Here is a 53,513-nt window from a genome sequence, read left to right as displayed (position 1 = left end):
GCTTCACAGCACCGGGGAAGCCGTTCTCCAGCACCCGCGCGAACAGCACCAGGGCCGCCATCTTGGGCGCTGCGGTCATAAAGGCGACCACCGGCGTCGGCGCGCCCTCGTAGACGTCGGGCGTCCACATGTGGAAGGGCGCGGCGGAGGCCTTGAAGGCGATGCCGCACATCAGGAACACCACGCCGAAGATCACCCCCGTGCCCGCGCCCGCATGGACGGCGGCGGAGATATCGACGAAGCGCGTGGAGCCCGCGAACCCGTAGATCAGCGAGGCGCCGTACAGCAGGATGCCCGAGGAGAGCGCGCCCAGGATGAAGTACTTCAGCCCGGCTTCGGAGGCCTTGGAATCGTCGCGCTGGAAGGCGGCCATGACGTAGAGGGCCAGCGATTGCAGCTCTACCCCGATATAGGACGAGATCAGGTCGCCGGCCGAGGCCATCATGCCCATGCCCAGCGCCGCCAGCAGGATCAACACCGGATACTCGAAGCGGCTGTTCTTGACCCGCTTGAGCCAGGGTTCGCCCAGCAGGATGCCCACCGCGCTGATCAGATAGATCACCACCTTGGAATAGACCGCGGCCGCGTCCTGCACGAAACCGCCATGGAAGGCGGCGCCGCGCGGGCCGAGCACGGCCGCCGCCGCTGCGACGACCAGCACCAGGCCTGCGCCGGAGGCGATCAGGCGGGTGGACTTGTTCCCGAGGAACGCGCCCAGCGCCAGCAGCGCCAGGGCGCCGATGGACAGGATCAGTTCGGGGAGCGCGATGGAGAGCGCGCCTTCAAAGGTCATGGGTAACGTCCCCTCACCCGCCGGCGCCGGCGCGCCAGAGGTCGATCAGGTGATTGACCGACGCCTGCGTCACGCCGGTGATGAAATGCGGATACACGCCCAGCGCCAAGGCGCCGAAGATCAGCGGAGCGAAGATCACCACCTCGCGCCAATCCAGGTCGGTGATGGCGGCGAGCTTGGGATTGACCAGTTCGCCGAACACCACGCGCCGATACAGGCTCAGCGCATAGACCGCCGACAGGATCACGCCGGTGGCGGCGAACAGGGCGGTGGTGGTCGAGGCGCCGTAGGCCCCGGTCATGGTCAGGAACTCGCCGACGAAGCCGGACGTGCCCGGCAGGCCGACATTGCCCATGGTGAACAGCATGAACACCGCCGCATACCAGGGCATCCGGTTCACCAGCCCGCCGTAGAAGGCGATCTCGCGGGTGTGCATGCGGTCGTAGATCACACCCACGCACAGGAACAGCGCGCCCGAGATCACCCCGTGCGACAGCATCTGGAAGATCGCGCCCTGGACGCCCTGCAGGTTGCCCGAGAAGATGCCCATGGTGACGAAGCCCATGTGCGCCACCGACGAATAGGCGATCAGCTTCTTCATGTCGGTCTGCCGGAAGGCGACCAGCGAGGTGTAGACGATGGCGATCGCCGACATGGCGAAGATCAGCGGGGTGAAATAGGTCGAGGCGTAGGGGAACATCGGCAGGCTGAAACGCAGGAAGCCGTAGCCGCCCATCTTCAGCAGCACGCCGGCCAGGATCACCGAACCCGCCGTCGGCGCTTCCACGTGGGCGTCGGGCAGCCAGGTGTGGACCGGCCACATCGGCATCTTGACCGCGAACGAGGCGAAGAAGGCCAGCCACAGCCAGATCTGCAGGCCCGGCGCGAAGTGGTAGGCCGTCAGGGCCGGGATCGAGGTGGTGTGGGCGATACCGGCCATGGTCAGGATCGCCGCCAGCATCAGCACCGAGCCGGCCAGGGTGTAGAGGAAGAACTTGTAGGCCGCATACACCCGGTTCTTGCCGCCCCAGATGCCGATGATCAGGAACATCGGGATCAGGCCGCCTTCGAAGAAGACGTAGAACAGCACCAGGTCCATGGCGCAGAACACCCCGATCATCAGGGTCTCCAGCACCAGGAAGCAGATCATGTATTCCGCCACCCGATTGCCGATGGACTTCCAGCTGGCCAGGATCGCCAGCGGCATCAGGAACGTGGTCAGCAGCACGAACAGCACCGAGATGCCGTCCACGCCCATCTGGTAGTGGACGCCGGCGAACCAGGTGAGGTCCTCGACGAACTGCATGCCGGTCTGGGCGGGCTTGAACGCCAGGATCGGCAGGATCGACAGGGCGAAGGTGGCGAGCGTCACCGCCATGGCGATCCAGCGCGAGCTGTTGGCCACCGCGGCTTCGTCGGCCTTGGGCGCGAACAGGCGCATCGCCAGGATGGCGACCACGCCGACCATCGGCGCGAAGGTGACGAGGCTGAGAATACCGGTCATCGCAGCCCCCTAACGCACCCAGGCCCACATGGCGTAGGTCAAAAGACCCGCCACGCCGAGCAGCATCACGAAGGCGTAGTGATAGACGTAGCCGCTCTGCAGCACGCTGAGCCCGCGCCCCGCCTTGGCCGAGACCTGGGCCACGCCGTTCGGCCCCAGGCCGTCGATGATCTTCTGGTCGCCGCCCTTCCAGAACAGGTCGCCCAGCGCCTTGGCTCCGCGCACGAAGATGAAATCGTAGACCTCGTCCACGTACCACTTGTTGTAGAGGAAGCGGTACAGCAGGCCGTTGTTGGCCGCGAGCCGCGCCGCCAGCCCCTCATGCAGCAGGTAGAAGTAGGCCGCGACCAGCAGGCCGATCACCGAGGCGACGAGCGGTAGCAGCGCGACCCATTTCGGCGCTTCCTCGAGGTTGGCCAGGATGTGGTTGTTGGCGCCGGTGTAGATGGCGCCGCGCCAGAAGGCGTCGCGGCCTTCGCCGATGAACAGGTGGGCGAACACGCCGCCGGCGAAGATCGCGCCGATCGACAGCGCCACCAGCGGCAGCAGCATCACCCAGGGGCTCTCGTGCGGCTTGAAATCGTGGCCGTGGCCATGGGCGTCGTGCCCATGGTCGGCGGTGACGTCGGGTTCGGAGTGGGTCTCGATCTGGGCCGATGAGGCATGGCCGTGGCCGGCGTGGGCGACCGCCGCCCCACCGTGGGCGTCGCCATGGTCCGCCGCATGGCTCCACTTGGCCGTGCCGTTGAAGGTCATGAAGGCCAGACGCCAGGAATAGTAGGCGGTCAGGCCGGCGACCAGGGTGCCGACGATGTAGGCGAAGTAGCCGAACGCCTGGCTGTGGCCCGACTGGAAGGCGGCGGTCAGGATGGCGTCCTTGGAGTAGAAGCCCGCGAAACCGATATCCAGGCCGGGGATGCCCAGGCCGGTGATAGCGATGGTGCCGATCAGCATGACCGCGCAGGTGATCGGCAGCTTGTTATAGAGCCCGCCCATCTTCCGCATGTCCTGCTCGTGGTGCATGCCGTTGATCACCGAGCCGGCGCCCAGGAATAGCAGCGCCTTGAAGAAGGCGTGGGTGAACAGGTGGAACATGGCCGCCTGATAGACGCCCAGGCCGGCGGCGAAGAACATGTAGCCGAGCTGCGAACAGGTCGAGTACGCGATCACCCGCTTGATGTCGTTCTGGGCCAGGCCGACGGTAGCGGCGAACAGGCAGGTGATGGCGCCGATCACGGTGATGATCTCGCGCGCGACCGGCGCGTACTCGTATAGCGGCGACAGCAGGCACAGCATGTAGACCCCGGCCGTGACCATGGTCGCGGCGTGGATCAGGGCCGAGACGGGCGTCGGACCCTCCATGGCGTCGGGCAGCCAGACGTGCAGGAAGAACTGGGCCGACTTGCCGGCCGCGCCGATGAACAGAAGGAAGCCGGCGATATCCAACGCCGACCAGCTGACGCCCGCGAAGGTCCAGCTCGTGCCCGCCTTGGCCGCGATCAGCGGGAACAGCTCGGCGAAGCGGATGGTGTGGAACATCCAGAAGATGGTCATGATCCCGAGCGCGAACCCGAAATCCCCCACCCGGTTGGTGACGAAGGCCTTGATCGAGGCGGCGTTGGCGGTGGGCTTCTTGAACCAGAAGCCGATCAGCAGGTAGCTGGCCAGGCCCACGCCTTCCCAGCCGAAGAACAGCTGCATGAAGTCCGCCGCGGTCACCAGCATCAGCATGGCGAAGGTGAACAGCGACAGGTAGGCGAAGAAGCGCGGCTTGGAGTCGTCCTCGGCCATGTACCCCCAGGAGTACAGGTGCACGAGCGCCGACACGGTGTTGATCACCACCAGCATCACCGCCGACAGGGTGTCGAGGCGGATCGACCAGGTCGACTGGAAGGCGCCTACGTCGATGAAGGGCAGCAGCTGGAACACGTAGTGCTGGGTCCAGCTGCCCCAGGCCACGTTGGCGAAGGTGAACCAGGACAGGCCGCACGACAGGAACAGCAGGGCCGTGGTCACGGCCATGGACAGCTTGTCCCCGATCCGCCGCCCGAACAGGCCGGCGACGATCGCGCCCAGAAGGGGGGCGAAGACGAGGGTGGTGAGCAGGGCCTTCACGTGCGGATCAGCCCTTCATCATGTTGGCGTTGTCCACGGCGATGTCGCCGCGGTTGCGGAAGAAGGTGACCAGGATGGCCAGGCCCACCGCCGCCTCGGCCGCCGCCACCGTCAGCACGAACATGGCGAACACCTGACCCGTCACCTCGTGCAGGTAGGACGAGAAGGCCACCAGGTTGATGTTCACGGCCAGCAGGATCAGCTCGATGGCCATCATGATGACGATGACGTTGCGGCGGTTCACGAAGATGCCGAACACCCCGATGGTGAACAGGATCGCGGCGACCGTGAGATAGGCGGGCAGTCCGACGCTCATTCCGCGATTCCTTCGCCGATCTTGACGCCCTTGATGATCGCCATGCCGGTGGCCGGCGTGCGGGCGGTCTGGGCGGCGATGTTCTGGCGCTTGATGCCGGGCTTGTGGCGCAGGGTCAGCACGATGGCCCCGATCATGGCCACCAGCAGCACCATGCCCGCCGCTTCGAAATAGTAGGCGTAGTTGGTGTAGAGCACCCAACCGATGGTCTCGGTGTTGCTCAGCCCGGTGGCGACGACGGCGTGCACATGGCTGGCGGCCCCGCGCTCGGCGACGGCGGTGGAGACCAGGATCATCTCGACCGCCAGGACCAGAGCCGCGATCCCGCCTATGGGCAGGTAGCGGACGAAGCCCTCACGCAGCGAGGCGAAGTCCACGTCCAGCATCATGACCACGAATAGGAACAGCACCGCGACGGCGCCGACGTAGACCACCACCACCAGCATGGCCAGGAACTCCGCCCCGAGCAGCACGAACAGCCCGGCGGCGGTGAAGAAGGTCAGGATCAGGAACAGGACCGAGTGGACCGGATTCCTGGACACGACCACCATCAGGGCCGCGACCACCGAGACCACGGCCAGGACGTAGAATGCTATGGCCTCCATGCCTAAGGCGGTCCCCTTCGTACCTACACGTTCGGCCCGGCGAATGCGGGCGATGTCAGCGGCCGGCGCGGGACCGCAGATCAGAAGTCGCGCCTTCCTAAAGCACTGTCTTGCCGAGTTGAAGCGCAGACCCGTGGCCCACGCCTATTCCCGGCGCATTTCCGTATTGATACGTCGTCGGACCGTCAGCGGTACGGCGCGTCCAGTTCCAGATTCTTGGCGATCTCGCGTTCCCAGCGGTCGCCGTTGTCGAGCAGTTTCTGCTTGTCGTAGAGCAGTTCCTCGCGGGTCTCGGCGGTGAACTCGAAGTTCGGGCCTTCGACGATGGCGTCCACCGGGCAGGCCTCCTGGCACAGGCCGCAATAGATGCACTTCACCATGTCGATGTCGTAGCGCGTGGTGCGGCGCGAGCCGTCGGCGCGGGGCTCGGCCTCGATGGTGATGGCCCAGGCCGGGCAGATCGCCTCGCACAGCTTGCAGGCGATGCAGCGCTCTTCCCCGTTGGGATAGCGGCGCAGCGCGTGCTCGCCCCGGAAGCGCGGGCTCAGCGGCCCCTTCTCGAAGGGGTAGTAGATGGTCGCCTTGGGCCGCACCATGTACTTCATGGCCAGCCCGAAGGCGCCGACGAAATCCATCAGGGCGGCGCCCTGGGCGGCTTGCTTGACGCGTTGTCCGAACGACATGGGCTTGCTCCTTACGCCGCCGGACCGAACACGCGCCAGGCGCTGACCAGCACTACGGCCAGGAGCGCGGTGGGCAGGAACACCTTCCAGCCCAGGCGCATCAGCTGGTCGTAGCGGTAGCGCGGGACGATGGCCTTCACCATGGCGAACATGAAGAACCAGAACAGCATCTTCACGGCCATCCAGAAGAACGACCCGACCTCGGCCAGCCAGAACAGCGAGGCCGGCAGGTGGATGAACGACATCGGGATGGGCGAGGTCCAGCCGCCGAGGAACAGGATCGACAGCATGGCGCACATCAGCACGATGTTGGCGTACTCGCCGATCATGAACAGCAGGTAGGGGGTGGAGGAATATTCGACCTGGAAGCCGGCCACCAGTTCCGACTCCGCTTCCGACAGGTCGAAGGGCGGGCGGTTGGTCTCGGCCAGGGCGGAGACGAAGAACACCACGGTCATCGGGACCATGACCACGATCAGCGGCAGGTTCTTCAGCCCGCCGCCGAACACGTTCCAGTTCCAGAAGCCGCCGGCCTGATGCTCGACGATGACCGACAGGTTCATCGAGCCGGCCAGCAGGATCACCGTCAGGATCACCAGGCCGATGGAGACCTCGTAGGACACCATCTGCGCCGCCGAGCGCAGGGCGCCGAGGAACGGGTACTTCGAGTTCGACGCCCAGCCGCCCATGATCACGCCGTAGACGCCCAGCGACGACACGCCGAGCAGGTACAGGATGCCGACATTGATGTTGGACACCACCCAGCCCGGCGCGAACGGGATCACCGCCCAGCTGCCGAAGGCCAGGATGAAGGTGATCAGCGGGGCCAGGATGAAGACGATCTTGTCCGAGCCGGCCGGGATGATCGGCTCCTTCAGCACGAACTTCAGGAAGTCGGCGAAGGACTGCATCAGCCCGAAGGGACCGACCACGTTGGGTCCCTTGCGCATCTGCACGCCGGCCCAGATCTTGCGGTCGGCCAGCAGCAGGAAGGCCAGCGAGATCAGCACGCCGACGGTGACGGCCAGCACGCCGCCCACCGTCATCAGCGTCCAGCCGAAGGGCGTGCCCCAGAAGGTTTGCATGGGCATGGCCTACTCCGCCGCCTGCAACCGGCCCAGCGCCTGCGCCTGGGAGGCGGAGCACTCGGCCATGGTCACGCTGGCGCGCGCGATGGGGTTGGTCAGGTAGAAGTCGTCGATGGGGCTGGCGAAGACGGCGTCGGACAGGCTCCCCGCCTCGCCGAATGCACCGAGGTCGAGCCCGGCGGCGCTGGCAGCGCCCGGCGCATAGTCCACCTGGCCGAAGGTGGGGTGGTTGGCCATCAGCTTGGCGCGCAGCTGCTCGAGGCTGTCATAGGCCAGCTTGGCGCCCAGGTGCTCGGACAGGGCGCGCAGGATGGCCCAGTCCTCGCGGGCCTCGCCCTTGGGGAACACGGCGCGGGCGGCGATCTGCACCCGGCCCTCGGTATTGACGTAGATGCCGGGCTTTTCGGTGTAGGCGGCGCCGGGCAGGATCACGTCCGCCCGGTTGGCGCCCGCATCGCCGTGGCTGCCGATATAGACCACGAAAGCGTTTCCGAGCGCGGTGGTGTCGATCTCATCGGCGCCCATCAGCACCAGCACCTCGATCTCGCCCTTGCCGGCGCCGGCGATCATGCCGGCCACGTGCCGCCCACCGTCCTTGGGGACGAAGCCCATGTCCAGCCCGGCCACGCGGGAGGCGGCGGTGTGCAGCACGTTGAAGCCGTTCTTGCCCTCGGCGGTCATGCCGAACGTTCCGGCGGCCTTGGCGGCTAGGTTCAGGATCGCGGAGCTGTCTTCGCGGATCAGCGCGCCCTGGCCGAGCACGATGGCGGCCCCCTTGGCGTCCTTGAAGAAGTCGCCCTCCCCGTCCACCAGCTTCTGCAGCGAGGACGGACCGGCGCCGAAATACTCGTAGCTGTAGCGCAGGTCGGCATGCTCGCCGATCACGCCCACCCGCAGCTTGCCGGTCAGCCAGGCCTTACGGATGCGCGCATTGACCAGCGGCGCCTCCTTGCGAAGGTTCGTGCCCACCAGCAGCAGGCGGTCGAGCTTCTCGATCCCGGCGATGGTGGTGTTGAACAGCCAGCTCTCGCGCGGGCCGTAACCGAGCTTGGCGCCGTCCTGGCGGCAGTCGAGGTTCTTGACCCCCAGCGCCGAGAACAGGTCCATCGCCGCCTTCATCGACTCCGCGTCCTGCAGATCGCCGGCGATCACGCCCACCTTGTCGGGCGACACCGCGCGGATACGGCCGGCCACGGCCGCGAAGGCCTCGGCCCAGGTGGCGGGCTTCAGCTTGCCGTCGACGCGCACATAGGGCCGGTCCAGCCGCTGGCGCATCAGGCCGTCCGGCACGTAGCGGGTCTTGTCGGAGATCCACTCCTCGTTGATGTCCTCGTTCACGCGCGGCAGGATGCGCATGACCTCGCCGCCGCGCGCATCGACTCGGATGGCCGAGCCGACCGCATCCATCACGTCCACGCTCTCGGTCTTGGTCAGCTCCCAGGGGCGGTAGTTGAAGGCCCAGGGTTTGTGGGTCAGCGCGCCCACCGGGCAGATGTCGGCTAGGTTGCCGGAGAGTTCGCTGGTCAGCGCCTCTTCCAGATAGGAGGTGATCTCGGCGTCCTCGCCCCGGCTGATCATGCCCATCTCGGACACGCCGGCGATCTCGGTGGAGAAGCGGACGCAGCGCGTGCACTGGATGCAGCGGGTCATGGTGGTCTTGATCAGCGGGCCGAGGAACTTCTCCTCCACCGCCCGCTTGTTTTCCGCATAGCGGCTGCCGTCGCGGCCATAGCCGATGGCCTCGTCCTGCAGGTCGCACTCGCCGCCCTGGTCGCAGATCGGGCAGTCCAGCGGGTGGTTGATGAGCAGGAACTCCATCACCCCTTCGCGGGCCTTCTTCACCATCGGCGTATTGGTGAAGATCTCCTGCTTGTCGGCGGCCGGCAGGGCGCACGAGGCCTGGGGCTTGGGCGGGCCGGGCTTCACCTCGACCAGGCACATGCGGCAGTTGCCGGCGATCGACAGCCGCTCGTGATAGCAGAAGCGCGGGATCTCCTCCCCCGCCAGCTCGGCCACCTGAAGCACCGTCAGGCCGGCTTCGAACTCGATTTCCTTGCCATTGACCTTGGCCGTGGGCATTCGACTTCCTTCGGACTGACTATTCGGCCGCGATCAGGGTCGCGCCCTGAACGTGCGGCCTGCCGGAGCGGTATTGGCTGATGCGGGCTTCCACCTCGGGGCGGAAGTGGCGGAACAGGCCCTGGATCGGCCAGGCCGCCGCGTCGCCGAGCGCGCAGATGGTGTGGCCCTCGACCTGGGTGGTGACCTCGAGCAGCATGTCGATCTCGCGCATCTCGGCGGTCCCGGCCGCCATGCGCTCCATCACCCGCCACATCCAGCCGGTGCCCTCGCGGCAGGGCGTGCACTGGCCGCAGCTCTCGTGCTTGTAGAAGTAGGCGATGCGGGCGATGGCCTTGATCAGGTCGGTGGACTTGTCCATCACGATCACCGCCGCCGTGCCCAGGCCCGACTTCAGGTCGCGCAGGCTGTCGAAGTCCATCAGCGCGGTCTCGCACTGCTCGGCCGGGATCATCGGCACCGAGGAGCCGCCGGGGATGATGGCCTTCAGGTTGCCCCAGCCGCCGCGCACGCCGCCGCAGTGGTCCTCCAGCAGCTGCTTCAGCGGAATGGACATCGCCTCTTCCACATTGCACGGCTGGTTCACGTGGCCCGACACGCACATCAGCTTGGTGCCGGTGTTGTTCGGCCGGCCGAAGCCCGCGAACCAGTCCGCCCCGCGCCGCAGGATGGTGCCCACGACCGCGATGCTCTCGACGTTGTTGACCGTGGTCGGGCAGCCGTACAGGCCGGCCCCGGCCGGGAACGGCGGCTTCAGGCGCGGCTGGCCCTTCTTGCCCTCCAGGCTTTCCAGCAGGGCGGTCTCTTCGCCGCAGATATAGGCCCCGCCGCCGTGGTGGATGTAGACGTCGAAATCCCAGCCGTGGACGTTGGCCTTGCCGATCAGCCGGGCCTCGTAGGCCTGCTTGACGGCGTCTTCCATGATCTCGCGCTCACGCACGTATTCGCCACGAATGTAGATGTAGCAGGCGTGGGCCTGCATGGCGAAGGAGGCGATCAGGCAGCCTTCGATGAACAGGTGGGGATCATGGCGCATGATCTCCCGGTCCTTGCAGGTGCCGGGCTCGGACTCGTCGGCGTTGACCACGAGGTAGTGCGGCCGGTCCTTCACCTCCTTGGGCATGAAGGACCACTTCAGGCCGGTGTTGAACCCCGCCCCGCCCCGGCCACGCAGGCCGGAGTTCTTCATGTTGGTGATGATCCAGTCGCGCCCGCAGGACAGGATGTCCTTGGTCGCGTTCCAGCAACCGCGCTGCTTCGCCCCCTCCAGGCCCCAGTCGTGGAAGCCGTAGAGGTTGGTGAAGATGCGGTCCTTGTCTTCGAGGATGCCGACCATCAGGCGCTCTTCACGTGGTTGAGCCTGCGCATTTGCAGGAATTGAAAGGCGGCCGCCGCAAGCGCGATCAGGCCGAAGGCGAAGATCACCGCCGACATGCCGTTGACGTGCGGCCCGGGCGCGCTCAGCCCGACCCACAGGCCCAGCCCGCCATTGGCGAGGAAGGCCGCGCCGAACAACAGGGCCAGCAGGGCCCGGCTGGCCTGGGGCTGTTTCCAGAAGCCGCCTGTCACGCCACCGGCTCCGGCTTGGGTTCGGGCTCGGGCGCGTTGGGGATCTTGGCCAGAGGCTGGGCGCGCGAACCATCGTACAGGCTGGCGTCGCTCAGCGTCTGGGCGCCGCCGGCGGGCTCGGAGCTGCGGCGGCCGGCGTAGCTGCCGGGCGCGGGTTTCTTACCGGCGCGGAAGTCGGCGATGATCTGGCGGAAGCTCTCCGGCGTCAGGTCCTCGTAGTAGTAGTCGTTGATCGCGGCCATCGGGGCGTTGCAGCAGGCGCCCAGGCACTCGACCTCTTCCCAAGTGAACAGGCCGTCGGCGCTCAGATGGCTCTTCGGACCGATCTCGGTCTTGCAGATCTCGATCAGGTCGTTGGCCCCGCGAAGCGCGCAGGGCGTGGTGCCGCAGACCTGGATCAAGGCGGCGCTGCCGACCGGCTCCAGCATGAACATGGTATAGAAGGTGGCGACCTCGTAGATGCGGATCACCGGCACCGAAAGCATCTCGGCGACCAGGCGGATGGCGGGTTCGCTGACCCAGCCCTCCTGCTTCTGCACCAGCCACAGCAGCGGGATCGAGGCCGACTGCTTGCGGTGCTCGGGATACTTGCCCAGCCAGAAGTTCACCTTCTCCATCGAATCCGGGGAGAAGGCGAAGCTCGGCGGCTGTTCCTTGGCGAGACGGCGGACGCTCATATCTGTCCTTGGCGGTTCCAGAGGGGACGCCGAACACGGTCGCCCGCAAAGTTCACGGCGGCGGGTCCCAGGATCGCCAGGACGCCGGGGATCGCCCACCCGATATTATAGGGCATGGCGAAAGCGACCACGCTGGCGACCAGCAGCAGGGTGAACACCGGCAACATGGCGTGCAACGCGAGCGCCACGCGCTTCCCGCGGGACGCACCCTGCCGGTCCAGCCCGAAATAGAGCGTCGCCGTACCGACCATCAGCGCCAGGAAGGCGGCGACGTCGAAACCGGCGCCAAATGCGAACCATTCCCCGTGGGTCACCGATCCACCTCCCCGAACACGATGTCCAGCGAGCCCAGGATGGCGGAGACGTCGGCCAGCAGGTGGCCGCGGTTCATCCAGTCCATGGCCTGGAGGTGGGCGAAGCCCGGCGCGCGGATGTGGCAGCGATAGGGCTTGTTGGTGCCATCGGCGACTAGGTAGACGCCGAACTCGCCCTTGGGCGCCTCGACCGCGACGTAGACCTCGCCCGCCGGGACGTGGAAGCCCTCGGTGTAGAGCTTGAAGTGATGGATCAGGCTTTCCATCGATCGCTTCATCTCGGCGCGGCGCGGCGGGGCGACCTTGCCGTCGGTGGTCAGCACCGGGCCGGGCGTCTTGCGCAGCCGCTCGATGCACTGCTCCATGATCCGGATCGACTGGCGCATCTCTTCCATGCGCACCAGGTAGCGGTCGTAGCAGTCGCCGTTATTGCCGATCGGGACGTCGAAATCGAAATCCTCGTAGCCGTCGTAGGGCTGGCTCTTGCGCAGGTCCCAGGCCACGCCCGAACCGCGCACCATCACGCCGGAAAAGCCGTGCTCGAACGCCTCTTCCTTGGTCACCACGCCGATGTCGACATTGCGCTGCTTGAAGATGCGGTTGGGCGTGACCAGCCCGTCGATGTCCTTGAGCACCTGCGGGAAGGTGGTGCACCAGCGGGCGATGTCGTCGATCAGGGCCGGTGTCAGGTCCTGGTGCACGCCGCCCGGACGGAAGTAGTTGGCGTGCAGGCGCGCGCCGGACGCCCGCTCGTAGAAGATCATCAGCTTCTCGCGCTCTTCGAAACCCCACAGCGGGGGTGTCAGCGCGCCGACATCCATCGCCTGGGTGGTGACGTTGAGGATGTGGCTGAGGATGCGGCCGATCTCGCTGAACAGCACACGGATCAGCTGGCCCCGCTCCGGGACCTCGACGCCGAGCAGCTTCTCGATGGCGAGCACATAGGCGTGCTCCTGGTTCATCGGAGCGACGTAATCGAGACGGTCGAAATACGGGATGGTCTGGAGGTAGGTGCGCGCCTCCATCAACTTCTCGGTGCCGCGGTGCAGCAGGCCGATGTGCGGGTCCACCCGCTCGACCACCTCCCCGTCCAGTTCCAGCACCAGGCGCAGCACGCCGTGGGCGGCCGGGTGCTGGGGGCCGAAGTTGATGTTGAACTTGCGCACCGGCGTCTCGTCGGGCGCCGGGGCCGGGACGGTGGTGGAAGCGATCTCGACCGGGAGCTGCCCAGCGACGGGCGTGGAGATATCGTCGGCCATGACTACTCCTTGCCTGCGCTGGTGATCGCCTTGGCGGCGGCGTTCATGGCCTTCTCGTCGCCGGGGATCACGTACTGATAGCCCGTCCCCGCCAGGGCGGTGCGCGAGCCTTCCCAGGGCGAGAGGAAGTCGAACGCGCGAAATTCCTGCGGCAGCTTCACCGGCTCGTAGACCACCCGCTTCAGCGCCTCGTCCCAACGCACCTCGACATAGCCCGTCATCGGGAAGTCCTTGCGCAGGGGATGCCCGTGGAAGCCGTAGTCGGTCAGGATGCGGCGCAGGTCGGGATGGTTGTCGAAGAAGATCCCGTACATGTCGAACGCCTCGCGCTCGTACCAATCCGCCGCCGGGTGCACCGAGACCACGGACGGCACCGGGGTGTCCTCGTCGGTCTGCACCGTCACCCGCAGGCGGCGGTTCTTCACGAACGACAGCAGTTGGTAGACCACGTCGAACCGGCGCGCCCGCTCGGGATAGTCGGCGCCGCTGATCATGGTCAGCTGGACGAAGCGGTAGTTGGCGTTGTCGCGCAGCGTAGTCAGCAGATCGACGATGCGGTTCGGCTGGGCCGAGACGCTCAGCTCGCCATACTCGATCTTGAAGCCGGTCGCCGCGCCCGGCGCATCGGCCAGGATCGCCTCGCCCAGCGCCTTCAGCTCTTCGTCGGGGACGGTGAAGCTCATCGCTCGATGGTCCCCGTGCGGCGAATCTTCTTCTGCAGCTGCAGCAGGCCGTAGAGCAAGGCCTCGGCGGTGGGCGGACAGCCCGGCACATAGGCGTCCACCGGCACGATCCGGTCGCAGCCGCGCACGACGCTGTAGCTGTAGTGGTAATAGCCGCCGCCGTTGGCGCAGGAGCCCATCGACAGCACGTAGCGCGGCTCGGGCATCTGGTCGTAGACCTTGCGCAGGGCCGGGGCCATCTTGTTGGTCAGGGTGCCGGCCACGATCATCAGGTCGGACTGGCGCGGGCTGCCGCGTGGGGCCATGCCGAAACGCTCGATGTCATAGCGCGGCATCGAGGCCTGCATCATCTCGACCGCGCAGCAGGCTAGGCCGAAGGTCATCCACATCAGCGAGCCGGTGCGCGCCCAGGTGATCACGTCGTCCAGCGCGGCGGTGACGAAGCCCTTGTCGGCCAGTTGGCCGGACAGCAGTTCGAAGCCCTCGTCGTGCAGCCGGGGATCGTAGCCCTGCACGCCCGAACGGGCGGCGGCGCCCGCGGGGACCAGCAGGCCGGAGGGCGACAGGGTCAGACCGCTCGAACGCGACGTCGTCGGCTCGGCGCCAGGGCTGGCGGGGGTGGCTACTCCCATTCCAGGGCTCCCTTCTTCCACTCGTAGACGAAGCCGATGGTCAGGATCGCCAGGAAGCACATCATCGACCAGAAGGAGAACACCTGCAGGTCGTGCGGCAGCTTCATCAGCGTCACCGCCCAGGGGAACAGGAAGGCCACTTCCAGGTCGAAGATGATGAACAGGATCGACACCAGGTAGAAGCGCACGTCGAACTTCATGCGCGCGTCTTCGAAGGCGTTGAAGCCGCACTCATAGGCGGAGATCTTCTCCGGGTCCGGATTGCTCGGAGCCAGGGTGAAGGCCGCGATCAGGAACGCGGACCCGATCACCACGGCTATGCCCATGAAGATCAGGATCGGTAGGTACTGCAGCAGGAAGGCGGTCATCAGGCCCTCGGATGGGAATCGAAGCCTTCTAGACCAAGCGAAGCAGGGCTTCAAACGGCGCCGCAGCAAAACGTGGCAGATGCGAGACGTTCGCAGAATTATGGGCTTGAGCGTCCATTAATGAGGCTTTGCCAGGCTCCCCCCTGCACGCTCGCGGACCCATCTCCGACATATCTACACACCAGACCGCTCGTCCCCGCGAAGATGGTGCTGACGGCGGCCGTTAGAACGAACGTTCGGCCGCATATCAAAGTGGATCGAGGGAAATGGAACCAAGCCATCGGGATAATGGCGCGAGTGACGGGACTCGAACCCGCGACCTCCGGCGTGACAGGCCGGCGCTCTAACCAACTGAGCTACACCCGCAATCGACCGTGGCCGGCGCGAGGTGGGGTGAATAGGGCCTAGCGAACCCGGGGTCAAGCCGCGTTTGACGCCTTTCCCCACGCCGTTTCGCCGCGCTTCTCACCGTCGGAGCCGCCGGGAAAACGAAAAAGGCGGCCCGGAGAACCGGACCGCCTTTGGAAACGCAAAACTGATGAAAACCCTAGTCTTCGGCGTCGTAGGCCTGGACCGGGCCGCTGTCCTTGCCCTTGGCCGAGACGTCGCGATCGACGAACTCGATCACCGCAACCGGAGCGTCGTCGCCGTAACGGAAGCCGGCCTTCATGATGCGGATATAGCCGCCGTTGCGGTCGGCGTAGCGGGGGCCGATGGCGGCGAACAGCTTGCCGACCTGCTCCACGTCGCGCACACGGCTGATGGCGATACGACGCGCATGCAGGTCGCCCCGCTTGGCCAGCGTCACCAGCTTCTCGACGAAGGGACGCAGTTCCTTGGCCTTGGGCAGGGTGGTGGTGATCTGTTCGTGCTTGATCAGGCTCGCGGCCATGTTGGCGAACATGGCCTGGCGGTGGGCCGAGGTCCGGTTAAGTTTACGGTGAGCGTTACCGTGACGCATTCTGGTCTCTCCTCAGGCCTCAAGCCTCGCCCTCGTCTTCGAGGGGGCGTAGCGGGCGCCTCGCGGCGCGCGCGGATAAGAGCCTCCAGCCGTCTCCGGCTGAAGGCTCAGGTTGGAATCAGATCTGGTCTTCGAACTTCTTGGCCAGGTCTTCGATGTTTTCGGGCGGCCAGTTCGGCACGTCCATGCCGAGATGCAAGCCCATGCCGGTCAGCACTTCCTTGATCTCGTTCAGCGACTTGCGGCCGAAGTTCGGGGTGCGAAGCATTTCGCCCTCGGTCTTCTGGATCAGGTCGCCGATGTAGACGATGTTGTCGTTCTTCAGGCAGTTGGCCGAACGGACCGAAAGCTCCAGCTCGTCGACCTTCTTCAGCAGCGCCGGGTTGAACGGCAGTTCCGGCTTGGCTTCCTCGGACACCTTCTTCTTCGGTTCGTCGAAGGTGATGAACAGCTGCAGCTGGTCCTGCAGGATGCGGGCGGCGTAGGCCACCGCATCCACAGGCGTCACCGCGCCATTGGTTTCGACTTCCAGGATCAGGCGATCATAGTCGAGCGACTGGCCCTGGCGGGTGGGCTCGACGCGATAGGCGACGCGCTTGACCGGGCTGTAGAGCGCATCCACGGCGATCAGGCCGATGGGCGCGTCCTCGGGACGGTTATGCTCGGCGGCGACGTAGCCCTTGCCGGTGTTGATGGTGAACTCCATCCGCACCGAGGCGCCGTCGTCGAGCGTGCAGATCACGTGATCCTTGTTCAGGATCTCGATATCGGCGGGGGCGTCGATCTGGCCGGCGGTCACCGGACCGGGACCCGTGGCGCGCAGGGTGATGCGCTTGGGGCCTTCCGAGTGCATCCGCAGCGCCAGCTGCTTGATGTTCAGGATGATGTCGACGACATCCTCGCGAACGCCCTCCATCGAGGAGAACTCGTGCACCACGCCGTCGATCTGGACGGAGGTGACAGCGGCGCCCTGCAGCGAGGACAACAGCACGCGGCGAAGCGAGTTGCCGAGGGTAACGCCGAAGCCGCGTTCCAGCGGCTCGGCCACCAGGCGCGCCTTGCGCTGGCTGTCGGAACCCGTCTCGATCTGCGGCTTTTCGGGACGGATAAGGTCTTGCCAGTTTCTTTCGATCACGATCGTCTCTCGAACGGGGCTTAGGCGCCGGCCCTGGATCCAGCTCGAAAACTGGGGGCTCGGCGCCCGCATATTGAATGGCGGACTGGGATCAGACCCGGCGGCGTTTGGGAGGACGGCAGCCGTTGTGTGGGATCGGGGTCACGTCGCGGATGGTGGTGATGGAGAAGCCCACCGCCTGCAGCGCACGAAGCGCCGACTCCCGACCCGAACCCGGGCCGGCGACGTTGACTTCCAGCGTCTTCACGCCGTGTTCCATGGCCTTGCGGCCAGCATCCTCGGCGGCCACCTGGGCGGCATAGGGGGTCGACTTCCGCGAACCCTTGAAGCCCATCGTGCCCGACGACGACCAGGAAATGGTGTTTCCCTGCGCGTCGGTGATGGTCACCATGGTGTTGTTGAAGGTGGCGTTCACGTGCGCCACGCCGGAGGTGATGTTCTTACGCTCGCGCTTTTTAACGCGCGTCGGTTCCTTGGCCATCGGGACCGTTCCTTACTTCTTCTTACCGGCGATCGGCTTAGCCGGGCCCTTGCGGGTACGGGCGTTGGTATGGGTGCGCTGGCCACGAACCGGCAGGCCCCGGCGATGACGCAGGCCGCGATAGCTGGCCAGGTCTTGCAGACGCTTGATGTTCATGGAGACCTCGCGACGGAGGTCCCCTTCCACGATGTACTCGCGGTCGATCGTCTCGCGAATCTGCAGCACCTCGGCGTCGGTGAGCTGGTTCACCCGACGGCTGTCCTCGATACCCACGGTCTGGAGGATTTCCTTGGCCCGTTGCTGGCCAATGCCGTGGATGTACTGCAGCGCGATCTCGACGCGCTTGTTGGTGGGAATGTTGACGCCTGCGATGCGGGCCACGTCCGAATCTCCTGTACGCGCACAAAAAACACGAATAGGTCCGCCCCGTGCTTGCACGCAGCCGACAACCTTCGCGCCCTTTCGCGGAATGCGGTGTTATAGAGAGCTTGTCGCGCGCGTCAACTGTCTGTTCACACGCGTTAGAGCCCCAGACCTCAGTAGGTGTGGACTCCCACTCTTTCCAAGGCCTTGTCGATCCCTCGGGCCACCTCGTCGACGGACGTCATACCGTCCAATTCAACGAGTTTGCCCTGAAGCTGGTAGTACGGAAGCAGGGGCGCGGTCTGGGCGGCGTAAGCCGACAGGCGCGTCTCGAACACTTCCGGGTTGTCGTCCGGCCGCCCCTGCTCGGCGAATCGCTTGGCGATCCGCGACAGCAGGGCTGAGTGGTCCACCACCAGCCGAATCACGATGTCGATCTGAGCGTGACGGTGCGCCAGCATATTGTCCAGCGCTTCGGCCTGGGCGACCGTGCGCGGAAAGCCGTCGAAGATCGCGCCGCCGGCCGCCTCGGCCTCGGGCAGGCGTTCTTCGATCAGGTCCACCACGATCTCGTCGGAAACCAGTTCCCCCCGGTTCATGATCTCGGCCACGCGATGACCCAGCTCCGACCCGGAGGTCTTGGCGGCCCGCAGCATGTCGCCTGTCGAGAGCTGCACCATCCCGTGCTGCTGCACCAGCCGCAGGGCCTGGGTGCCCTTCCCCGCCGCCGGCGGCCCGAACAGGATCAGGTTCATCGTGCGGCCACCCGGGGCCGCATGCCACCTGCGCCGCCCTTGCCGCGGGACTTCTTGATCAGCCCCTCATACTGGTGGGACAGCAGGTGCGACTGGATTTGGGTCACGGTGTCCATGGTCACGGTCACGGTGATCAGGATCGATGTGCCGCCGAGCGCAGGCATGTTGTAGAAGCTCGTCAGCGCCTCAGGCACCAGGCAGACCACTGTGATGTAGGCCGCACCGATCACCGTCAACCGGGTCAGCACGAAGTCCATGTAGTCCGCCGTGCGCTTGCCCGGACGTATCCCGGGCAGGAAGCCGCCGTACTTGCGCAGGTTCTCCGCCGTCTCCTCCGGATTGAACACGATGGAGGTGTAGAAGAAGGTGAAGAAGATGATCATGGCGCCGTAGAGCAGCATGAACAGCGGCTTGCCGTGCTGGAGCTGGCCGACCGCACTCGGCAGCCACTGGGCCCAGGGCGGCAGATGGGCGGTCGCCAGGAAGCCCATCACCGTCGCCGGCAGCAACAGCAGCGACGAGGCGAAGATCGGCGGGATCACGCCGGCGGTGTTGATCTTCAGCGGCAGGAACGAGCTGTCGCCCCCGTACATGCGGTTGCCGACCTGGCGCTTGGGATACTGCACCAACAGCCGGCGCTGCGAGCGCTCCATGAACACGATGAACAGCACCACGCCCACGGCCATGGCGAAGATAGCGAACATGGCGAAGCCGTTCATCTCGCCGGTGCGGGTCAGCGTGAACATCTGCCAGATGGCCATGGGCAGCTGGGCCACGATGCCGGCGAAGATGATCAGGCTGGTGCCGTTGCCGACGCCGCGCGTGGTCATCTGCTCGCCCAGCCACATCAGGAACAGGGTGCCGCCGGTCAGGGTGGCCATGGTGGTGATGGTGAAGAACACCGGCTCCTGGGCCACCAGGTGGCCCCCGGTGTGCAGCAGGGCCTGGGAGATGCCGAACGACTGCACCAGAGCCAGCACCACGGTCAGATAACGGGTGTACTGGTTGAGCGTCTTGCGCCCGGCCTCGCCGCCCTCCTTGCGGAGCTTTTCCCACGGCGAGTACATGGTGCCCATCAGCTGGACGATGATCGACGCCGAGATGTAGGGCATCACGTTCAGCGAGAAGACCGCCATGCGCGACACCGCGCCACCCGAGAACATGTTGAACATGCCCAGGATTCCCTTGGCCTGGCCGTTGAAGGCCTGGGCGAAGGCGGCAGGATCGATGCCGGGGATGGGGATATAGGTGCCCATCCGATAGACCAGCAGAGCGCCCAGGGTGAACCACAGGCGCTTGTGCAGGTCGGTCGCCTTCTGGAAGGCGCCGTAGTTCATGTTAGCGGCTAGCTGCTCGGCGGCCGAGGCCATTTCGGCTCCCCCAGGGAACTTGGACATGAAACCAGCCGCATCAGCAGACGCCGAGCGGCCGGTCCTTGGACGTCAGAGATAGGCGAAACCTTCGCCGGATGCGAGCGGCTAAGCCGAAATCAAGCTTCGACGGGTTCCGCCTTGACCGGACGCGTCTCGGTGAGCGAGCCGCCGGCCTTCTCGATCGCTTCGCGCGCCGAGGCGGTGGCGGAATAGACCGTCAGGTTCAGCTTGGCGGAAAGCTCGCCCTGACCCAGCAGACGCACGCCGTCCTTGGGGCGACGGATCACGCCGGCGGCGACCAGGGTCGCAGCGTCGATCGCCTTGGAGACGTCCAGCTTGCCGGCTTCCACCGCCTTGGCCAGGCGCCACAGGTTCACCTCGGCGAATTCCTTGGCGAAGGGATTGTTGAAGCCGCGCTTGGGCATGCGCATGTGCAGCGGCATCTGGCCGCCTTCGAACCCCGCCATGCCGTGGCCGGTACGGGCCTTCTGACCCTTCACGCCGCGACCGCCGGTCTTGCCCTTGCCGGAGCCTTCGCCACGGCCAACCCGCATACGCTTCTTGCGCGAACCTTCGTTGTTCGCCAGTTCGTTTAGCTTAACCATCGCCTACTCCTTGGAGTTCGCGCCGGCGCCAGGGCCGACTCGGCTGTTGATATTCTCGCCCCTCAACACCCATCCCCCGGCGAACCAGGAGGAAGGGCGACTGAGGCGAACCGAGAGCTTAGCCCTCGTTTTCCACACGCACCATGTGCGCGACCTTGGCGATCATGCCGCGGACCGCAGGGGTGTCGGTCAGTTCGGACACGCGGCCGACGCGGTTCAGGCCGAGGCCCTTGAGCGTGTCGCGTTGATCCTTGGGACGGCGGATCGGGCTACCAGTTTGACGGACGATGATGGTCGACATGATCAGCCCTCCACGACTTCGGTCGAAGACGCACCGTCGCTGCGACGGCCCAGGATGTCGCCGACCTTCTTGCTGCGCTTGTTGGCGACCTGACGGGGCGAGCTTTGGCCCTTCAGGGCGTCGAACGTGGCGCGCACCATGTTGTAGGGGTTGGACGAGCCGACCGACTTGGCCACCACATCGGCGATGCCGAGGGTTTCCAGCACCGCGCGCATCGGACCACCGGCGATCACGCCGGTGCCCGGAGGCGCCGCGCGCAGCATCACCTTACCCGCGCCGTGACGGCCGTGGCCGTCGTGGTGCAGGGTGCGGCTCTCGCGCAGCGGGACGCGGATCATGGTCTTCTTGGCTTCCTCGGTCGCCTTGCGGATGGCTTCCGGCACTTCACGCGCCTTGCCATGACCGAAGCCGACCCGGCCCTTGCCGTCGCCCACCACCATCAGGGCGGCGAACGAGAAACGACGGCCACCCTTCACGGTCGCGGCGACGCGGTTGATGTGGACCAGCTTTTCGACGATTTCGTTGTCGCGGTCCTCGCCGTCCCGGGGGCGGCGATTGTTGCGGTCTTCGTTGGGACGAGCCATGGGTTGATCCTCAGAAGCTCAGGCCGGCTTCGCGCGCGGCGTCGGCCAGCGCCTTGACGCGGCCGTGAAAGACGAACCCGCCGCGGTCGAACACCACGGCTTGAACCCCGGCGGCCTTGGCGCGCTCGGCGACGAGCTTGCCGACGGCGGCCGCGGCGGCCTTGTCGGAGCCCTTTTCCGGAACGCCCTCGCCGCTCTCAAGCGAAGAGGCCGAGGCGAGCGTGACGCCCTTCGAATCGTCGATGATCTGGGCGTAGATGTGCTTGGACGAGCGGTGCACCGACAGGCGCGGACGGCCGTTGCCGACGGCCTTCAGGCGAAGACGATTGCGCTCGGCGCGGCGGTTGTAGGTTTCGCGGGCGGACAGGGCCATGGCTTACTTCTTCTTGCCTTCCTTGCGCCGCACCTTCTCGCCGGCGTAGCGAACGCCCTTGCCCTTGTAGGGCTCCGGCGGGCGGATGCGGCGGATGCGGGCGGCGGTCTCGCCCACCATCTGCTTGTCGATGCCGCTGATCTTGATCTCGGTCGGCTTGGCCGAAGCGAAGGCGATGCCTTCGGGCGGCGGCATATCGATATCGTGGCTGAAGCCGAGCTGGAGGCTCAGCGTCTTGCCCTTGATCGCGGCGCGGTAACCAACGCCGACCAGTTCCAGGGTCTCTTCGTAACCCTTGGTCACGCCGTCGACCATGTTGTTCACCAGCGTGCGGGACAAACCCCACATGGAGCGGGCGCGCTGGCTCTGACTGGTGGGCGTGAGCGTGATCTGACCGTCTTGCTGCGTCACGACGATCTCGTCGGGCGCGGTGTAGGCCAGTTGGCCCTTGGGGCCTTTAACGGACACCGCCTGGCCGCTCAGCGTCACGGTGACGCCGGCGGGGATGGCGATGGCCTTCTTTCCGATACGGGACATGGATCAGGCCCTTAGTAGACGCGGCACAAGACTTCGCCGCCGACGTTTTCGGCGCGCGCTGCTTGGTCCGACATCACGCCCTTGGACGTGGACAGGATGGAGATACCGAGCCCGTTCTTCACCGGCTTGAGCTCGGAGATGGCGGAATAGACCCGACGGCCCGGCTTGGACACGCGGGAGATTTCCGCGATGACCGGCGCGCCGTCGAAGTACTTCAGCTCGATTTCGAATTCCGGGTGCTTGCCGGCCTCTTCGACCAGGGCGTAGCCGCGGATATAGCCTTCTTCCTGGAGCACATCCAGGACACGGCCGCGCAGCTTGGAAGCCGGGGTGGACACCTTGGAACGCTTGCGCTCGGCCGCGTTCTTGATGCGAGCGATCATATCGCTCAGGGGATCGTTGAAGGACATTGCTCTTCTTCTCCCCTTACCAGCTCGACTTCACGAGACCAGGAATCTGGCCGGCGGAGCCAAGCTCGCGAAGTGCGATCCGGCTCATCTTGAGCTTACGATAAAAGGCGCGCGGACGTCCGGTGACGGCGCAGCGGTTGCGGATGCGGGTCGGCGAGGAACTGCGGGGCAGTTCGGCCAGCCGGAGGCGCGCGTCGAAGCGCTCCTCCAGCGGACGGCTCTCGTCGTTGGCGATGGCCTTCAGCTCGGCGCGCCTGGCGGCGAACTGCTTCGCCATCTTGCGGACCGCGTTGTTGCGGTTGACGGCGCTTTTCTTAGCCATCGGTCCTCAGCCTCCCGCCTGGGTGGTGAACGGGAATTTAAATTCCTTGAGAAGCGCACGCGCTTCGTCATCGCTCTTGGCCGTGGTGCAGACGATGATGTCCATGCCCCACATCTGGTCGATCTCGTCGTAGTTGATCTCGGGGAACACAATGTGTTCCTTGAGACCCATGGCGTAGTTGCCGCGACCGTCGAAGCTGGTGGGCCGCAGACCCCGGAAGTCCTTCACCCGCGGCAGGGCCACGGTGATCAGGCGGTCCAGGAACTCGTACATGCGGTCCTTGCGGAGCGTCACCTTGGCGCCGATGACCATGTTCTCGCGCAGCTTGAAGCCGGCGATGGACTTGCGGGCGCGGGTGGGCGCGGGCTTCTGGCCGGCGATCGCCGCCAGGTCCTTCATGGCCGTCTGGGTCTTCTTGGAGTCCGTCACGGCCTCCCCGATACCCATGTTCAGCACCACCTTGTCGAGACGCGGAATCTGCATCTCGTTGGTGTAGCCGAATTGCTCGCGCAGAGCGTCGCGGACCCGAGCCTTGTACTCGGTCTTCAGCCGCGGCTCGTAGCGATCGGTTTGCACATCAACCATTGATCACTTCCCCCGTCGTCTTGGCGAAACGGACCTTCTTGTCGCCTTCGATACGGAAACCGACGCGGGTCGGCTTACCGTTGGAGTCGACGCAGGCCACGTTCGACACATGGAGGGGAGCCTCCTTGTGCTTGATCCCGCCCTGGGGATCGGATTGCGAAGCCTTGGTGTGGCGCTTGACCATGTTCAGGCCTTCCACGATCAGGCGGTTTTCCTTCGGCATCACCTGCTGGACCTGGCCTTGCTTGCCCTTGTCCTTGCCGGTGAGCAGGACGACGCGGTCGCCCTTCTTGATCTTGGCCGCCATCACAGCACCTCAGGGGCGAGCGAGATGATCTTCATGTGGTTCTTGGCGCGGAGTTCGCGCGGAACCGGCCCGAAGATGCGGGTGCCGATCGGCTCGGAGGACTTGTTCACGATCACCGCCGCGTTCTTGTCGAAGCGGATCACCGAACCGTCCTTGCGCGCGATGTCCTTGGCGGTGCGAACCACCACGGCGCGCAGCACGTCGCCCTTCTTCACGCGGCCGCGCGGGATCGCTTCCTTCACGGAAACCACGATCACGTCGCCCACGCTGGCGTAACGCCGCTTAGCGCCGCCGAGCACCTTGATGCACATGACCCGACGGGCGCCCGAATTATCGGCGACTTCCAGGTTAGTTTGCATCTGAATCATTGTTCAGACCTTCCGTTAGTGCGCGGAAGCCTGGGCGGCCTTCGGAAGGACCTCCCAAGTCTTCAGCTTCGACTTCGGCGCGCACTCGATGATGCGAGCCAGATCGCCGGCCTTGTAGGAATTGCCCTCGTCATGGGCATGATACTTCTTCGACCGGCGCACGGTCTTCTTCAGCACGGGGTGCAGGAAGGTCCGCTCGACCTTCACGACCACGGTCTTGTCGCCCTTGTCGGAAACGACCACGCCTTCGAGAATACGCTTAGGCATCTATCGTCTCCCTCAGTTGGCCACAGGCGCGCTGGTGCGCAGCTGGGTCTTGATCCGCGCGATGTCCCGACGGACCTCTTCCACACGGTGCGACTTTTCCAGTTGGCCGGTCGCCGCCTGGAAACGCAGGTTGAACTGCTCGCGCTTCAGCTCGATGAGCTGGTCGCTGAGCTGATCGGGGTTCAGGCCCCGGATCTCTTGCATCTTCATCACGCGGCCTCGACGTTCTCGTGGATCGCGCCCGCGTCGTGGCGGGTGACGACCTTGGTGCGCACCGAGAGCTTGGCGGAGCCGAGACGCAGCGCCTCGCGGGCCACGTCGTCCGGCACGCCGTCGATCTCGAACAGGATCCGACCCGGGTGAACCCGCGCGGCCCAGTGATCGATGGCGCCCTTGCCCTTGCCCATCCGCACTTCGGCCGGCTTGCCGGTCACCGGCACGTCGGGGAATACGCGGATCCAGACCCGGCCTTGGCGCTTCATCTGACGAGTGATGGCGCGACGGGCGGCTTCGATCTGGCGAGCAGTGACCCGCTCGGGTTCAAGCGACTTCAGGCCGTAGGAGCCGAAGGTCAGGCTGAAGCCAGCCTTGGCCACGCCGTGGATACGGCCCTTGAACTGCTTACGGAACTTGGTTTTCTTGGGTTGCAGCATGATTCAATCCTCAGGCCGGCGTTTCGGCCTGGCGATCGCGGCGTTGTCCCCGCCGATCGCCACGGTCGCCACGGTCACGACGGTCGCCTTCACCGCCCGGGCCAGTCGCTTCCAGAGCCCAGCGCTTGTCCTGAGCCATGGGATCGTGCTCGAGCACTTCGCCCTTAAAGACCCAGACCTTCACGCCGATGATGCCGTAGGTGGTGGTGGCTTCGGTGAAGCCGTAATCGATGTCGGCGCGTAGGGTGTGAAGCGGCACGCGACCTTCGCGATACCATTCCATCCGCGCGATTTCCGCACCGCCGAGACGGCCCGAGACGTTGATCCGAACGCCCTTCGCCCCGAGGCGCATGGCGGATTGCATCGAACGCTTCATGGCGCGACGGAAGGCGATCCGGCGCTCGAGCTGCTGGGCGATGGACTCGGCGATCAGCTGGGCGTCGGTCTCGGGCTTGCGCACCTCGACGATGTTCAGGAACACCTCGCCCTCGGTCATGCCCGACAGGTCCTTGCGGAGCTTGTCGATGTCCGCGCCCTTCTTGCCGATGATGACACCGGGACGGGCGGCGTAGATGGTGACGCGGCACTTCTTGTGCGGGCGCTCGATGATGATGCGCGACACGCCGGCCTGCTTGAGGCGTTCCTTCAGCCACTTGCGGACCTTGATGTCCTGGTGGAGCAGGCGACCGTAGTCCTCGCCGTCGGCGAACCAGCGGCTGTCCCAGGTGCGGTTGACGCCGAGGCGCAGACCGATCGGATTGACCTTCTGACCCATATTACGCAGCCTCGGCTTGTTCGCGGACCACGATGGTGAGTTCCGAGAAGGGCTTTTCGATACGCGCAGCCCGACCGCGGGCGCGGGCGGAGAAGCGCTTCATGATCAGGTTCTTGCCGACGAAGGCTTCGGCCACGACCAGGGCGTCGATGTCCAGGTTGTGGTTGTTCTCGGCGTTGGAGATCGCCGAATAGAGCGCCTTGCGCACATCCTTGGCGATACGCTTGTGGCTGAACTCGAGCTCGTTCAGGGCGCGCTGGACGGGCAGGCCACGGATGGACTGCGCGACCAGGTTCAGCTTGCGCGCGCTGGTGCGCAACGCAGTGACCTTGGCCATGGCGGAGGTTTCGGACAGGCGGCGAGGCTTGGCTTGCTTGCTCATCGCTACTTCCTCTTGGCCTTCTTGTCGGCCGCGTGGCCGTAGAAGGTGCGGGTGGGCGCGAACTCGCCGAGCTTGTGGCCAACCATGTCCTCGGAGACCATCACCGGCACGTGCTTCATGCCGTTGTAGACACCGAAGGTCAGGCCGACGAATTGCGGCATGATGGTGGAGCGGCGCGACCAGGTCTTGATCACGTCCTTGCGGCCCGAGTCCTGGGCCTTGTCCGCCTTCGCCAGCAGGTAGCCGTCGACGAAGGGCCCTTTCCAGATGGAGCGGGTCATGGGTTAACGAGCCTTCCTGACGTGGCGCGAACGGATAATGAACTTGTCCGTGGTCTTGTTGCTGCGGGTCTTGTGACCCTTGGTGGGCTTGCCCCACGGCGTCACGGGGTGACGACCGCCCGAGGTCTTGCCTTCACCACCACCGTGGGGGTGATCGACCGGGTTCATGGCCACGCCGCGAACGTGCGGACGACGACCCATGTGACGAACCCGACCGGCCTTGCCGAGGGTCTGGTTCATGTGGTCGGGGTTGGACACCGCGCCCACCGTGGCCATGCAGCTGTCGAGCACCATGCGCAGCTCGCCCGAACCGAGGCGGATCTGGGCGTAGCCGGCGTCTCGGCCGACCAGCTGGGCGTAGGCCCCGGCCGAGCGCGCCATCTGCGCGCCCTTCTCGGGCTTCAGCTCGACATTGTGGATGATGGTGCCGATCGGCATGCCACGGAGCGGCATGGCGTTGCCCGGCTTCACATCGACCCGCTCGCCGGCGATGATCTCGTCGCCCGCCTTCAGGCGCTGCGGCGCGATGATGTAGGCCAGCTCGCCATCGGCGTACTTCACCAGGGCGATGAAGGCCGAACGGTTGGGGTCGTATTCCAGCCGCTCGACGGAGGCCGGCACGTTCCACTTGCGCCGCTTGAAGTCGACGACACGGTACAGCCGCTTGGCTCCGCCGCCGCGGAAACGCACCGCGATGCGTCCGCCGCCGCCACGACCGCCCGACTTCGTCAGGCCTTCGATCAGCGACTTCTCGGGCTTGCCCTTGTGCAGCTCGCGCCGGTCGACCAGCACGAGGCCGCGTTGACCCGGCGAGGTCGGATTATAATGTTTGAGCGCCATAGTCTATTCGCCCCTACAGACCGGTCGTGACGTCGATGGACTGGCCTTCGGCCAGCGTCACGATCGCCTTCTTCACGTCGGAACGCTTGCCGAGGATACCCCGGAAGCGCTTGCTCTTGCCCTTGGTCACAATGGTGTTGACCTTGAGCACATTGACCTTGAACAGCTCTTCGACCGCAGCGGCGATCTCGTCCTTGGTGGCGTCATGGGCCACCTTGAACACGACCTTGTTCTGCTCCGAGAGCACAGTCGCCTTTTCGGTGATGTGCGGCGCGACGATGACGTCGTAATGGCGTGCGGTCGCGGCCATCAGGCGGCTTCCTTCTGTTCGGTCTCGACGCTGTAGCGGGCCTCGATGGCCTCCACCGCCGAGCGGGTCAGCACCAGGGTGTGGCGGCGCAGCACGTCATAGACGTTGAGGCCGGCGTTCGGCAGCACGTCGATGTGCATGATGTTGCGGGCGGCCAGCTTGAAGTTGTTGTCCACTTCGGGACCCGCGATGACCAAGGCGTTGGTCAGGCCGATCTTCTCGAACTGGGCCTTCAGCGCGGCGGTCTTGGGCGCGTCCAGCGTCAGCTGGTCGACCACGATCAGCGAGCCGCTCTTGACCTTGGACGACAGGGCGTGGCGCAGGGCCAGGGCCCGGACCTTCTTGGGCAGGTCGAGCGCATGGCTGCGGACCACCGGGCCGAACACCTTGGCGCCGCCAACGAACTGAGCCGCCTTGCGCGAGCCGTGACGGGCGCCGCCGGTGCCCTTCTGCTTGTACATCTTCTTGCCCGTACGCGCGACTTCGTTGCGGGTCTTGATCTTGTGGTTGCCGGAGCGACGCTTGGCCAGTTGCCAGACGACGACCCGCTGCAGGATGTCGGCGCGGATGTCGTCGATGCCGAACACGGCGTCCGACAACTCGATCTCGCCGGCCTTGCCGCTATCGAGGGTGATGACGTTGAGCTTCATGATTATTCCGCACCCTCGTTGGAGGGCGCCTCAGGAGCGGCTTCGGCGACCGCCGGAGCGGGTTCGCCGCCGGCCAGACGGAAGGCGCCGGGCTTGGGGGCGTCGGCGTGCAGCGGCTTCTTGATCGCGTCGCTGACCTTGACGAACGAGCCCTCGGAACCGGGGATCGCGCCCTTGATCAGGATCAGACCGCGCTCGGCGTCGATGCGCCAGACGGTGAGGTTCTGGGTGGTGACGGTCTCGACACCGAGTTGGCCGCCCATCTTCTTGCCCTTGAAGGTCTTGCCCGGGTCCTGGCGTTGGCCGGTCGAACCCAGCGAACGGTGCGACACGGACACGCCGTGGGTCGCCCGCAGACCGGAGAAGTTCCAGCGCTTCATGCCGCCGGCGAAACCCTTGCCGATGGTCACGCCCTGCACGTCCACCTTTTGGCCGGGGACGAAGTGGTCGGCGGTCAGTTCCGCGCCCACGTCGATCAGGTTGTCCTCGGTCACGCGAAACTCGGTGACGTGATGCTTGGGCTCGACCAGCGCCTTGGCGAAGTGGCCGCGCATGGCCTGGCTGGTGTTCTTGGCCTTCTTGGGGCCCGCGCCGAGCTGGAGGGCCACGTAGCCGTCCCGATCGAGGGTGCGCTGAGCGGTGACCTGGCAGCCCTCGAGGGAGAGCACCGTCACCGGCACGTGCTGACCGGCTTCATCGAAGAAGCGGGTCATGCCGAGTTTCTTGGCGAGTACGCCGGTACGCATTGCTCCGGCTCCTTACAGCTTGATTTCGACGTCGACGCCGGCGGACAGGTCGAGCTTCATCAGCGCGTCCACGGTCTGCGGGGTCGGGTCAACGATGTCGAGCACGCGCTTGTGGGTGCGGATCTCGAACTGTTCGCGGGATTTCTTGTCGATGTGCGGCGAGCGCAGCACCGTGAACTTTTCAATCTTGGTCGGGAGCGGGATGGGCCCGCGCACGGTCGCGCCTGTACGCTTGGCGGTCTGCACGATCTCACGGGTGGAGTGATCCAACACCCGGTGATCAAACGCCTTAAGGCGAATACGAATATTCTGACGATCCATATCGATGCCGTCCTCGCGCCCGTTCCGCTCGTACAGTTCAAAGACCATGGCCCGATCCCGAAGGAGTAGGCCGTACTTACGTCTCGAACGCCACCAAACCAATCCACCTGATCGGACGTTGACGTTGAGCCGCAAAACGAAAGGGCCCGACACAGCATGCTGCGAAGGCCCTGATCAAGTCGCACCGCGGGAGACCCGACAGGCGCGCTATGTCTTATTCGTTCCGCGAACTGCGTCTAGGCGATTGCCTACGGCCAATTCAGCAGAGGGCGGTTTATGCCTATCTCGCCCCGAAACGTCAAGCGAAGTTTGGGCCCGGCGTTGCACAGCGGACTCACTGGGCCTGGGCCTTGAGATAGCGCTGGAAAACCGCCCTCGCCCCCAGCCGGTCGAGGATGGGCGGGACGATCTTTGCGCCGTTCTCGCTGTTGGTGAGAATCACCGCCCCGTCGCCCGAGGCCAGATCCAGGTAGGCGAAGGTGGAGATCCCGGCGTCGCTGCCGGTGTGCATCAGCAGTTTCGCCTCATCGAAATCGAGCACCAGCCAACCGAGGCCGAACCCCTCGTCGCGGGGACAGCTCGCCATCCTGGCGCCTTCGCAGGCCGAGGCCTTGGTGCTGACCTGGATGCGCCCGCGTTCCTTGGCGATGACGGCGCTCAAACCCTGGTTCTTCAGCACCCCCGTCATGAAGGCTGCGTAGTCGCCGGCCGTGGCGTAGACGAGGTCCGCCGCTATGTAACGGCTCGCGATCAGCGGCTTCAGCGGCCGGCCCGCGGCGTCGGTGGGGGGCGCGATTCGGCCGGCGAACCAGGGCTTGTCCGTGTAGGCGGTGGACCTCATGCCGGTCGGATCGAACAGATAGGTGTTCGCCAGATCCTCGAAGGCCACGCCCGTCTTCTTCTCGATGAAGCGGGCGGCGTAGACATAACCCTCCCCGGAATAGCCCCACCCCTCCCCCGGCGTGCGCAGGAACGCCAAGCCCGTCTTGCGGTCCCGCCAATTGGGAAAGCCGCTCTGGTGGCTGAGCACGCGCCTTAACGTCAGAAGCTTGCGCCGCTCGTCGCCCGCGATGTCGGGGTCCGTCCAGACCGGATGCATCGGCTCATCCAGCGACAGGCCGCCTTTGGACGCCAGGCGCAGGATCACCTCGGCGGTGAGCGGCTTGGTCAGCGAGGCTATATTGTAGAGCGTATCGGGGGTGGCGAGCGTCCCCGCGCCCTGCATGCCGTAGGCGGCGGTCAGCACGACCCGCCCGCCCTTGATCTGGGCGATCGAGACGCTGGGGACGGCGGCCCGGACGAGCAGGCCGGGCATGTCACGATCCAAGATCACCTTCGCCGCCCCGGACGGGCTTTGGGCGAGGGCCGGCAAGGCGCCCAAGGCCAGGGCCGCAAGCCCCATCGCCGCGATCCACTTCAGCATCCCTCGCCCCTGACCTCGCCGAGACGACGGAGCGCTCAGCGGCCCGTGCGCACGTCGCCCGAGCCCATGACGCTCTTGCTCACCGGGCCGGACACGTGGGCGACATAGATATCGCCTGAACCGACGACCGCGGCCGAAAGCGAACCGGCCTCGCCGTCGAAGCTGAAGTCGCCGGAGCCGGCGACCCTGGCCTTCACATTCGGGGCGTGGCCGCCGTGGATACGGATGCCGCCCGATGCGGCGATGCCAGCGTCCACCGGCCCGGCGATGCTAGCCACCGCCACGTCGCCCGAACCCGCCACCTTGGCGCGCAGCGCTCCGTTGACGGCGCCGGTGGTCACATCGCCCGAGCCGGCGATCGACACGTCGGCGTCGCCGCCGACCGCCCCCGTCTGTAGGTCGCCGGAGCCCGCGAGCTTCCCACGCAGCGATCCCGCCGCCTCGGCGTGGATATCGCCCGACCCCACATTGTTCACCGAGAGCTGGCCGCGGACGTCCGCGACCGTCCAGTTCCCGCAGCCGACGGCGGACAGGTCGAGACTGTCGGTGCGGCCGACCTCGCCGAACACCGCCGAGCTGGCGGCGACGCGCGCGCTGAGCGGGACGTGGGCGGTGATCACGGGCAGGTCGTCATAATCCACCCGACCGACCCCACGCACGAACACCGCACGGTTGTCCCGGATGTGGGTCATCGGCCCGATGTGGGTGACGACATAGGCGCCGACACAGCGGGTCCGGTCGTTCGACACCCCGAACATGCCGGCGTCCAGGCCGCCGTCCACGACCACGCGACCGCCTTCCTGGCGCACGTTGAGTTCGGGCAGGCGGTTATCGCCGTGATGAACAGTGACAGAGACATTGTTACGGGGCTCCGCGATCACCACGAGCCGGGCGGCGGCGTGCTCTATACGCACCTGCGGCGGCTCATCGGCATGACAGGCGGCAGTCGCGCTCGCAGAAGCAGCCATCACCGCCACGCCGCAAAACAAATTCCGGATGCTCATCGCCCGCTCTCCAGCTATTTCGCCAAAAGGGGTAGGTTCTAAGCGCGGTCGATACAGCTTAATTTCCCGTCATGACCTCGATTTAATGATTGGCGGACAGGGTTTTCCTCTCCTGAAAGAGGCCGGTCGGATCAATGCTGGGCTTACCGCCCTCGCCTGCTCGGCGCGCCTGCGGGTGGTTGCGGATCGCCGCAAAGACCAGGCTCGGCCGAAAATATGTTTCACGTGCATTCTCATCACGAAGTTGACAGAGGCTACCTGTCGCCACCACCTTCCGCGCCGCATCAGGAAGTCAGCCGCTATATGAACGTCGTCGTCGTCGAGAGCCCGGCCAAGGCCAAGACCATCAACAAGTACCTGGGCTCCGACTACGTGGTCCTGGCCTCCTACGGACACGTCCGCGACCTGCCGTCCAAGGACGGATCGGTGCGGCCGGACGAGGACTTCGCCATGAGCTGGGATGTCGACCCCAAGGCGGCGAAGCGGCTCAACGACATCGCCGACGCCATGAAGGGCGCCGACCGCCTGATCCTGGCCACCGACCCCGACCGCGAGGGCGAGGCCATCTCGTGGCACGTGCTCGAGGTGCTGCAGAAGAAGAAGGCCATCAAGACGGCCGAGGTGCAGCGGGTGGTGTTCAACGCCATCACCAAGTCCGCCGTCACCGAGGCGATGAAGAACCCGCGCCAGATCGACATGGAGCTGGTCAACGCCTACCTGGGCCGCCGCGCCCTGGACTACCTGGTGGGCTTCACCCTGTCGCCGGTGCTGTGGCGCAAGCTGCCCGGCGCCCGCTCGGCCGGACGGGTGCAGTCGGTGGCCCTGCGCCTGGTGGTGGACCGCGAGCAAGAGATAGAAGCCTTCAAGACCCAGGAATACTGGAGCGTGGAGGCCGACGTCTCCGCCGGCTCCGATCCCTTCCTGGCCCGCCTGGTCAAGCTCGATGGCAAGTCGCTGAAGAAGTTCGACCTGCCCAATACCGATGTGGCCAACGCCGCCCGCGCGGCGGTGGCCGCCGGCGCCTTCACCGTCACAGCGGTGGAGAAGAAGCCCGCCCGCCGCTCGCCCGCCCCGCCCTTCACCACCTCCACCCTGCAGCAGGAGGCGGCGCGCAAGCTCGGCTTCTCGGCCCAGCGCACCATGCAGACGGCGCAGAAGCTGTACGAGGGCGTGGACGAGAACGGCGGTCTCATTACCTATATGCGGACCGACGGCGTTCAGGCCGCGCCCGAGGCGATCGCGGAGGCCCGCCAGGTCATCGCCGGCCGCTTCGGCGACGCCTACGTCCCCGAGCAGCCGCGCCTCTACAAGACCAAGGCCAAGAACGCCCAGGAGGCGCACGAGGCGATCCGCCCGACCTCGCTGGCCCGCCTGCCCTCCCAGCTCCGGCTCGAGGGCGACCAGGCCCGGCTGTACGAGCTGATCTGGAAGCGGATGATCGCCAGCCAGATGGAGTCCGCCCGCATCGAGCGCACCACCGTCGATCTCGATACGGCCGACGGCAAGACCGGCTTGCGCGCCGTGGGCCAGGTGATCCAGTTCGACGGCTATCTGGCCGTCTACGAGGAGGGCCGTGACGACGCCGACGACGAGGACAGCCGCCGCCTGCCCGCCATCGCGCAAGGCGCTGCCGCCAAGGTGATCGAGGCCCGCGCCGACCAGCACTTCACCGAACCGCCGCCGCGCTATTCGGAAGCCTCGCTGGTCAAGAAGCTGGAAGAGCTGGGGATCGGGCGTCCGTCGACCTACGCCTCGATCCTGGGCGTGCTGCGCGACCGCGAATACGTGCGGATGGACAAGAACCGCTTCCATCCCGAGGACAAGGGCCGCCTGCTCAGCGCCTTCCTCAAGCAGTTCTTCCTGCGCTACGTGGAATTCGACTTCACCGCCGACCTGGAGGAGAAGCTCGACAAGGTCTCCGCCGGCGAACTGGAATACAAGGTCCTGCTGCGCGAGTTCTGGGAGGACTTCCGCGCCGCCATCGCCTCGGTCGGGGACCTGCGGGTGTCCCAGGTGCTGGACGCGCTCAACGAGGCGCTCGGCCCGGCCATCTTCCCCGAGCGCGACGACGGCGGCGACCCGCGCGTCTGCCCGACCTGCCACACCGGCAAGCTGAGCCTGAAGGCCAGCAAGTTCGGCGCCTTCATCGGCTGCTCCAACTACCCGGAGTGCCGCTACACCCGCCAGCTCGGCGCGACGGAGGGCGACGACGCCCAGGGCGGCGACCGCGAGCTGGGAACCGATCCGGTCAGCGGCCAGCCGGTCTGGCTGAAGATCGGCCGCTTCGGCCCCTATGTTGAGCTGACCGTCGATCCCGAGGACAAGAAGGCCAAGCCCAAGCGCTCCAGCCTGCCCAAGGGCTGGTCGCCGGAATCGATCGACCTGGAAAAGGCCCTGCGCCTGCTCAGCCTGCCGCGCGAGGTGGCGATGCATCCCGAGGACGGCGAGCCGATCCTGGCCGGGCTCGGGCGCTACGGACCCTATGTCCAGCACAAGGGGACCTACGCCAGCCTGGACGGTATCGACGAAGTGTTCGAGGTCGGCGAGAATCGCGCCGTCGCTCTGCTGGCCGAGAAGCGCGCTGGCGGCGGCCGGGGCGGACGCGCGGCGCCCGCCGCGCTGAAGGAGCTCGGCGCCCACCCGACCTCGGGCGAACAGATCCGCGTGCTGAGCGGGCGCTACGGCCCCTATGTCAACATGGGCAAGCTCAACGCCAACGTGCCAAAGGGCGCCGATCCGGCGGCGGTCACCCTGGAAGAGGCGGTCAAGCTGCTGGCCGACCGCGCCGGCAAGGCACCGGCCAAGGGCAAGACCGCCCGCGCCAAGGCGCCGGCGGCTGCGAAAGCAAAGCCCGCAAGTGCGAAGGCCAAGCCCGCCGCAAAGCCGAAAGCTGCGCCAAAGGCCAAGGCCGCCGCAAAAGTGGCCAAGGGCTAGGCCCCACCCCACCTGTCATCCCGGAAAGTGCGTGAGCGCTTATCCGGGACCCAGGGCGGTGCAAACGCGCCTGGGTCCCGGCTCTCCGCTACGCTACGGCCGGGATGACGGGAATAGGGTTGGGCGAGAGGCCCCGAATCACCGCTCCCAGGGCGCGATGCAGTAGTGGGGCGAGCCGTCTCCGGCGATGTAGACGTTGGTGCGCGGATTGTAGCCACCGTGGTTGTTATAACACCACCGCACATGGTTCTCGCGCGCCACCGCGGGGGGGATCGGCCGGGGCGGCGGCGGCGGATAGTAGGTCTCGCAGGCGGCCGTCAGCAGGCCCAGCCCGGTCGCGAGCGCAAGGATGGTGAGTTTCCGCATAGAGCCGGCTCCTTGTCGTGTGGCGGATCGCATAGCCGCAGCAACAACGCCCATCCCGCCTGAACCGATGCTGAACGCCGGGTCCGGACGGAAGGCGCGCATTGGCGGCGCACCTGCGCGCTGAGTGCGGTCGGCGCCGACGCGCGGCATTGACATCGGGCGCCGCGCCTGGGATGTCCGCGCCCGAACGGCCGTCGCTTATCCGCCAGAGACCTAATGACCTATATCGTCACCGACGCCTGCGTGAAGTGCAAGTTCATGGACTGCGTGGAAGTGTGTCCGGTGGACTGCTTCTACGAAGGCGAGAACTTCCTCGCCATCAATCCGGACGAGTGCATCGACTGCGGCGTGTGCGAGCCGGAATGCCCGGTGGACGCCATCAAGCCGGACACCGAGGACGACGCCGACGGCAAGTGGCTGAAGATCAACGCCGACTACGCCAAGGCTTGGCCGAACATCACCGTCAAGGGTACGCCGCCCGCCGACCGGGCCGAGTTCGAGCGCGAGACCGGCAAGTTCGAGAAGTACTTCGACCCCGCGCCCGGCAAGGGCGCCTGAGCCGGCGAAAGCCGACGCGAATGCGCCAAACGGCGTCCGGTTTCATCCGCCGGACTCATGTCTTTGAAACATGCGACAATTGTGCTATAGGCTAACACCGACGTCGGTGGCCCAATTCGCGCGCCAACGCCGTCGATTGTCGCAATCCAGCCGTCCGGTCAAGGCGCGCCCGACTTTCCGAAGGGTGTTCTGATTCCCAACGAACCAAAGATCGCATGCTCGCTTGTCGTGGCGGGTAGGTGCGTGTCTTCGGCGTCCGCGGCTCCGGCTCGTCCGTTCCTCCCCCAGGACGGTCGCAAGACGCATGAAGGATGACCTATGACCAAGAGCGCTGATGGTTTCGCCATCTCGGATCACGTGGTGTACCCCGCCCACGGCGTCGGCACGATTCAGGCCGTCGAAACCCAGGAAGTCGCCGGCACTTCGCTCGAAGTCTACGTCATCACCTTCGACCACGAGAAGATGACCCTGCGCGTCCCCACGAAGAAGGCCAAGACCGCGGGCCTGCGCTCGCTGGCCGGCGCCGACGTGGTGACCAAGGCCATGACCACCCTCAAGGGCCGCGCCCGCGTGAAGCGCACCATGTGGAGCCGCCGCGCCCAGGAATACGAAGCCAAGATCAACTCCGGCGACCTGATCTCCATCGCCGAAGTGGTCCGCGACCTGCACCGCGCCGACAACCAGCCGGAACAGTCCTATTCCGAGCGCCAGCTCTACGAATCGGCCCTGGACCGCATGGCCCGCGAAGTCGCCGCCATCGAACAGATCGACCGCGACGCCGCGGTGGGCCTGCTCACCAAGTCCCTGATCAAGGCCGCCTGATTCGTTTCAGTCGGATAGCTCTGTGATTCACGAACGCCGTCCCTTCGGGGCGGCGTTTTCGTTTGGGGGTGTGCGTCCTTCGAGACGCCCCTTCGGGGCTTCTCAGGATGACGAGGCGTAGTTGATTGCGAAAACCTTCGTCATGCTGAGGAGCGGCGCAAGCCGCGTCTCGAAGCACGCACACCGTATCATCCGCCGCTGTTCAGCCCGCTCCACGCCGCGCCGCCCGCACCTTCAAATCCCCCAGCGCCGGCCCGATCAGGCTCCACGGCTCCACGCAATACCGCCGGAAAAGCCGCCTCGGATCGCGTACGAGACGGAACAGCCACTCCAACCCCAGCCGGCCAAGCCAGCGCGGCGCCGGCGTCTGCACCCCGGCCTCGTAGTCGTAGGCCGCGCCCACCGGCAGGATCACACAATTGGGCAGGGCGTCAAAATTGCGCTCGATCCAGGTCTCCTGCAGCGGCATGCCCATGCCGACAAACAGCACGTCCGGCTCGAAGGTGGAGATCTCCTCGGCCACCGCCCCCTCGTCGCCCCGCGCGAAATAGCCGTGCCGCCCGCCGAGCTTCAGCCCCGGCCAGCGGACGTTCAGGGCCGCCATCGCCGCCTCAACCACCCCCGGCGCGCCACCGAGATAGTAGACCCGCCATCCCTGCGCCTGGGCCAAGCTCCAGAACATCTCGCGCCAGTCCAGATAGGTGCAGCGGTGGAACGCCTGCCCCCGCCCATGGACGAACCGCGCCCAGGCCAGCAGCGGCGTCGAATCGACCTCGACGATCTCGGCGCGCGCGTACAGGGCCTGCATCTCGGCGCTGCGTCGGATCAGATAGAGGCTATGCAGGTTGTGGTTGGCCACCACCGCCTTGGCCCGCGCCTCCACCCGGCCGCGGATGAAGTGCATCACCTCTTCGGGCCGCACCAGGTCCATGGCGGCGCCGAGCAGGACGATCCGCTCGTCCCCGCGCAGCTCGATGCGGAAACGGGCCGGGGGGGCGTTATCGGCTAAGGCTTCGTGGGGCTCTGGGCTTGGCACGGACGGCTCGATTCGCAGGGCCGACGTGGCCGCTCGCCCCACCCTGGCGCCGGAGGGTCTAGCAATCGCTAACGACGCTCGCGGCCTTCGCTCGATCCACATTCAACAAAACTTGCAGCCGCCCCAGCCGAACAGCATTTCAGTACGGCGTGAAAGCCGGTTAGCTGTGCGCCGGGATCGCAAGGTCCGGCGGACGGAAGACTTCATGCGCAGACGCCAGACCGTGGCGGTGATCGGGGCGGGCTTCAGCGGCGTGCTCACAGCCCTTCGCCTGCTCGACGCGCCGGACGGCCCTTGCGTGCGCCTGGTGGAGCGGCGCGCGCGGTTCGGCCAGGGCGCGGCCTATTCCACCACCAGCCCCCAGCACCTGCTCAACGTCCGCGCCGCCAATATGAGCGCCCTGCCCGAACAGCCCCTGCACTTTCTGGACTGGCTGGAGCGCAACGGCGTCACCAGCGAGGGCCGCACCTTCGTCACCCGCGCCTGCTATGGCGACTACCTGCAGAGCATGCTGCGCGCCGCCGCGGAGACGGCGAGGGCGGCGGGCCGGCTGATGCTGGAGGCGGACGGCGTCACCGCCCTGCATCGGCGCGGCGAACGGTGGCGGGTGGAGCTGGCCATGGGACGGGGCTTCGAGGCCGACGCCGTGGTGCTCGCGCTCGGCAACCTGCCGCCCCATCCGCCAGCCACCCTGGACCCGGACGCCGCCCATTCGCCGGCCTATGCGGCGGAACCCTGGACGCTCGATCCGGAACAGGCGCCCGAGAATGGGCAGGTCGTGCTGCTCGGCACCGGCCTGACCATGGTGGATGTGGCGTTGAGCCTGTCCCAGGCGCGGCCCGACCTGCAGATGCTGGCCCTGTCGCGCCGGGGCCTGCTGCCACGCCGCCACCTCGGCTCCGGGCCTGCGCCCGAGCCGATGGACAAGCTGGACGGCTCCGTGACCCAGGCGCTGTGTCAGCTCCGCGCCGCCGCCGGCGCGGCGGACGACTGGCGCGCGGTGGTCGACGGGGTGCGCCCGCATGTGCAAGCCATCTGGCGCGACTGGCCCCAGGCGGAGCGTCGTCGCTTCCTGCGTCATGCCCGGCCTTGGTGGGACATCCACCGTCATCGCCTCGCCCCGCCCGTGGCCGAACGCATCGACCACCTGACCGCCAGCGGCGCGTTGCGCACGGCGGCGGGCCGCATCGCGCGGATCACGCCTGCGGACGGAGGCCTGGAAATCCACTGGAACGCGCGGGGCGAGACCGAGCCTCGCCGGACCCGGGCGGCCCTGGTCATCAACTGCACCGGCCCGGGCGGCGACCTGGGCGGGTCGGGCGAGCCCCTGGTGGCCGATCTCGTGCGTCAGGGATTGATCCGCGCCGACGCCTGCCGCCTCGGAGTGGACGTGGATTCCGATTCGCGGCTCGTCGGCGACGGAGGGGCCTGCGACCACCCCACCCTGTTTGCGGTCGGCCCCATCACCCGCGGCGCCTTCTGGGAGGTGACGGCGGTGCCCGATATCCGGGTCCAGGCCGCCGAATGCGCTCGATCGGTGATCGGCGCGCTCGACGCGCTGCAACTCTCCCCGGCGGCCTCCTAAATCTGCTATCCCCGGCCCGTCGCCGTTTCCGGATCCCATATGCCCGCACAATCCGCCCTGACCCATCGCACCCTCGCCGGATATCTGGAGGCGGAAGCCGCCCATGACGGCGGGCTCGCCGCCCTGATCCTGGCGGTGGCCGCCGCCTGCGCCCAGATATCGGGGCTGGTGGCGCGCGGCGCGCTGAGCGGCGTGCTGGGCGTGGCGGGAACCGAGAACGTCCAGGGCGAGACGCAGAAGACCCTCGACGTGCTGGCCAACACCATCCTGATCAAGGCCGCCGACGCCAGCGGCCAGGTCGCCGCCATCGCCTCGGAAGAAGAGGACGACATCCTGGCCTTCCCGGAAGGCGAGCGGCGCGGGCGCCACCTGCTGCTGTTCGACCCCCTCGACGGTTCCAGCAATATCGACGTCAATGTCTCCATCGGCACCATCTTCTCGGTGCTCCCGGCGCCGTCCGCCGCGCATACGGTCACCGCCGCGGATTTCCTCCAGCCCGGCCGCCGTCAGCTCGCCGCCGGCTACGCCCTCTACGGCCCGCAGACCACCCTGGTGCTGACCATCGGCGAAGAGGTCGCGACCTTCACCCTCGATCCGGCGACCGGGCAGTGGCTGGGCACGGACATCGTGCTGAAGGTCTCCCCCTCCACCCGCGAATTCGCCATCAACATGTCCAACCGCCGCCACTGGGCCGAGCCGGTGCGCGCCTATATCGACGACTGCCTCGCCGGCAAGGACGGCGTGCGGGGCAAGGACTTCAACATGCGCTGGATCGCCTCGATGGTGGCCGACGTGCACCGCATCCTCAACCGGGGCGGCGTCTTCCTCTATCCCTGGGACGCGCGCGAGCCCGACCGCGCCGGCAAGCTGCGCCTGATGTACGAGGCCAACCCGCTGGGCCTGATCGTGGAACGGGCCGGCGGCGCGGCCACCGACGCCACCATGCCGATCCTCGATATCCAGCCCACCTCGCTGCACCAGCGAGTGGCGGTGGTGCTGGGCTCGGTCGAAGAGGTGGCGCGGGTCACCGAGGCCCACCGCGCCGCCTGATCCGGGACATGGCCATGACCGAGGACAAGCACATCTACGCCCCGGCCGAGGGGCACGGACTGGCGCACGATCCGTTCAATGCGATCGTCGGCCCGCGTCCGATCGGTTGGGTGTCCACGCTCAGCGCCGAGGGTGTGCGCAACCTCGCGCCCTACAGCTTCTTCAACGCCTTCAACTACAGGCCGCCGATCATCGGGTTCTGCAGTACCGGGGCCAAGAACAGCCTGGCCAACGTGCAGGCGACCGGCGAGTTCGTCTGGAACCTGGCCACCCGCGCCCTAGCCGAGCAAATGAACGTCACCGCCGCGACCGTAGGCCCTGAGGTGGACGAATTCGAACTGGCCGGCCTGATCGCCGCGCCCAGCCTGCGGGTCAAGCCGTCACGCGTGGCCGCGAGCCCGGTGAACTTCGAATGCCGCGTGACGCAGATCCTGCGCCTGAAGACCGCCGCCGGCGACGACGTGGATAGCTGGGTGGTGTTCGGCGAAGTGGTGACCGCCCACATTGACCGGCGCTTCATCAAGGACGGCGTCTACGACACCGCCGCCGCCCACCCGGTGCTGCGCGCCGGCGGCCCCTCGACCTATGTGGAAGTGACGCCCGAGGCGGTGTTCCACATGACCCGCCCGAGATAGGGCGCGGCGAGCGAAACCGCCCACCGTCCACCCTCTCGGAAAACCAGCGCTGCATCGCGTCGAAACGGATCGGCCGCCTGTTGCGGGATCAGCCGCCGAGCGGCGCGTAGCGGCGGGGCTGGGCGATGCGGAGCTCTCGACGCAGCGCCTCCAGCGGACGGTCCAGCAGCGCCTCCCAGTCCTGAGCCGGCAGCCACTGGGTGCGGACGCCATGGCGGTGGGCCTCCAATATGCTGGCGAACACGTCCAAGCGACGAGTGGCCCGCGCAATGCGCAGTCCGCCCAGCAACATGATCAGCAACAGGCCGGGATTGCGGGTCTGGGCGTGGGTAACCGCCAGCACGCAGAGCTCGCCCAGCGGATCGCGGCCGTAGCCGGTCAACACGTGCATCAGGTCGTGCATGTCGCGCATGCGGTCGCGAAACAGCAGGGCGTCGGGCGACAGGTCGGCGATCTCCGGCACAACCGAGGCGTCGGCCAGGCCGGCGGCGCTCAGGCCCTCCTCCGCCATGAAGGCCCGATAGGCGCGGGCGAGCGATCCCGCCGGCGCCGTAGCCAGCGCCGCATCGTCCGAGAGGTAGGCCAGCAGCGATCGCCGCTCGGCCAAGACCTGTGCGCCCTCCGGGGTCTGGGCGAAGCGTTTGAACACCCGCACCCCCGACTTCCCCCGCAGCGCCTTCACCGCCACGAACACCTGAGAGGTGTCCTCGGGATCGCGCAGCAGCCGCAGGACGGCGCGCAACGCCATCAGCGGACGTATCCGGGTGTCGGGAATCCGGGCCTCGGACGCCAGGGCGGGAGCTGAGATCGACATCAAGAGAACATAGGCGCGTCCGCGAGCGGTTTCGAGACTCTGCAATGCAGGCGAAATCTAAAGTCACCGTGATCCGGTGAGATACGCTTCCCGCGCACGGGCGCCGAGCATGCGCCGGGGACATCGCGCCCGAAGCGACCGATGGCGTTGCGCGCCAGATCCAGAGGCAATGAGTTTTCGTAAAGCCCGCCCCATGATTACCGCGTTGACTGCGGCTGCCGCGCGGGTCGTATCGGACGACGTCCAGGAGCCCCTCATGTCCATGGTAGCGTCTAAGCGGCCGCTGCTGGTGGGGACCGGGAAGTTATTCCGCCGCCGTTCCGCCATCCCCGGCCTCGGCGTCACTCTCGGGGTCACGCTCACCGCGCTTTGCCTGATCGTGCTGATCCCCCTGGCGAGCGTCTTCGCGGCGGCGACGCAACTGGGCTTGGGCGGGTTCGTCCGTGCGGCGTTTTCCGCCCGCGCCCTTCATGCCTACGCTCTGTCCTTCACCGCGTCGTTGATCGGGGCGGCGGTCAACAGCGTGTTCGGCCTGCTCACCGCCTGGGCGCTGGTGCGCTACGACTTCCCAGGCCGGGCGATCCTCAACGCCCTGGTCGACCTGCCCTTCGCCCTGCCGACGGCGGTGGCGGGTATCGCGCTGGCCGGGATCTACAGCACGAACGGCTGGATCGGCGCCGTATTGGCGCCGCTGGGGATCAAGGCGGCCTACAACGAGGTCGGGGTCGTGATCGCGCTTACCTTCGTGGGGCTGCCCTTCGTCGTCCGCACCGTCGAACCCGTGCTGCGGGACCTGGCCGCCGATGTCGAGGAGGCGGCGGCGAGCCTCGGCGCCGGGCGGTGGCGCACGATCGCCCGCGTGATCCTGCCTGCGTTGGCCCCGGCCTGGATCACCGGCTTCACCCTCGCCTTCGCCCGGGCGGTCGGGGAATACGGCTCGGTGATCTTCATCGCCGGCAACATGCCCTACCGCACCGAGATCGCGCCCTTGCTGATCACGATCGAGCTGGAGCAATTCGACTACGGCGCCGCCTCGGCGATCGCAGCGGTCATGCTCGTGGTCGCCTTCCTGATGCTGCTCGCGATCAACGCCGTCCAAGCCTGGTCGCGGCGGAGCGTCTGATCATGGCGCGCGCGACGCCCGACGCCTCGCAAGACCCCTTCTGGGCCAAGGCCGCGGTGATCGGCCTGGCGGTGAGCTTTATTGGACTGATGCTGGTCCTGCCGCTGGTCGCCGTCTTCGTCCAGGCCCTGTCGAAGGGGCTCGCCGCGTCGCTGCAGGCGCTGGGCGATCCCGACGCGCTGGCGGCGGTCAGGCTGACCCTGATCGCGGCGGCCCTGGCGGTGCCGGTCAATACGGCGTTCGGATTGTGCGCCAGCTGGGCCATCGCCAAACACGACTTCCCCGGCAAGAGCCTGCTGATCACGCTGATCGACCTGCCCTTCTCCGTTTCACCGGTGGTGGCGGGACTGTCGTACGTGCTGGTGTTCGGGTTGCAGGGCTGGTTCGGCCCCTGGCTTGAGACGCACGGAATCAAGATCATCTTCGCCACCCCCGGGATCGTGCTGGCGACCGTCTTCGTCACCTTCCCATTCATCGCGCGCGAGCTCATCTCGCTGATGCAGGCCCAGGGGACCGACGAGGAAGAGGCCGCCGTCTCGCTCGGCGCCTCGGGTCTCACCATCTTCCGACGCGTCACGGCGCCGAACGTGAGCTGGGGGCTGCTGTACGGCGTGCTGCTGTGCAATGCGCGGGCGATGGGTGAGTTCGGCGCGGTTTCCGTGGTCTCGGGCCATATCCGCGGCGTCACCGACACCATGCCGCTGCATGTGGAAATCCTCTACAACGAGTACGATTTCGTTGGCGCCTTTTCCGTAGCGGCCCTGTTGTGCCTGCTGGCGGTGGCCACGCTGGTGCTGAAGACCGCGCTGGAGCGCTTCCAGCCGCAGGCCGAAAGCCGCGCCCGTTGAACGCGTTTTCGCCCGTCCCCATCGCCTTGGAGACCAAGCCCCTGTCGCCCACTCCGATCCCATCGCCGGTCGCCGTTTCGCTGCACCATGTGGAGAAGCGCTTCGGCCGCTATCCGGCCCTCAACGGCGTCAGCCTCAAGGTCGAACCCGGCGAGCTGCTGGCGTTGCTGGGACCGTCCGGCTCCGGCAAGACCACGCTCCTGCGGCTGATCGCCGGCCTGGACTTTCCCGACACCGGCGAAATCCGCTTCGACGATCGGGATGTGACCTCGACCCATGCCGGACAGCGCGGGGTGGGGTTCGTGTTCCAACAATACGCCCTGTTCCGTCACATGAGCGTGGCGAAGAACATCGCTTTCGGGCTGGACGTGAAACCCAGGCGCGATCGCGCGACGCGCTCGGAGCGGGCGGCTCGGGTCGAGGAACTGCTCGCCCTGGTCGACCTCGAGGGACTGGGCGGCCGCTATCCATCCCAGCTTTCGGGCGGTCAGCGGCAACGGGTGGCGCTCGCCCGGGCCCTGGCGGTCTCGCCCCGCATCCTGCTGCTCGACGAGCCGTTCGGCGCGTTGGACGCCACGGTGCGCAAGAACCTGCGCCGTGAACTGCGCCGCATCCACCATGCCACCGGCGTGACCACGGTCTTCGTCACCCACGACCAGGAGGAGGCGCTCGACCTGGCCGACCGCATCGCCATCCTGAACGACGGCCGGATCGAGCAGCTGGACAGGCCGGGCGAGGTGCTGGACCACCCCGCCTCCGCCTTCGTCGCCGGGTTCGTCGGCCAGGCGAATCAAATCCCCGGCGAGGTGACGGCCGGTGTCTTCCGCGCGCCGGGCGTGGAACTGCCGGCGGCCCACACGCCCGACGGCCCGGCCCTGGCCTTCGTACGTCCGGACCAGCTCGCGCCGGCGACGCCCGACGAACGCGCCCTGGCGGTATGGCTGGAGCGGATCACGCCGCGCGGCCCCGTTCTTTGGCTGGATTGCAGGACGCCGGACGGCGCCACGTTGGAGGCGGCGATCCCGCGCTCGAACGATCCGGCACTTGCCGCCGACGCTCCCATCCAGCTCGCCGCGCGCGGCGGACAGGTCTTTTCCAATTCGCCCACTTCCGGCGGCTGAAGATCAGCGGGGCTTGTATATCCGGTCGAACACGCCGCCATCCACGAACTGCACCGCCTCCACCTTGGGCCAGCCGCCGAAATCGGTGATGTTGGCCATGGCGACCTTCGGGAAGCGCGCGCCCTGCTTGGCCAATACAGATACGTCGCGGGGCCGATAATAGTTCTGGGCGATGATCTCCTGCCCGCGTCGGCTGTAGAGACCGCGCAGATAGGCCTCGGCGACCGTCCGCGTGCCGCGCTGGGCGACGACCTTGTCGACCAGGGCCACCGGCGGCTCCGCCAGGATCGAGAGCGACGGGATCACGATGTCGAACTTGCCCGGCCCCATCTCGTTTTGTGCGAGGAAGGCCTCGTTCTCCCACGCCAGCAGCACGTCTCCCAGTCCACGCTGGGCGAAGGTTATGGTCGATCCCCGCGCGCCGGTGTCCAGCACCGGCACATGGGCGAACAGCTTTTGCAGGTACTCGACCGCAGCATGATCGCCACCATGCTTGAAAGCCCAGGCGTAGGCGGCCATGTAGTTCCACCGCGCGCCGCTGGACGTCTTGGGGTTCGGGGTGATCACCTGGACGCCGGGCTGTAGCAGGTCGCCCCAGTCGCGGATGCGCTTCGGATTTCCCTTTCGCACCAGGAACACGATCGTGGACGTATAGGGGGTGGAGTTTTCCGGCAGGCGCGATTGCCAGTCGGGCGCGAGCAGCTTGGCCTTCTTCGAGATCGCATCGATATCGGCGGATATCCCAAGCGTCACAACGTCGGCTTGCAGGCCATTGATGACCGACAACGCCTGCTTGGCGGAACCGCCATGGCTCTGGCGGATGACGACATCCTGGCCTGTCTTGCGCTTCCAGTCCGCGGCGAACACTGGGTTGTAGGCCTTGTAGAGTTCGCGGGTGGGATCGTAGCTGACGTTCAACAGGGTCGTCGGCGCCACCGCCGCACGGGCCACGCCGACTAGCCCCAGACCCATGATGAGGCCGCCGGAAACCGCGCCTCGGCGGCTAATACTGTTCGACATGGCTTTTCCCTCAACCGCAACTCCACTCAGACGGAGTGACAGCGGATCGGCAAGCGAGAGAATCTTACGAAGGCCGGAGTTCAACTGAGGGGAAAATGGGCGCGGCTTGGCAGGTGTGCGCTCCGCGTACAACGACGTGTCGTAGGGACGCGTAAAACCGGATATTCTACTGCGCACGCGGGTGCGCACCTTCCGATGCAGTGCGTCGACTACACGATAAGGCTATGTAATTGAACGGAAAAATCTTCTCCGTCGCTCCCATGATGGATTGGACGGATCGGCATTGCCGCGCCTTCCACCGGACGCTGACGCGCCGCGCCCTGCTCTATACCGAGATGGTCACCGCCCAGGCGATCCTGCATGGCGACCGCCCGCGCCTGCTGGGGTTCGACCCGGTTGAGCAGCCGGTGGCGTTGCAGCTCGGCGGCAGCGACCCGGCGATGCTGGCGAAGGCCGCGCGGATCGGCGAGGACTATGGCTACGACGAGATCAACCTGAATGTCGGCTGCCCCTCCGACCGGGTGCAGAGCGGCCGCTTCGGCGCCTGCCTGATGCTGGAGCCCCAGCTGGTGGCCGAGAGCATGGCGGCCATGATCGCCGCCGTCTCGGTCCCCGTGACCCTGAAGTGCCGCATCGGGGTGGACGACCAGGACCCGGAAACCAGCCTGTTCACCCTGGTCGACGCCTGCGCGGCGGCAGGGGTGACGACGGTGGCGGTGCATGCGCGCAAGGCGTGGCTGCAAGGACTTAGCCCCAAGGAGAACCGGGACGTCCCACCACTCGACTACCCCCTGGTCTACCGCCTGAAGCGCGAGCGGCCGACCTTGACCGTCATCATCAACGGCGGGATCGCCGACCTCGACCAGACCGAGGCGCATCTGGAGCACGTCGACGGGGTGATGCTGGGCCGCGCCGCCTATCACGACCCCGGCCTGCTGGGCGAGGTGGACCGGCGGCTGTTCGGCGAGGGCGGCGATGTCGATCCGGCGACGGCGGTGGAGGCCTATCGCCCCTATCTGGCCGCGCGACTGGCCGAGGGGATTTCGCTGGCCTCGATGACCCGCCACATGCTCGGCCTGTTCGCCGGCCAGCCGGGAGCGCGGGCCTGGCGGCGGGTGCTGACCACCGGTTCGGTGAAGGCAGGCGCCGGGCTGGAGGTGCTGGACCTGGCGCTGGACCAGTTGGCCCAGGCGGCGACAAGGATCGAAGCGGCGGCCTGAACAGGTCTGCGTGCTTCGAGACGCGCTACGCGCTCCTCAGCATAACGTAGAATTCTACGAGTTTCCCAACATCCGTCATGCTGAGGAGCCCCGCAGAGGCGTCTCGAAGCACGCACGACGGAACCGTCGGGCCTTCTCAAGCCGGCGTCGGCGCGTCCTCGGCGGCCTTGGCGTGGCCGGGCGTGCGCCGTTCGCCCAGCACCACCGTCAGGCTGCCGGCCAGGATCAGCACGCCCCCCGCCGCCGAGAACCAGGTCGGCCGATCGTGGAAGACCGTCAGCCCGATCGCCGATCCCACCAGCGGCTCGACATTGATGAACACGCCCGCAGCCGCGGTGGAGACACGTGGTGCGCCGAGCTGCCAGCACACCGTGGCGACCACGGTCGACAGCAGCCCCTGCCCCACCAGCCCGATCCAGGCGCTGGTCCCCAGGTCCAGCCTCGGCCAGCCGTGCATGAGGATCACCACCGGCGCCAGGATCACCGCCGCGACCACCACCGAGGCGCAGGCGGCGTCGACCGGACCGCCGGGAATCTTGCGAGTGGCGAACAGCCAGCCCAGGAACACCGGCAGCGAGGCGATGCACAGGACCACGCCCAGCACCGTGGCCTGTCCGGGCTTGCCGGCGATCAGCACGGCGCCCAGCGTCGCCGCCGCCACGCCCATCCAAGCCAGCGGTCCGACCTTCTCGCCCATCGCCGCCGCGCTCACCGCGATCAGGGCCGGCATGCCACCGACCAGCAGGGCGGAGACGGTGACGCTGCTGCGCGCCAGCCCCTCGAACTGCACCAGGAACCCCACGGCGTAGGAGACCCCGGCGATGGCGGTCGCCGGGTGCAACAGCAGTCGCCGCGTCTCGGGTCGCCGCAGGATGACAGGGAGAGCGGCTGCCGCCGCCACCAGGAAGCGCAGCAGGATCATGTGCGCGGGATCGGTCGCCGCCAGGGTCATCTTCCCGAACGGCAGACCGAGACCCCAGCACAGGCCGGACGTGAACAGGGCGAGATAGGGCCATAACGACATACAGCGGGACCTGCCCGTGGCGCGCCCCGCTGTCAAAGGTCCATACGAATGGGCCGAAGAAAAGACGCCCGAGGCATGTAAATGCCTCGGGCGCTTGAATACTCTAGATGACGCGCATCAATAGCAAAATGATGACGATGATCAGGACCAGGCCGATACCGCCGCTGGGATAATACCCCCACGACCGGCTGTGACCCCAGCTCGGCAAAGCACCCAATAGGGCCAAAATCAAGATAATAATCAGGATAGTTCCGAGCATGACGGCTGCCTTTGCTTGCGCCGCGATTGGCGACGGAATTCAGTTCGTCTCGTTTGTTGAACGACGAAGATCGACTGAGGTTCCGTAGGCGTCTCAGATCATGAACAGCGTGGCCGGATGCTCCAACAGGCCTTTGAGCACCTGGATGAACTCGGCGGCGTCGTAACCGTCCACCACGCGGTGATCGAACGAGGAGGATAGGTTCATCATCTTGCGCACCACGATCTGGCCGTGACGCACCACCGGCCGCTCGATGATCTTGTTGGGGCCGACGATGGCGACCTCGGGGTGGTTGATCACCGGGGTATGGGCGACGCCGCCCAGCGGCCCCAGGCTGGTCAGGGTGATGGTCGAGCCGGACAGCTCGTCCTTGGTCGCACTCCCCTTGCGGGTCGCCTCGGCCAGGCGACCGATCTCGCTCGCCAGAGCCCAGACGTCCAGCGCCTGGGCATTGCGGATCACCGGCACGATCAGGCCGTTCGGGGTCTGGGTGGCCATGCCCAGGTGCACGGCGCGATAGCGACGCACGATCCCGGCCTCGTCGTCGTAGCGGGCGTTGATCTGGGGGAACTGGGCCAGGGCCTTGGCCAGGCCCAGGATCAGGAACGGCAACACCGTCAGCTTGGGCTGGTCCGGCCGGCGGGTGGCGTTCAAGTGGACGCGCAGGTCCTCCAGCTCGGTGACGTCGCACTCCTCGATATAGGCGAAGTGCGGGATGCGGCGCTTGGCCTCCGACATCTTCTCCGCGATCTTGCGGCGAAGGCCGATGACCTTGACCTCCTCGATCTCGTCGCGAACGGCGGCGCGGGCGGGCGCCGAGCCCTTGGCCAGATGGGCGTCCAGGTCCTCGCGGGTGATGCGGCCCTCCGGACCCGTACTCTTCACCGTCGACAGGTCGACATCGGCCTCGCGGGCGCGGCGGCGGATGGCGGGCGAGGTCAGCGGCCGGTCGGGCTCGCTGCGGAAGAAGGCCGGGGCGTTGGCCGGCGGCGCGGGCCTGACGGGCGCTGCGGAGACGCTCGGCGTGGCGGACGCGTGGCTCTGCGGCGCGCCCTTGCCGGTGGCGAACAGCACCAGCGGCGAACCCACCGCCTGCATCTTGCCGATCTCGCCGTGGGTGGAGACGATCCGGCCGGCGACGGGCGAGGTGATCTCCACCGTCGCCTTGTCGGTCATGATCTCGACCAGAGGCTGATCTTCCTCGACCCTATCGCCGGGCTTGACGTGCCAGGCGACGATCTCGGCCTCGGCGGTGCCTTCGCCCAGGTCCGGCAGGCGGAAGGTGAAGTCGGCCACGTCCGAAATCTCCGCCGAGTGGGCGGGTTCGGCCGGCATGGTCTCCGACGCCTCGCGGGCCTCGACGTTGCGCTGGCCAGCGGGATTGGGAACCGGCGGCGCCTGGGGCTCGGCGACGGCCACATCACCCTCGACCTCGAACTCGAGCAGCGAACCACCGACGGCGAACATCTCGCCCGGTTCGCCCCGGCGCACCGCGACCACGCCGGACACCGGCGAGGTGATCTCCACGGTGGCCTTGTCGGTCATGATATCGACCAGGGCCTGGTCTTCCTCGACCCGGTCGCCGACGGCCACGTGCCAGGCGATGATCTCGGCTTCGGCGGTGCCTTCGCCCAGGTCCGGTAGCCGGAAGGTGAAACGCGACATGGCCTAGCCCTCCATCGCCCGGCGCATGGCCTGGCCGACGCGCTGGGGTCCGGGGAAGTAGTCCCACTCGAAGGCGTGCGGATAGGGCGTGTCCCACCCCGTCACCCGCTCGATCGGCGCCTCCAGGTGGTAGAAGCAGTTCTCCTGCACCAGGGCCGACAGCTCCGCCCCATAGCCCGAGGTCCGGGTCGCCTCGTGCACGATCACGCAGCGGCCGGTCTTCCTCACCGACGCCTCGATGGCCTCGATGTCGACGGGGACCAGGGTGCGTAGGTCGATCACCTCGGCGTCGATCCCGGTCTCGGCGGCCGCCGCCAGCGCCACGTGCACCATCACCCCATAGGCCAGCACGGTCAGGGCCTTGCCTTCGCGGGCGATGGCGGCCTTGCCGAGCGGCACGGTGTAGTAGTCCGCCGGCGTCTCGGCGGCCGGATGGCCGGCCCAGGGCGAGACCGGCTTCTCGTGATGCCCGTCGAAGGGGCCGTTGTAGATGCGCTTGGGCTCCAGGAAGAGCACCGGGTCGTCATCCTGGATCGAGGCGATCAGCAGGCCCTTGGCGTCGTAGGGGTTGGAGGGGATCACCGTCTTCAGGCCCGAGACGTGGGTGAACAGGGCCTCCACGCTCTGGGAGTGGGTGTTGCCCCCGAAGATGCCGCCGCCGTAGGGGCTGCGGATGGTCATCGGCGCGGTGAAGTCGCCGGCCGAGCGGTAGCGGATACGCGCCGCCTCGGAGACCAGCTGGTCGTAGGCCGGGTAGATGTAGTCGGCGAACTGTATCTCCACCACCGGACGCAGGCCGTAGGCGCCCATGCCGATGGCCGCGCCGACGATGCCGCCCTCCGCGATCGGGGCGTCGAAGCAGCGGGTCAGGCCGTGCTTCTTCTGCAACCCGTCGGTGACGCGGAACACGCCCCCGAAGAAGCCCACGTCCTCGCCGAAGATCAGGACGTTGGGGTCCCGCTCCAGCATGTTGTCGAGCGCCGAGTTCAGCGCCTGGATCATATTCATGGCCGGCATGGTTCAGACCCCAGCTTCTTGCTTCTGACGGATCAGGCGCCAGTCCATCTCCTTGAACACGTCCTCGAACATGGTCGCGGTTTCAGGGCGCGACTGGCCGAGCGTGCCGATCTTCTCGGACACCCGGGCGGCGGCCTTGACCTCCTCGACCACCTCGTCGGCCAGGGCGACATGCTGTTCGTTGGACCACTCTCCCAGCCCGATCAGGTGGGCGGCGAGCCGCAACACGGGATCGCCCAGCGGCCACTGGCCCTGTTCATCGGCCGGACGGTAGCGGGCCGGGTCGTCGGAGGTGGAGTGCTGGGCGGCGCGATAGGTGAACAGTTCGATCACGGTCGCGCCCAGGTTGGCGCGCGCCCGGTCCACCGCCCACTGGGTCGCCGCGTGCACGGCCAGGAAGTCGTTGCCGTCGACCCTGAGCGCCGGCAGGCCGTAGCCGACGCCGCGCGCCGCGAAGGTGGTCTGCTCGCCGCCGGCGATGCCGTGGAAAGCGCTGATGGCCCACTGGTTGTTGACGATGTTGAGGATCACCGGCGCGCGATAGACGCTAGCGAAGGTCATGGCGGAGTGGAAATCACCCTCCGCGGTCGCCCCGTCGCCGATCCAGGCCGCCGCGATCTTGTCGTCGCCCTTGTAGGCCGAGGCCATCGCCCAGCCCACCGCCTGCGGATACTGGGTGCCGAGGTTGCCCGAGACGGTGAAGAAGCCGAATTCCTTGGACGAGTACATCACCGGCAGCTGGCGACCTTTGATCGGGTCCGCCGCGTTGGAGTAGATCTGGTTCATCATCGTCGTCAGCGGATAGCCGCGCGTGATCAACAGCCCCTGCTGGCGATAGGTCGGGAAGCACATGTCCTCCCGGCTCAGCACCAGGGCCTGGGCGCAGGCCACCGCCTCCTCGCCGGTGCACTTCATGTAGAAGCTGGTCTTGCCCTGACGCTGGGCGCGATACATCCGGTCGTCGAATGCGCGGGTCAGCATCATCGCCCGCAGGCCCTGGCGTAGGGTCTCGGGGTCCAGGCGGGGGTTCCAGGGACCGACCGCCTTGCCGTCCTGGTCCAGCACCCGGATCAGGCCGTAGGCCAGCTCGCGCATCTTCAGCGCCGGGGTGTCGATCTCCGGCCGCTCCGTCACGCCGGCGGCGGGCAGGTCCATGCCGGTGAAGTCCGGCAGGTCGCCCGGCCGGGTCTGCGGCTCGGGCACGTGGAGCCGGAGCGGTATGCTGTTCTTCATACGTCCACCCTGAAGCCGCAATTCTATGTCGCGGACAAACGACCCCCTCAAACGCAATGGAGGGGATTATCGGCGCACATAACGCCTAAATATGCAAAATGCGATCCCCGATCGCGATAGTTCAGGCAAGAAACTTTCGGTGAGCATGGGCGCGCGCGGGTTGCTCACGGGTTGCGCGTTTCCTCGCTCACTTTGGATGGGGGAGCAGCTTCACGGCTCCGCCCGGCCCTGATCAAACGCGCGACATTCAGGAAAAAGCAGCCAGCCGGAGAAATCTGCTATCCATCCCATCATGCCAGACGGCGATGTCAGACCTGCGACCACGCGCGAACCGAAGACCGTCTTCGGGCGCGGCTTCCTCTACGACCTCTGGTACTTCGTGGACCTGGGCGCGGCGCTGAAGCCGGGCAAGCTCCAGCGCTACGAGGTGCTGGGCCAGCCGATCCTGCTCGGCCGCGACGGCGCGGGCCAGGTCTATGCGCTCCGCGACATCTGCCCCCATCGCGCCGCGCCGCTGTCGGCCGGGAAGCTGGTGGCCGACGCCCAGGGCGCCCAGGCGGTGCAGTGCCCCTACCACGGCTGGACCTTCCGCGCCGGCGACGGCGCCTGCTCGGCCATCCCCTCGCTCGCCGGCGACCAGGAGATGGAGAGCGAGCGCATCCGCGTGCGCGCCTATCCCGTGCGCGAGAGCCAGGGCCTGGTGTTCGTCTACATCTCAGCCGATCCACGCGGCGTCGCCACGCCCGACCATGAGCCGCCCACCTTCGAGGGCGTGGTCGGCGGCGCGCCCAAGATCGTCGAGCGGATGGATTTCGACAGCCACCTGGACCACGCCATCGTCGGGCTGATGGACCCCGCCCACGGCCCGTACGTGCATCAGCAGTGGTGGTGGCGCTCGGCCGCCAAGCAGCTCGACAAGGCCAAGCTGTTCGAGCCGCGCGAATGGGGCTTCGCCATGGCCCGCCATGCGCCTTCCTCCAACAGCCGCGCCTACCGCATCCTCGGCGGCAAGCCCGAGACCGAGATCACCTTCCGTCTGCCGGGCCTGCGCTGGGAGCATGTCCAGGTGGGGCCGCGCCAGGTGCTGGCCCTCACCTGCCTGACGCCGGTGAACGATGCGAAGACGCGCATCACCCAGGTGATCTGGTCCGACCACTGGGCCTTCGCCCTGCTCAAACCCTTCATTCGCGCCGGCGCGCGCCGCTTCCTGCACCAGGACGGCGACATGGTGAACTTGCAGAACCAGGGCCTGCGCTACGACCCGCCGCTGCTGTGGATCGACGACGCCGACAAGCAGGCCAAGTGGTATCAGGCGCTGAAGCGGGAATGGGAAGCCTCGCGCCGCGAAGGCCGCCCGTTCGTCAATCCGGTCGAGGCGACCACGCT

The 53,513-nt window shown here is 66.8% G+C and carries 65 protein-coding genes and 1 tRNA gene (1 of these 66 running past the window's edge); 11 read left to right on the top strand and 55 right to left on the bottom strand.

Annotated features, from left to right (window positions below; all coding sequences use genetic code 11):
• From nuoN to GSQ87_RS18095, 46 genes are all read right to left on the bottom strand, one after another.
• On the bottom strand, positions 1-793 hold the 5' portion of the coding sequence (nuoN, locus tag GSQ87_RS18320; RefSeq protein WP_158916914.1) for an NADH-quinone oxidoreductase subunit NuoN. It extends 641 nt beyond the left edge of the window; 793 of the gene's 1,434 nt are visible here — the first part of the coding sequence; its start codon is at positions 791-793; its stop codon lies beyond the left edge, outside the window.
• A gap of 13 nt (positions 794-806) precedes the next feature.
• On the bottom strand, positions 807-2,297 hold the full coding sequence (locus GSQ87_RS18315; protein WP_158916912.1) for an NADH-quinone oxidoreductase subunit M: 1,491 nt from the start codon (positions 2,295-2,297) through the stop codon (positions 807-809).
• 9 nt (positions 2,298-2,306) lie between these two features.
• Positions 2,307-4,412, bottom strand: a complete 2,106-nt coding sequence (nuoL, locus tag GSQ87_RS18310; RefSeq protein ID WP_158916910.1) for an NADH-quinone oxidoreductase subunit L — start codon at positions 4,410-4,412, stop codon at positions 2,307-2,309.
• A gap of 7 nt (positions 4,413-4,419) precedes the next feature.
• A complete protein-coding gene (nuoK, locus tag GSQ87_RS18305; RefSeq protein WP_158916908.1) occupies positions 4,420-4,728 on the bottom strand; it encodes an NADH-quinone oxidoreductase subunit NuoK in 309 nt (102 codons plus the stop codon).
• Entirely contained in the window at positions 4,725-5,333 is a 609-nt protein-coding gene (locus GSQ87_RS18300; RefSeq protein ID WP_158916906.1) for an NADH-quinone oxidoreductase subunit J, read from the bottom strand. Before GSQ87_RS18300 ends, nuoK begins: the two co-directional genes overlap by 4 nt.
• A gap of 185 nt (positions 5,334-5,518) precedes the next feature.
• Positions 5,519-6,016 carry an NADH-quinone oxidoreductase subunit NuoI gene (gene nuoI, locus GSQ87_RS18295; RefSeq protein WP_158916904.1) on the bottom strand — a complete coding sequence of 166 codons (498 nt, stop codon included), beginning with the start codon at positions 6,014-6,016 and terminating at the stop codon, positions 5,519-5,521.
• An 11-nt stretch (positions 6,017-6,027) separates the two neighbouring features.
• A complete protein-coding gene (gene nuoH / locus GSQ87_RS18290) occupies positions 6,028-7,101 on the bottom strand; it encodes an NADH-quinone oxidoreductase subunit NuoH (protein WP_158917886.1) in 1,074 nt (357 codons plus the stop codon).
• A 9-nt stretch (positions 7,102-7,110) separates the two neighbouring features.
• Positions 7,111-9,183, bottom strand: coding sequence for an NADH-quinone oxidoreductase subunit NuoG (nuoG, locus tag GSQ87_RS18285; RefSeq protein WP_158916902.1), 2,073 nt, complete (start codon positions 9,181-9,183; stop codon positions 7,111-7,113).
• Positions 9,184-9,202: 19 nt separating this feature from the next.
• A complete protein-coding gene (gene nuoF, locus GSQ87_RS18280; RefSeq protein WP_158916900.1) occupies positions 9,203-10,519 on the bottom strand; it encodes an NADH-quinone oxidoreductase subunit NuoF in 1,317 nt (438 codons plus the stop codon).
• Positions 10,519-10,752 (bottom strand): hypothetical protein, encoded by a 234-nt coding sequence (locus GSQ87_RS18275; protein WP_158916898.1) that lies wholly within the window; start codon positions 10,750-10,752, stop codon positions 10,519-10,521. Before GSQ87_RS18275 ends, nuoF begins: the two co-directional genes overlap by 1 nt.
• Entirely contained in the window at positions 10,749-11,429 is a 681-nt protein-coding gene (gene nuoE / locus GSQ87_RS18270; RefSeq protein ID WP_158916896.1) for an NADH-quinone oxidoreductase subunit NuoE, read from the bottom strand. Before nuoE ends, GSQ87_RS18275 begins: the two co-directional genes overlap by 4 nt.
• A complete protein-coding gene (locus GSQ87_RS18265) occupies positions 11,426-11,743 on the bottom strand; it encodes a hypothetical protein (RefSeq protein ID WP_158916894.1) in 318 nt (105 codons plus the stop codon). Before GSQ87_RS18265 ends, nuoE begins: the two co-directional genes overlap by 4 nt.
• A complete protein-coding gene (locus GSQ87_RS18260) occupies positions 11,740-13,002 on the bottom strand; it encodes an NADH-quinone oxidoreductase subunit D (RefSeq protein ID WP_158916892.1) in 1,263 nt (420 codons plus the stop codon). The genes GSQ87_RS18265 and GSQ87_RS18260 overlap by 4 nt, the downstream gene beginning before the upstream one ends.
• A gap of 2 nt (positions 13,003-13,004) precedes the next feature.
• Complete coding sequence (locus GSQ87_RS18255) at positions 13,005-13,685, bottom strand: NADH-quinone oxidoreductase subunit C (protein ID WP_158916890.1); 681 nt, start codon at positions 13,683-13,685, stop codon at positions 13,005-13,007.
• The gene (locus tag GSQ87_RS18250) at positions 13,682-14,338 is read right to left on the bottom strand and encodes an NADH-quinone oxidoreductase subunit B family protein (protein ID WP_371416686.1); all 657 of its coding nucleotides are present in this window, start codon (positions 14,336-14,338) and stop codon (positions 13,682-13,684) included. Before GSQ87_RS18250 ends, GSQ87_RS18255 begins: the two co-directional genes overlap by 4 nt.
• On the bottom strand, positions 14,308-14,685 hold the full coding sequence (locus tag GSQ87_RS18245) for an NADH-quinone oxidoreductase subunit A (RefSeq protein WP_158916886.1): 378 nt from the start codon (positions 14,683-14,685) through the stop codon (positions 14,308-14,310). The genes GSQ87_RS18250 and GSQ87_RS18245 overlap by 31 nt, the downstream gene beginning before the upstream one ends.
• Before the next feature lie 289 nt (positions 14,686-14,974).
• A tRNA-Asp gene (locus GSQ87_RS18240) sits at positions 14,975-15,051 on the bottom strand.
• Positions 15,052-15,232: 181 nt separating this feature from the next.
• Entirely contained in the window at positions 15,233-15,646 is a 414-nt protein-coding gene (gene rplQ / locus GSQ87_RS18235) for a 50S ribosomal protein L17 (protein ID WP_158916884.1), read from the bottom strand.
• A 118-nt stretch (positions 15,647-15,764) separates the two neighbouring features.
• The gene (locus tag GSQ87_RS18230) at positions 15,765-16,781 is read right to left on the bottom strand and encodes a DNA-directed RNA polymerase subunit alpha (protein WP_158916882.1); all 1,017 of its coding nucleotides are present in this window, start codon (positions 16,779-16,781) and stop codon (positions 15,765-15,767) included.
• A gap of 91 nt (positions 16,782-16,872) precedes the next feature.
• A complete protein-coding gene (gene rpsK, locus GSQ87_RS18225) occupies positions 16,873-17,262 on the bottom strand; it encodes a 30S ribosomal protein S11 (RefSeq protein ID WP_158916880.1) in 390 nt (129 codons plus the stop codon).
• Between the two features lie 12 nt (positions 17,263-17,274).
• Entirely contained in the window at positions 17,275-17,643 is a 369-nt protein-coding gene (gene rpsM, locus GSQ87_RS18220; protein ID WP_158916878.1) for a 30S ribosomal protein S13, read from the bottom strand.
• Between the two features lie 155 nt (positions 17,644-17,798).
• Positions 17,799-18,380 (bottom strand): adenylate kinase, encoded by a 582-nt coding sequence (locus tag GSQ87_RS18215; protein WP_158916876.1) that lies wholly within the window; start codon positions 18,378-18,380, stop codon positions 17,799-17,801.
• Positions 18,377-19,750, bottom strand: coding sequence for a preprotein translocase subunit SecY (gene secY / locus GSQ87_RS18210; protein ID WP_158916874.1), 1,374 nt, complete (start codon positions 19,748-19,750; stop codon positions 18,377-18,379). Before secY ends, GSQ87_RS18215 begins: the two co-directional genes overlap by 4 nt.
• A gap of 119 nt (positions 19,751-19,869) precedes the next feature.
• Positions 19,870-20,358, bottom strand: coding sequence for a 50S ribosomal protein L15 (gene rplO / locus GSQ87_RS18205; protein WP_158916872.1), 489 nt, complete (start codon positions 20,356-20,358; stop codon positions 19,870-19,872).
• A 118-nt stretch (positions 20,359-20,476) separates the two neighbouring features.
• Positions 20,477-20,659, bottom strand: a complete 183-nt coding sequence (gene rpmD, locus GSQ87_RS18200) for a 50S ribosomal protein L30 (RefSeq protein WP_158916870.1) — start codon at positions 20,657-20,659, stop codon at positions 20,477-20,479.
• A gap of 2 nt (positions 20,660-20,661) precedes the next feature.
• A complete protein-coding gene (gene rpsE, locus GSQ87_RS18195) occupies positions 20,662-21,243 on the bottom strand; it encodes a 30S ribosomal protein S5 (protein WP_158916868.1) in 582 nt (193 codons plus the stop codon).
• 10 nt (positions 21,244-21,253) lie between these two features.
• Positions 21,254-21,616, bottom strand: a complete 363-nt coding sequence (gene rplR, locus GSQ87_RS18190) for a 50S ribosomal protein L18 (RefSeq protein WP_158916866.1) — start codon at positions 21,614-21,616, stop codon at positions 21,254-21,256.
• 3 nt (positions 21,617-21,619) lie between these two features.
• Positions 21,620-22,153 (bottom strand): 50S ribosomal protein L6, encoded by a 534-nt coding sequence (rplF, locus tag GSQ87_RS18185; RefSeq protein WP_158916864.1) that lies wholly within the window; start codon positions 22,151-22,153, stop codon positions 21,620-21,622.
• Positions 22,154-22,164: 11 nt separating this feature from the next.
• On the bottom strand, positions 22,165-22,563 hold the full coding sequence (gene rpsH / locus GSQ87_RS18180; protein WP_158916862.1) for a 30S ribosomal protein S8: 399 nt from the start codon (positions 22,561-22,563) through the stop codon (positions 22,165-22,167).
• A 16-nt stretch (positions 22,564-22,579) separates the two neighbouring features.
• Positions 22,580-22,885, bottom strand: coding sequence for a 30S ribosomal protein S14 (gene rpsN, locus GSQ87_RS18175; protein WP_158916860.1), 306 nt, complete (start codon positions 22,883-22,885; stop codon positions 22,580-22,582).
• Positions 22,886-22,891: 6 nt separating this feature from the next.
• Entirely contained in the window at positions 22,892-23,470 is a 579-nt protein-coding gene (rplE, locus tag GSQ87_RS18170; protein WP_158916858.1) for a 50S ribosomal protein L5, read from the bottom strand.
• Complete coding sequence (gene rplX / locus GSQ87_RS18165) at positions 23,463-23,777, bottom strand: 50S ribosomal protein L24 (RefSeq protein ID WP_158916856.1); 315 nt, start codon at positions 23,775-23,777, stop codon at positions 23,463-23,465. The genes rplE and rplX overlap by 8 nt, the downstream gene beginning before the upstream one ends.
• Positions 23,777-24,145, bottom strand: coding sequence for a 50S ribosomal protein L14 (gene rplN, locus GSQ87_RS18160; protein WP_158916854.1), 369 nt, complete (start codon positions 24,143-24,145; stop codon positions 23,777-23,779). Before rplN ends, rplX begins: the two co-directional genes overlap by 1 nt.
• Positions 24,146-24,160: 15 nt before the next feature.
• Positions 24,161-24,412, bottom strand: a complete 252-nt coding sequence (rpsQ, locus tag GSQ87_RS18155; RefSeq protein ID WP_158916852.1) for a 30S ribosomal protein S17 — start codon at positions 24,410-24,412, stop codon at positions 24,161-24,163.
• 12 nt (positions 24,413-24,424) lie between these two features.
• Entirely contained in the window at positions 24,425-24,622 is a 198-nt protein-coding gene (rpmC, locus tag GSQ87_RS18150) for a 50S ribosomal protein L29 (protein WP_158916850.1), read from the bottom strand.
• A complete protein-coding gene (gene rplP / locus GSQ87_RS18145; RefSeq protein WP_158916848.1) occupies positions 24,622-25,065 on the bottom strand; it encodes a 50S ribosomal protein L16 in 444 nt (147 codons plus the stop codon). Before rplP ends, rpmC begins: the two co-directional genes overlap by 1 nt.
• A gap of 10 nt (positions 25,066-25,075) precedes the next feature.
• Positions 25,076-25,840 (bottom strand): 30S ribosomal protein S3, encoded by a 765-nt coding sequence (rpsC, locus tag GSQ87_RS18140; RefSeq protein ID WP_158916846.1) that lies wholly within the window; start codon positions 25,838-25,840, stop codon positions 25,076-25,078.
• 1 nt (position 25,841) lies between these two features.
• Positions 25,842-26,222 carry a 50S ribosomal protein L22 gene (rplV, locus tag GSQ87_RS18135; RefSeq protein ID WP_158916844.1) on the bottom strand — a complete coding sequence of 127 codons (381 nt, stop codon included), beginning with the start codon at positions 26,220-26,222 and terminating at the stop codon, positions 25,842-25,844.
• A 2-nt stretch (positions 26,223-26,224) separates the two neighbouring features.
• Positions 26,225-26,503, bottom strand: a complete 279-nt coding sequence (rpsS, locus tag GSQ87_RS18130) for a 30S ribosomal protein S19 (protein WP_158916842.1) — start codon at positions 26,501-26,503, stop codon at positions 26,225-26,227.
• Positions 26,504-26,506: 3 nt separating this feature from the next.
• A complete protein-coding gene (gene rplB, locus GSQ87_RS18125) occupies positions 26,507-27,343 on the bottom strand; it encodes a 50S ribosomal protein L2 (protein WP_158916840.1) in 837 nt (278 codons plus the stop codon).
• Between the two features lie 13 nt (positions 27,344-27,356).
• Positions 27,357-27,653: a 50S ribosomal protein L23 gene (locus tag GSQ87_RS18120; protein WP_158916838.1), complete on the bottom strand. Its 297-nt coding sequence runs from the start codon at positions 27,651-27,653 to the stop codon at positions 27,357-27,359.
• Positions 27,653-28,303 carry a 50S ribosomal protein L4 gene (gene rplD, locus GSQ87_RS18115; RefSeq protein ID WP_158916836.1) on the bottom strand — a complete coding sequence of 217 codons (651 nt, stop codon included), beginning with the start codon at positions 28,301-28,303 and terminating at the stop codon, positions 27,653-27,655. The genes GSQ87_RS18120 and rplD overlap by 1 nt, the downstream gene beginning before the upstream one ends.
• Positions 28,304-28,305: 2 nt before the next feature.
• Entirely contained in the window at positions 28,306-29,049 is a 744-nt protein-coding gene (gene rplC, locus GSQ87_RS18110) for a 50S ribosomal protein L3 (protein ID WP_158916834.1), read from the bottom strand.
• 12 nt (positions 29,050-29,061) lie between these two features.
• Positions 29,062-29,370 (bottom strand): 30S ribosomal protein S10, encoded by a 309-nt coding sequence (gene rpsJ, locus GSQ87_RS18105; protein ID WP_158917884.1) that lies wholly within the window; start codon positions 29,368-29,370, stop codon positions 29,062-29,064.
• A gap of 334 nt (positions 29,371-29,704) precedes the next feature.
• Positions 29,705-30,793 carry a serine hydrolase gene (locus GSQ87_RS18100; protein ID WP_216839382.1) on the bottom strand — a complete coding sequence of 363 codons (1,089 nt, stop codon included), beginning with the start codon at positions 30,791-30,793 and terminating at the stop codon, positions 29,705-29,707.
• Between the two features lie 35 nt (positions 30,794-30,828).
• Complete coding sequence (locus tag GSQ87_RS18095) at positions 30,829-31,797, bottom strand: DUF2807 domain-containing protein (protein ID WP_158916832.1); 969 nt, start codon at positions 31,795-31,797, stop codon at positions 30,829-30,831.
• A gap of 303 nt (positions 31,798-32,100) precedes the next feature.
• Between GSQ87_RS18095 and topA the strand changes: the two genes are divergently transcribed.
• Positions 32,101-34,731: a type I DNA topoisomerase gene (topA, locus tag GSQ87_RS18090; protein ID WP_158916830.1), complete on the top strand. Its 2,631-nt coding sequence runs from the start codon at positions 32,101-32,103 to the stop codon at positions 34,729-34,731.
• 138 nt (positions 34,732-34,869) lie between these two features.
• Here topA and GSQ87_RS18085 read toward each other — a convergent pair whose 3' ends face one another.
• A complete protein-coding gene (locus GSQ87_RS18085; RefSeq protein WP_158916828.1) occupies positions 34,870-35,097 on the bottom strand; it encodes a BA14K family protein in 228 nt (75 codons plus the stop codon).
• A gap of 216 nt (positions 35,098-35,313) precedes the next feature.
• Here GSQ87_RS18085 and fdxA point away from each other — a divergent pair, with 216 nt between their 5' ends.
• Positions 35,314-35,655, top strand: a complete 342-nt coding sequence (fdxA, locus tag GSQ87_RS18080; protein WP_158916826.1) for a ferredoxin FdxA — start codon at positions 35,314-35,316, stop codon at positions 35,653-35,655.
• A gap of 318 nt (positions 35,656-35,973) precedes the next feature.
• A complete protein-coding gene (locus GSQ87_RS18075) occupies positions 35,974-36,477 on the top strand; it encodes a CarD family transcriptional regulator (protein ID WP_158916824.1) in 504 nt (167 codons plus the stop codon).
• Positions 36,478-36,679: 202 nt separating this feature from the next.
• Here GSQ87_RS18075 and GSQ87_RS18070 read toward each other — a convergent pair whose 3' ends face one another.
• Positions 36,680-37,513: a WecB/TagA/CpsF family glycosyltransferase gene (locus tag GSQ87_RS18070; RefSeq protein WP_254063073.1), complete on the bottom strand. Its 834-nt coding sequence runs from the start codon at positions 37,511-37,513 to the stop codon at positions 36,680-36,682.
• A gap of 205 nt (positions 37,514-37,718) precedes the next feature.
• On the opposite strand from GSQ87_RS18070, the gene GSQ87_RS18065 reads away from it, so the two are divergent.
• Genes GSQ87_RS18065 through GSQ87_RS18055 form a run of 3 tightly spaced genes read left to right on the top strand, consistent with a single transcriptional unit; the run spans position 37,719 to position 40,783 of the window.
• Positions 37,719-39,098, top strand: a complete 1,380-nt coding sequence (locus GSQ87_RS18065; protein WP_158916820.1) for an FAD/NAD(P)-binding protein — start codon at positions 37,719-37,721, stop codon at positions 39,096-39,098.
• 39 nt (positions 39,099-39,137) lie between these two features.
• Positions 39,138-40,148 carry a class 1 fructose-bisphosphatase gene (locus GSQ87_RS18060; protein ID WP_158916818.1) on the top strand — a complete coding sequence of 337 codons (1,011 nt, stop codon included), beginning with the start codon at positions 39,138-39,140 and terminating at the stop codon, positions 40,146-40,148.
• A 14-nt stretch (positions 40,149-40,162) separates the two neighbouring features.
• Positions 40,163-40,783, top strand: coding sequence for a flavin reductase family protein (locus tag GSQ87_RS18055; protein WP_158916816.1), 621 nt, complete (start codon positions 40,163-40,165; stop codon positions 40,781-40,783).
• Between the two features lie 88 nt (positions 40,784-40,871).
• Here GSQ87_RS18055 and GSQ87_RS18050 read toward each other — a convergent pair whose 3' ends face one another.
• Positions 40,872-41,597 carry a Coq4 family protein gene (locus GSQ87_RS18050; protein ID WP_158916814.1) on the bottom strand — a complete coding sequence of 242 codons (726 nt, stop codon included), beginning with the start codon at positions 41,595-41,597 and terminating at the stop codon, positions 40,872-40,874.
• 256 nt (positions 41,598-41,853) lie between these two features.
• Here GSQ87_RS18050 and cysT point away from each other — a divergent pair, with 256 nt between their 5' ends.
• Genes cysT through GSQ87_RS18035 form a run of 3 tightly spaced genes read left to right on the top strand, consistent with a single transcriptional unit; the run spans position 41,854 to position 44,689 of the window.
• Complete coding sequence (cysT, locus tag GSQ87_RS18045; RefSeq protein ID WP_158916812.1) at positions 41,854-42,720, top strand: sulfate ABC transporter permease subunit CysT; 867 nt, start codon at positions 41,854-41,856, stop codon at positions 42,718-42,720.
• A 2-nt stretch (positions 42,721-42,722) separates the two neighbouring features.
• On the top strand, positions 42,723-43,568 hold the full coding sequence (cysW, locus tag GSQ87_RS18040) for a sulfate ABC transporter permease subunit CysW (RefSeq protein WP_158916810.1): 846 nt from the start codon (positions 42,723-42,725) through the stop codon (positions 43,566-43,568).
• Positions 43,569-43,624: 56 nt separating this feature from the next.
• The gene (locus GSQ87_RS18035; protein WP_216839472.1) at positions 43,625-44,689 is read left to right on the top strand and encodes a sulfate/molybdate ABC transporter ATP-binding protein; all 1,065 of its coding nucleotides are present in this window, start codon (positions 43,625-43,627) and stop codon (positions 44,687-44,689) included.
• 3 nt (positions 44,690-44,692) lie between these two features.
• On the opposite strand, the gene GSQ87_RS18030 is transcribed toward GSQ87_RS18035, so the two are convergent.
• The gene (locus GSQ87_RS18030) at positions 44,693-45,709 is read right to left on the bottom strand and encodes a sulfate ABC transporter substrate-binding protein (protein ID WP_158916808.1); all 1,017 of its coding nucleotides are present in this window, start codon (positions 45,707-45,709) and stop codon (positions 44,693-44,695) included.
• Positions 45,710-45,939: 230 nt separating this feature from the next.
• Here GSQ87_RS18030 and dusA point away from each other — a divergent pair, with 230 nt between their 5' ends.
• Positions 45,940-46,929 carry a tRNA dihydrouridine(20/20a) synthase DusA gene (gene dusA, locus GSQ87_RS18025; RefSeq protein WP_256375895.1) on the top strand — a complete coding sequence of 330 codons (990 nt, stop codon included), beginning with the start codon at positions 45,940-45,942 and terminating at the stop codon, positions 46,927-46,929.
• A 136-nt stretch (positions 46,930-47,065) separates the two neighbouring features.
• Here the strand turns inward: dusA and GSQ87_RS18020 are convergent, their stop codons facing one another.
• From GSQ87_RS18020 to GSQ87_RS18000, 5 genes are all read right to left on the bottom strand, one after another.
• Positions 47,066-47,953: a DMT family transporter gene (locus tag GSQ87_RS18020; protein ID WP_158916806.1), complete on the bottom strand. Its 888-nt coding sequence runs from the start codon at positions 47,951-47,953 to the stop codon at positions 47,066-47,068.
• A 103-nt stretch (positions 47,954-48,056) separates the two neighbouring features.
• Positions 48,057-48,212 (bottom strand): DUF3309 family protein, encoded by a 156-nt coding sequence (locus GSQ87_RS18015; RefSeq protein WP_158916804.1) that lies wholly within the window; start codon positions 48,210-48,212, stop codon positions 48,057-48,059.
• Positions 48,213-48,305: 93 nt separating this feature from the next.
• Positions 48,306-49,877 carry a 2-oxo acid dehydrogenase subunit E2 gene (locus GSQ87_RS18010; RefSeq protein ID WP_158916802.1) on the bottom strand — a complete coding sequence of 524 codons (1,572 nt, stop codon included), beginning with the start codon at positions 49,875-49,877 and terminating at the stop codon, positions 48,306-48,308.
• Positions 49,878-49,880: 3 nt separating this feature from the next.
• The gene (locus GSQ87_RS18005) at positions 49,881-50,894 is read right to left on the bottom strand and encodes an alpha-ketoacid dehydrogenase subunit beta (protein WP_158916800.1); all 1,014 of its coding nucleotides are present in this window, start codon (positions 50,892-50,894) and stop codon (positions 49,881-49,883) included.
• Positions 50,895-50,897: 3 nt separating this feature from the next.
• The gene (locus GSQ87_RS18000) at positions 50,898-52,127 is read right to left on the bottom strand and encodes a thiamine pyrophosphate-dependent enzyme (protein WP_158916798.1); all 1,230 of its coding nucleotides are present in this window, start codon (positions 52,125-52,127) and stop codon (positions 50,898-50,900) included.
• Positions 52,128-52,419: 292 nt separating this feature from the next.
• On the opposite strand from GSQ87_RS18000, the gene GSQ87_RS17995 reads away from it, so the two are divergent.
• On the top strand, positions 52,420-53,513 hold a 1,094-nt coding region (locus GSQ87_RS17995; protein WP_158917875.1), incomplete at its 3' end, for an aromatic ring-hydroxylating dioxygenase subunit alpha.

Source organism: Caulobacter sp. S45, assembly GCF_009765965.1.
GTDB lineage: Bacteria > Pseudomonadota > Alphaproteobacteria > Caulobacterales > Caulobacteraceae > CAHJWH01.
This window is presented reverse-complemented; position numbering and strand designations above follow the sequence as displayed.

Excerpts from the sequence above, each read along its gene's own strand:
- GSQ87_RS18315 (WP_158916912.1), bottom strand. The coding sequence starts at position 2,297 with ATGACCGGTATTCTCAGCCTCGTCACCTTCGCGCCGATGGTCGGCGTG.
- nuoK (WP_158916908.1), bottom strand. The coding sequence starts at position 4,728 with ATGAGCGTCGGACTGCCCGCCTATCTCACGGTCGCCGCGATCCTGTTC.
- GSQ87_RS18300 (WP_158916906.1), bottom strand. The coding sequence starts at position 5,333 with ATGGAGGCCATAGCATTCTACGTCCTGGCCGTGGTCTCGGTGGTCGCG.
- nuoI (WP_158916904.1), bottom strand. The coding sequence starts at position 6,016 with ATGTCGTTCGGACAACGCGTCAAGCAAGCCGCCCAGGGCGCCGCCCTG.
- nuoH (WP_158917886.1), bottom strand. The coding sequence starts at position 7,101 with ATGCAAACCTTCTGGGGCACGCCCTTCGGCTGGACGCTGATGACGGTG.
- nuoG (WP_158916902.1), bottom strand. The coding sequence starts at position 9,183 with ATGCCCACGGCCAAGGTCAATGGCAAGGAAATCGAGTTCGAAGCCGGC.
- nuoF (WP_158916900.1), bottom strand. The coding sequence starts at position 10,519 with ATGGTCGGCATCCTCGAAGACAAGGACCGCATCTTCACCAACCTCTAC.
- nuoE (WP_158916896.1), bottom strand. The coding sequence starts at position 11,429 with ATGAGCGTCCGCCGTCTCGCCAAGGAACAGCCGCCGAGCTTCGCCTTC.
- GSQ87_RS18260 (WP_158916892.1), bottom strand. The coding sequence starts at position 13,002 with ATGGCCGACGATATCTCCACGCCCGTCGCTGGGCAGCTCCCGGTCGAG.
- GSQ87_RS18255 (WP_158916890.1), bottom strand. The coding sequence starts at position 13,685 with ATGAGCTTCACCGTCCCCGACGAAGAGCTGAAGGCGCTGGGCGAGGCG.
- GSQ87_RS18245 (WP_158916886.1), bottom strand. The coding sequence starts at position 14,685 with ATGACCGCCTTCCTGCTGCAGTACCTACCGATCCTGATCTTCATGGGC.
- rplQ (WP_158916884.1), bottom strand. The coding sequence starts at position 15,646 with ATGCGTCACGGTAACGCTCACCGTAAACTTAACCGGACCTCGGCCCAC.
- rpsK (WP_158916880.1), bottom strand. The coding sequence starts at position 17,262 with ATGGCCAAGGAACCGACGCGCGTTAAAAAGCGCGAGCGTAAGAACATC.
- GSQ87_RS18215 (WP_158916876.1), bottom strand. The coding sequence starts at position 18,380 with ATGAACCTGATCCTGTTCGGGCCGCCGGCGGCGGGGAAGGGCACCCAG.
- secY (WP_158916874.1), bottom strand. The coding sequence starts at position 19,750 with ATGGCCTCGGCCGCCGAGCAGCTAGCCGCTAACATGAACTACGGCGCC.
- rplO (WP_158916872.1), bottom strand. The coding sequence starts at position 20,358 with ATGGTTAAGCTAAACGAACTGGCGAACAACGAAGGTTCGCGCAAGAAG.
- rpmD (WP_158916870.1), bottom strand. The coding sequence starts at position 20,659 with ATGTCGACCATCATCGTCCGTCAAACTGGTAGCCCGATCCGCCGTCCC.
- rpsE (WP_158916868.1), bottom strand. The coding sequence starts at position 21,243 with ATGGCTCGTCCCAACGAAGACCGCAACAATCGCCGCCCCCGGGACGGC.
- rplR (WP_158916866.1), bottom strand. The coding sequence starts at position 21,616 with ATGGCCCTGTCCGCCCGCGAAACCTACAACCGCCGCGCCGAGCGCAAT.
- rplF (WP_158916864.1), bottom strand. The coding sequence starts at position 22,153 with ATGTCCCGTATCGGAAAGAAGGCCATCGCCATCCCCGCCGGCGTCACC.
- rpsH (WP_158916862.1), bottom strand. The coding sequence starts at position 22,563 with ATGTCCTTCAACGATCCCCTGAGCGATATGATCGCTCGCATCAAGAAC.
- rpsN (WP_158916860.1), bottom strand. The coding sequence starts at position 22,885 with ATGGCTAAGAAAAGCGCCGTCAACCGCAACAACGCGGTCCGCAAGATG.
- rplE (WP_158916858.1), bottom strand. The coding sequence starts at position 23,470 with ATGGTTGATGTGCAAACCGATCGCTACGAGCCGCGGCTGAAGACCGAG.
- rplX (WP_158916856.1), bottom strand. The coding sequence starts at position 23,777 with ATGGCGGCCAAGATCAAGAAGGGCGACCGCGTCGTCCTGCTCACCGGC.
- rplN (WP_158916854.1), bottom strand. The coding sequence starts at position 24,145 with ATGATTCAGATGCAAACTAACCTGGAAGTCGCCGATAATTCGGGCGCC.
- rpsQ (WP_158916852.1), bottom strand. The coding sequence starts at position 24,412 with ATGCCTAAGCGTATTCTCGAAGGCGTGGTCGTTTCCGACAAGGGCGAC.
- rpmC (WP_158916850.1), bottom strand. The coding sequence starts at position 24,622 with ATGAAGATGCAAGAGATCCGGGGCCTGAACCCCGATCAGCTCAGCGAC.
- rplP (WP_158916848.1), bottom strand. The coding sequence starts at position 25,065 with ATGCTGCAACCCAAGAAAACCAAGTTCCGTAAGCAGTTCAAGGGCCGT.
- rpsC (WP_158916846.1), bottom strand. The coding sequence starts at position 25,840 with ATGGGTCAGAAGGTCAATCCGATCGGTCTGCGCCTCGGCGTCAACCGC.
- rplV (WP_158916844.1), bottom strand. The coding sequence starts at position 26,222 with ATGAGCAAGCAAGCCAAGCCTCGCCGCCTGTCCGAAACCTCCGCCATG.
- rpsS (WP_158916842.1), bottom strand. The coding sequence starts at position 26,503 with ATGACCCGCTCCATCTGGAAAGGGCCCTTCGTCGACGGCTACCTGCTG.
- rplB (WP_158916840.1), bottom strand. The coding sequence starts at position 27,343 with ATGGCGCTCAAACATTATAATCCGACCTCGCCGGGTCAACGCGGCCTC.
- GSQ87_RS18120 (WP_158916838.1), bottom strand. The coding sequence starts at position 27,653 with ATGGCCGCGACCGCACGCCATTACGACGTCATCGTCGCGCCGCACATC.
- rplD (WP_158916836.1), bottom strand. The coding sequence starts at position 28,303 with ATGAAGCTCAACGTCATCACCCTCGATAGCGGCAAGGCCGGCGAGATC.
- rplC (WP_158916834.1), bottom strand. The coding sequence starts at position 29,049 with ATGCGTACCGGCGTACTCGCCAAGAAACTCGGCATGACCCGCTTCTTC.
- rpsJ (WP_158917884.1), bottom strand. The coding sequence starts at position 29,370 with ATGGATCGTCAGAATATTCGTATTCGCCTTAAGGCGTTTGATCACCGG.
- GSQ87_RS18100 (WP_216839382.1), bottom strand. The coding sequence starts at position 30,793 with ATGCTGAAGTGGATCGCGGCGATGGGGCTTGCGGCCCTGGCCTTGGGC.
- GSQ87_RS18095 (WP_158916832.1), bottom strand. The coding sequence starts at position 31,797 with ATGAGCATCCGGAATTTGTTTTGCGGCGTGGCGGTGATGGCTGCTTCT.
- topA (WP_158916830.1), top strand. The coding sequence starts at position 32,101 with ATGAACGTCGTCGTCGTCGAGAGCCCGGCCAAGGCCAAGACCATCAAC.
- GSQ87_RS18085 (WP_158916828.1), bottom strand. The coding sequence starts at position 35,097 with ATGCGGAAACTCACCATCCTTGCGCTCGCGACCGGGCTGGGCCTGCTG.
- fdxA (WP_158916826.1), top strand. The coding sequence starts at position 35,314 with ATGACCTATATCGTCACCGACGCCTGCGTGAAGTGCAAGTTCATGGAC.
- GSQ87_RS18075 (WP_158916824.1), top strand. The coding sequence starts at position 35,974 with ATGACCAAGAGCGCTGATGGTTTCGCCATCTCGGATCACGTGGTGTAC.
- GSQ87_RS18065 (WP_158916820.1), top strand. The coding sequence starts at position 37,719 with ATGCGCAGACGCCAGACCGTGGCGGTGATCGGGGCGGGCTTCAGCGGC.
- GSQ87_RS18060 (WP_158916818.1), top strand. The coding sequence starts at position 39,138 with ATGCCCGCACAATCCGCCCTGACCCATCGCACCCTCGCCGGATATCTG.
- GSQ87_RS18055 (WP_158916816.1), top strand. The coding sequence starts at position 40,163 with ATGACCGAGGACAAGCACATCTACGCCCCGGCCGAGGGGCACGGACTG.
- GSQ87_RS18050 (WP_158916814.1), bottom strand. The coding sequence starts at position 41,597 with ATGTCGATCTCAGCTCCCGCCCTGGCGTCCGAGGCCCGGATTCCCGAC.
- cysT (WP_158916812.1), top strand. The coding sequence starts at position 41,854 with ATGTCCATGGTAGCGTCTAAGCGGCCGCTGCTGGTGGGGACCGGGAAG.
- cysW (WP_158916810.1), top strand. The coding sequence starts at position 42,723 with ATGGCGCGCGCGACGCCCGACGCCTCGCAAGACCCCTTCTGGGCCAAG.
- GSQ87_RS18030 (WP_158916808.1), bottom strand. The coding sequence starts at position 45,709 with ATGTCGAACAGTATTAGCCGCCGAGGCGCGGTTTCCGGCGGCCTCATC.
- GSQ87_RS18020 (WP_158916806.1), bottom strand. The coding sequence starts at position 47,953 with ATGTCGTTATGGCCCTATCTCGCCCTGTTCACGTCCGGCCTGTGCTGG.
- GSQ87_RS18015 (WP_158916804.1), bottom strand. The coding sequence starts at position 48,212 with ATGCTCGGAACTATCCTGATTATTATCTTGATTTTGGCCCTATTGGGT.
- GSQ87_RS18010 (WP_158916802.1), bottom strand. The coding sequence starts at position 49,877 with ATGTCGCGTTTCACCTTCCGGCTACCGGACCTGGGCGAAGGCACCGCC.
- GSQ87_RS18005 (WP_158916800.1), bottom strand. The coding sequence starts at position 50,894 with ATGCCGGCCATGAATATGATCCAGGCGCTGAACTCGGCGCTCGACAAC.
- GSQ87_RS18000 (WP_158916798.1), bottom strand. The coding sequence starts at position 52,127 with ATGAAGAACAGCATACCGCTCCGGCTCCACGTGCCCGAGCCGCAGACC.